The sequence below is a fragment of the Enterobacter cloacae complex sp. 2024EL-00711 genome, assembly GCF_047529885.1.
Lineage (GTDB): Bacteria > Pseudomonadota > Gammaproteobacteria > Enterobacterales > Enterobacteriaceae > Enterobacter > Enterobacter ludwigii.
The window spans coordinates 456348-497121 of the sequence record NZ_JBLIZC010000003.1; the positions used below are offsets into that span (position 1 = coordinate 456348).

Consider the following 40774-nt stretch of genomic DNA (forward strand, 5'->3'; position numbering starts at 1 on the left):
CATAAACTTATGGCCGGAACTAAGCGGTATAAAATGAATCTGAGTTACACAGCAATTTTGCGTTATCTGTAAATCGAGATTAAGACACATGAAAAAAACCACATTAGCAATGAGTGCACTGGCTCTGAGTTTAGGTTTAGCGCTGTCTCCTCTGACTGCTACTGCAGCTGAGACCGCATCGTCGGCAGCGACCGCGCAGCAGATGCCAAGCCTGGCACCGATGCTCGAAAAAGTGATGCCATCGGTGGTGAGTATTAACGTTGAGGGCAGCACAACCGTCAATACGCCGCGTATGCCGCGTAACTTCCAGCAGTTTTTTGGTGATAACTCACCTTTCTGCCAGGACGGTTCGCCATTCCAGAGTTCCCCGTTCTGTCAGGGCGGTGGTGCAGGGGATGACACCCAGGGGGGTGGCCAGCAGCAGAAATTCATGGCGCTTGGCTCGGGTGTGATTATCGATGCGGCGAAAGGCTACGTCGTGACCAACAACCACGTTGTTGATAACGCCAACAGCATTAAGGTTCAGCTGAGCGACGGGCGTAAATTTGATGCCAAAGTGGTCGGGAAAGACCCGCGCTCCGATATCGCGCTGATCCAGATTCAGGATCCGAAAAACCTGACGGCGATTAAAATTGCCGACTCCGATGCGCTGCGTGTCGGTGATTATACCGTCGCTATCGGTAACCCGTTCGGTCTGGGTGAAACCGTAACCTCGGGGATTGTTTCCGCGCTGGGTCGTAGCGGCCTCAACGCCGAAAACTATGAAAACTTCATCCAGACGGATGCCGCCATCAACCGGGGTAACTCCGGCGGTGCGCTGGTGAACCTGAACGGTGAGCTGATTGGTATCAACACCGCGATCCTTGCACCAGACGGCGGTAATATCGGGATCGGCTTTGCTATCCCAAGTAACATGGTGAAAAACCTGACCGCGCAGATGGTGCAGTATGGCCAGGTGAAACGCGGTGAACTGGGGATTCTGGGTACCGAACTGAATTCCGAACTGGCTAAGGCGATGAAAGTTGACGCCCAGCGCGGCGCATTTGTCAGCCAGGTGATGCCGAACTCCTCCGCGGCGAAAGCGGGCATTAAAGCAGGTGATGTCATCACCTCCCTGAACGGGAAACCGATCAGCAGCTTTGCCGCGCTGCGTGCTGAAGTGGGCTCTATGCCGATTGGCAGCAAAGTCACCCTCGGCCTGCTGCGTGACGGTAAACCGGTTAACGTGAGCCTGGAACTGCAGCAGAGCAGCCAGAATCAGGTTGATTCCAGCACCATCTTCAGCGGCATTGAAGGCGCCGAGATGAGCAATAAAGGTCAGGACAAAGGCGTTGTGGTGAACAACGTTAAAGCGAACAGCCCGGCTGCGCGCATTGGCCTGAAAAAAGGCGATGTGATCATGGGTGCGAACCAGCAGCCAGTGAAAAACATTGCTGAACTGCGCAAAATTCTGGACAGCAAACCTTCCGTGCTGGCGTTGAATATTCAGCGTGGTGATACCTCAATTTACCTGCTGATGCAGTAATCCTCTCAGGCCCCTGTTTCAGATGAGCAGGGGCTTTTCACCTTTCTGTGACCTTTTCCACAACTCCATACTTCTCCCTTTCACTTTGTGCATTCGCACAATGCAGCGGTAGCTGAACTTCCCTATGCTTGAGCTCTGCTCACAGGAGGGTTACATGGCTGGCTGGCATCTCGATACCAAAATGGCGCAGGATATTGTGGCACGCACCATGCGCATCATTGATACCAATATCAACGTAATGGATGCCCGTGGGCGCATTATTGGCAGTGGCGATCGTGAGCGTATTGGGGAATTGCACGAAGGGGCGCTGCTGGTGCTCTCCCAGGGGCGGGTGGTGGACATCGACGATGCGGTGGCGAAACACCTGCACGGTGTCCGTCAGGGCATCAATTTACCGCTGCGTCTTGAGGGGGAAATTGTTGGCGTTATCGGCCTGACCGGCGAGCCGGAGTCGCTGCGAAAATATGGCGAACTGGTCTGTATGACGGCGGAGATGATGCTTGAGCAGTCGCGCCTGATGCATCTGCTCGCCCAGGACAGCCGTCTGCGTGAAGAGCTGGTGATGAACCTGATTCAGGCGGATGAGCATACCCCTGCACTCAATGAATGGGCGCAGCGCCTGGGAATCGATCTGAATCAACCGCGCGTCGTGGCGGTAATTGAGGTGGACAGCGGCCAGCTTGGCGTCGACAGTGCGATGGCTGAGCTGCAGCAGCTGCAAAATGCGCTGGCGACACCGGAACGCGATAACCTGGTGGCGATTGTCTCTCTGACGGAAATGGTGGTGCTCAAGCCCGCGCTGAACGCGTTCGGGCGCTGGGATGCAGAAGATCATCGTCGTCGCGTGGAGCAGTTGATAGCCCGCATGAAGGAGAATGGTCAGCTTCGTTTTCGCGTCGCGCTGGGCAATTACTTCACCGGTCCGGGCAGTATTGCCCGTTCCTGGCGTACTGCCCGCACCACCATGATGGTGGGTAAGCAGCGGATGCCGGAAAGCCGCAGTTATTTCTACCAGGATCTGATGCTCCCGGTGCTGCTCGACAGCCTGCGCGGTGGCTGGCAGGCCAATGAGCTGGCACGTCCGTTAGCGCGCCTCAAGGCAATGGACAACAACGGTCTGTTGCGTCGGACGCTGCAGGCGTGGTTCCGTCATAACGTACAGCCGCTGGCAACGTCGAAAGCGTTGTTTATACATCGCAATACGCTGGAATATCGACTGAACCGGATTTCGGAGCTAACAGGGCTGGATCTGGGGAGCTTTGACGACAGGCTGCTGCTTTATGTGGCGTTACAGCTCGATGAGCAGAGATGAGTGAAATACGGCCTGATGCCCTTACTCCATCCCTTTCCACGGGAGAGGCGCAAACACTAAAACGGCAATCAAAGATTGCCGTTTTAAGTTTATTTCCGGGTAAGCTTTTCAAGATCCGCTTCGATTTCGCTAATCTTGTTGGTGACTACGCTTTCAAGGTGACGCAGATCGTCGAGGATCTTACGTTTGAGATCGACTTCAGTGCGGTCGCGCTGACAGATCTGATCGAGTTCATCGATCACATAGCGCAGATTAGGGCTGATTTCCTGAACTTCTTTGTATCCCTGTCCTACACCGTCAGCGACGACGGTCTTACGCTGGCGTGGATATTTAAACTTCACGCTCTTGGCGAAAAACTCTCCTTTGTCCTTGTGAAAATAGATTTTCAGAATGTCGTTATTAGCTTCCTGGCGAAGGCTGTAACGATCAATTTCATCAGGATTGGTAATGCCCAGACTTTTCAGATTATCGTACATAGCGGTACCCTTGATCTCAACATAACCTTTGAATAATTAACGAAAAAATCTATTTTCGCCACCCTCAGATATGAAAAAAGCGGGGTGGCCCCCGCTTTTTGTTATATCCGATTAATCGATGGTGCGCAGCAACTCATTGATGCCCACCTTACCGCGGGTTTTCGCATCAACTTTCTTCACGATAACCGCACAGTACAGGCTGTACTTGCCATCTTTTGACGGCAGGTTGCCGGAGACCACAACGGAACCGGCCGGCACGCGACCGTAGTGAATTTCACCGGTCTCACGATCGTAAATACGGGTACTCTGACCGATGTAAACGCCCATCGAGATAACGGAGCCTTCCTCAACGATCACGCCTTCCACCACTTCAGAGCGCGCGCCGATGAAGCAGTTATCTTCGATGATGGTTGGGTTAGCCTGCAGTGGCTCCAGTACACCACCGATACCCACGCCGCCGGACAGGTGAACGTTTTTACCGATCTGCGCGCAGGAGCCGACGGTTGCCCAGGTATCCACCATGGAGCCTTCGTCTACGTAAGCACCGATGTTAACGTAGGAGGGCATCAGCACGGTGTTACGCGCGATGAACGCACCCTGACGTACGGCCGCTGGCGGTACTACGCGGAAGCCTTCTTTCTGGAAGCGAGCTTCGTCGTAGTCAGCGAATTTCATAGGGACTTTATCGAAGTAGCGGCTTTCTGCTCCGTCGATAACCTGGTTATCATTGATACGGAAAGAGAGCAGCACGGCTTTCTTCAGCCATTGATGAGTTACCCACTGACCGTCGATTTTTTCTGCTACACGTAGCGCGCCGGAATCCAGCAGAGAAATAACCTGATTAACCGCTTCACGGGTAACGGTATCCACATTTGCCGGAGTAATCTCGGCGCGACGCTCAAAAGCGGACTCAATAACGTTCTGTAACTGCTGCATTGTTTACTCTTTCCATTTCACTAAAAAACACGTCACCCTTTATCGTTTGGATTGAGGGCTGCTGTCAACCGTTGTTGCACTTCAAGTTGCAGGTCATTATTAAGGGCACGCCGGTCGGCGGTGGCGATTATAAATAAATCTTCTACTCGTTCGCCAATGGTTGTAATTCTGGCCCCGTGAAGCGAAATTCCCAGATCGGCAAAAACCTGGCCGACGCGGGCGAGCAGCCCTGGCTGGTCGAGCGCGATCAGCTCCAGGAACGATTTACGATCGGTGTGGGTCGGCAGGAAATTGACCTCGGTATCGACGGTAAAGTGGCGTAATTTCGACGGCTGACGACGCGGCTGCGGTGGCTGCCAGCTGCGCTGGGTGATCGCCTGTTCCAGGCCAAAACGTATCCCTTCATGGCGGTCCGACGACAGCGGGCTTCCGTCTGGCTCCAGCACAATAAAGGTGTCCATCGCCATGCCGTCCCGGGTGGTGAAAATCTGCGCGTCGTGAACGCTCAGGTTACGCCTGTCCAGTTCGGCACAAACCGCAGCAAACAGATAAGGCCGATCCGGACTCCAGATAAAGATCTCGGTACCGCCGCGCGTGGCCTGCGGACTGAGGAGGATCATCGGCTGCGATAAATCATGCTGAAGCAGATGTCGCGCATGCCAGGCAAGCTGGTTTGGGCTGTGGCGGACAAAATAGTTGGCACGACAGCGCGCCCAAATCTGATGCAGCGCTTCTTCATCAATGTTATCCATCCGCAACAGCGCCAGCGCCTGCAGCTGATGATGGCGTACACGCTCGCGCATGTCCGGGGTGTTTTGCATCCCGCGGCGCAGCTGTTTTTCGGTGGCAAAGTACAACTCGCGCAACAGGCTTTGCTTCCAGCTGTTCCACAGCGTTTCGTTGGTGGCACAAATATCGGCTACCGTCAGGCAGACCAGATAGCGCAGGCGGTTTTCCGTCTGAACCTCTTCTGCAAACTGCTTGATGACCTCCGGATCCTGAATGTCACGACGCTGCGCGGTGACGGACATCAGCAGGTGGTGGCGTACCAGCCAGGCAACCAGCTGCGTCTCACGAGAGTTCAGTCCATGCAGTTCGGCAAATTTCAGCACGTCCTGCGCGCCGAGCACCGAGTGGTCACCGCCGCGACCTTTGGCGATGTCGTGGAACAGGGCGGCAATCAGGATCAGTTCCGGGTGGGTAAGACGTGGCCACAGTTCGACGCACAGTGGGTGACGTGAGCGTGTCTCTTCTCTGGCAAAGCTCTCCAGCTTGAGCATGACGCGGATCGTGTGTTCATCCACCGTATAGGCGTGGAACAGATCGAACTGCATCTGCCCGACGATATGTGACCACTGTGGCATATAGGCCCACAGCACGCTGTGGCGATGCATCGGCAGAAGCCCTCGGCTGACGGCACCCGGATGGCGCAACATACTGAGAAAAAGGGATCGGGCTTCCGGGATATAGCACAGTGGCTGCGTCAGATGACGGCGCGCATGGCGCAGATGACGCAGCGTTGTGGAGTAGATCCCGGTGATCGTGCTATTGCGAACCATGGTGTAGAACATCCGCAGGATCGCTTCCGGCTCACGGATAAACAGCGTTTCGTCGCGCAGATCGATAAGCGTGCCGCGCAGCTGGAATTCATCATCGATCGGCCGCGGTTTTTCGTCCGCCGTCAGGGCCAGGATCGCTTCGTCGAACAGCTGCAGCAGCATCTGGTTCAGTTCAGTGACGCGACGGGTAACGCGGAAGAAATCCTTCATCATGTGCTCAACCGGCTCGTTACCTTCACCGCGGTAGTTGAGGCGCTGCGCCACGCTGAGCTGACGGTCAAACAGCAGACGGTTATCGTAGCGGCTAAGCTCGAGATGTAGGGCAAAACGGATCCGCCAGAGCAGGTGCAGACACTCATTCAGCTCGTTTCGCTCAGCCTCGGTTAAAAAGCCGAAGCCAACCATCTCGTCCATTGAGGTGGCGCCAAAGTGGCGGCGGGCCACCCACTGCAGCGTGTGAATGTCGCGCAGTCCGCCCGGACTGCTTTTAATATCCGGCTCCAGGTTATAGCTGGTGCCATGGTAGCGCTGGTGACGCTGATTCTGCTCCTCGACCTTCGCGGCGAAGAATTTTTCTGAAGGCCAGAAGCCGTCGCTGAAAATGTGTTTTTGCAGCTCCAGGAACAACGCAACGTCGCCAATCAACAGGCGGGTTTCAATCAGGTTGGTGGCGACGGTCAGGTCAGATAATCCTTCAAGCAGGCACTCTTCCAGCGTGCGCACGCTGTGGCCCACTTCAAGCTTCACATCCCACAGCAGCGTCAGCAGTTCGCCAATTTTCTGCGCCTGTTCATCCGGCAGCTTTTTGCGACTTAAAATCAGTAAGTCGATATCGGAAAGCGGATGAAGCTCACCGCGGCCATAGCCCCCGACGGCGACCAGTGCCACGTCACTGATCTGCCCAAACCCGTAATCAATCCACAGACGCTGCAGGAGCTGGTCGATAAACTCGGTGCGTGCTTCAATGAGCTGCTCCGCGGAGATACCGGCATCAAATGCGCTTCCGAGCCAGCGCTGGAAGACATCCATATGCGCCTTGATACCGGCGCAGGTCAGATCCTGCTGGGGCCAGACGCCCGGGTTATCGGGCTGGTCGGGTAGGGTGGGAAGTGCTGTGTTAGCATACTGTTCGGGTAAAAGATTACTCATCGTGCGCCACCCATAAGAAAAAGCTATAGCCATTAAAAAAGCCGGCATCTGCCGGCTTTTTTATCATTCATCGTGCGTGAGTATCGCCGGGATGGTGTCATCCTTGCGCAACGTCATAATTTCGCAGCCGTTGTCTGTTACCACAATAGTATGCTCGTACTGCGCAGACAAGCTTCTGTCTTTGGTTTTCACCGTCCAGCCATCTTTCATGGTGCGGATGCGGTAATCACCGGCGTTGACCATCGGCTCGATGGTGAAGGTCATGCCTTTTTGCAGTACCACGCCGCCGTCATCCGCATCATAGTGCAGAACCTGTGGCTCTTCGTGGAAGACACGGCCAATGCCGTGGCCGCAGTATTCACGCACAACGGAGAAACCTTCCGCTTCAACGAATTTCTGGATAGCGGCCCCAATGGTGCGCAGGCGAATGCCGGGTTTAACCATTTTCAGCGCCAGGTAGAGGCTTTCTTGCGTCACTTTGCACAGACGCTCGCCCAGAATCGTCGGCTTGCCCACGATGAACATCTTAGAGGTGTCACCATGGTAGTCATCTTTAATGACCGTCACGTCGATGTTGACGATGTCGCCATCTTTGAGCAGTTTTTCGTTGTCCGGAATACCGTGACAAACCACTTCGTTAATCGAAATGCAGACGGATTTCGGGAAACCATGATAGCCAAGGCAGGCGGAGACCGCGTGCTGCTCATTGACGATATAGTCGTTACAAATGCGGTCCAGTTCACCCGTGCTCACGCCCGGCTTCACGTACGGCTCGATCATTTCCAGCACGTCTGCGGCCAGACGACCGGCGACGCGCATCTTTTCAATTTCTTCAGGTGTCTTAATAGAGATAGCCATGTAATCTGTCCATCAGTGTCGATTTTTTCGACAATACTAGTCTAAGTGTCGTTAATGGTATCAGTCAGGCGCACCCCGTGCCAAATTGAGAATCATTAACAGCACACTCGGCCAACAACTGTTGGTTTCTGGTCGTGTTTTGTGGTATAAAGCGCGCCGGACTTCCGATCCATTTCAGATACACAGGCTGGACGGAAGCGACAAATCTCACTTTGTGTAACAACACACACGTATCGGCACATATTCCGGGGTGCCCTTCGGGGTCGGTAATATGGGATACGTGGAGGCATAACCCCAACTTTTAATATAGAGGTTTTAAACATGGCAACTGTTTCCATGCGCGACATGCTCAAGGCTGGTGTTCACTTCGGTCACCAGACCCGTTACTGGAACCCGAAAATGAAGCCTTTCATCTTCGGCGCACGTAACAAAGTTCACATCATCAACCTTGAGAAAACTGTACCAATGTTCAACGAAGCCCTGGCTGAGCTGAACAAGATCTCTTCCCGTAAAGGTAAGATTCTGTTCGTTGGTACTAAGCGCGCTGCAAGCGAAGCTGTGAAAGATGCTGCTAACAGCTGCGATCAGTTCTTCGTGAACCATCGCTGGTTGGGCGGCATGCTGACTAACTGGAAAACCGTTCGTCAGTCCATCAAGCGCCTGAAAGATCTGGAAACCCAGTCTCAGGACGGTACTTTCGACAAGCTGACTAAGAAAGAAGCGCTGATGCGCACTCGTGAACTGGACAAGCTGGAAAACAGCCTGGGCGGTATCAAAGATATGGGCGGCCTGCCAGACGCGCTGTTCGTAATCGATGCAGACCACGAGCACATCGCAATCAAAGAAGCTAACAACCTGGGTATCCCGGTATTCGCTATCGTTGATACCAACTCCGATCCGGACGGTGTTGACTTCGTTATCCCGGGTAACGACGACGCAATCCGTGCTGTTAGCCTGTACCTGAGCGCTGTAGCTGCTACCGTTCGTGAAGGCCGTTCCCAGGATCTGGCTTCTCAGGCGGAAGAAAGCTTCGTAGAAGCTGAATAATAAGGTTTCACCCCTTATTAGTACCGTGTATGAATAGGGGCCAATTATCGGCCCCTTTTTTCAATTTACACTGTTTGGCCTCAGGCCGGGCAGTTCACATCTCCCGAGGATTTAAGAATGGCTGAAATTACCGCATCCCTGGTAAAAGAGCTGCGCGAGCGTACTGGCGCAGGCATGATGGATTGCAAAAAAGCGCTGACTGAAGCGAACGGCGACATCGAGCTGGCAATCGAAAACATGCGTAAATCCGGTGCGATCAAAGCAGCTAAAAAAGCAGGCAACGTTGCTGCTGACGGCGTGATCATCACTAAGATCGACGGCAACTACGGCATCATCCTGGAAGTTAACTGCCAGACTGACTTCGTTGCTAAAGATGGTGGTTTCCAGGCATTTGCTAACAAAGTTCTGGACGCAGCTGTTGCGGGCAAAATCACTGACGTTGAAGTTCTGAAAGCACAGTTCGAAGAAGAACGTGTTGCTCTGGTTGCTAAAATCGGTGAGAACATCAACATCCGTCGTGTTGCTTCTCTGGAAGGCGACGTTCTGGGTTCATACCAGCACGGTGCACGTATCGGTGTTCTGGTTGCGGCTAAAGGCGCTGATGAAGAGCTGGTTAAACAGCTGGCTATGCACATCGCTGCAAGCAAACCAGAATTCGTTAAGCCAGAAGACGTGTCTGCTGAAGTGGTAGAGAAAGAGTACCAGGTTCAGCTGGACATCGCGATGCAGTCTGGTAAGCCAAAAGAAATCGCAGAGAAAATGGTTGAAGGCCGCATGAAGAAATTCACCGGCGAAGTTTCTCTGACTGGCCAGCCATTCGTTATGGATCCAAGCAAGTCTGTTGCTCAGCTGCTGAAAGAGCACAACGCTGACGTGACTGGCTTCATCCGCTTCGAAGTGGGCGAAGGCATCGAGAAAGTTGAGACTGACTTCGCAGCAGAAGTTGCTGCAATGTCCAAGCAGTCTTAATGATTGAAAAGGAGCCGCCTGAGGGCGGCTTCTTTTTGTCACCCGTCACACGAAATCAGACAGGCTCCAGTATCCCTGTGCTGATATGCGACATATCATGTCGCCAGAATTAACCCCCATCTTAATCGTTGACAGTCTCAGGAAAGAAACATGGCTACCAATGCAAAACCCGTGTACAAACGCATTCTGCTTAAGCTGAGTGGCGAAGCGCTGCAGGGATCGGAAGGCTTCGGTATTGACGCAAGCATCCTTGACCGCATGGCACAGGAAATCAAAGAACTGGTCGAACTGGGTATTCAGGTTGGCGTGGTCATTGGCGGTGGCAACCTTTTCCGTGGTGCTGGTCTGGCGAAAGCGGGGATGAACCGCGTTGTGGGCGACCACATGGGTATGCTGGCAACCGTGATGAATGGCCTGGCAATGCGTGATGCGCTTCATCGCGCCTATGTGAACGCCCGCCTGATGTCCGCAATCCCATTGAATGGCGTCTGCGATAACTACAGCTGGGCAGAGGCGATTAGCCTGCTGCGCAACAACCGCGTGGTGATCCTCTCCGCCGGTACGGGTAACCCGTTCTTTACTACCGATTCCGCTGCCTGCCTGCGCGGTATCGAGATCGAAGCCGATGTGGTTCTGAAAGCGACCAAAGTCGATGGCGTGTTTACTGCCGACCCGGCAAAAGATCCGTCTGCCACCATGTACGATCAGCTGAGCTACAGCGAAGTGCTGGAAAAAGAGCTGAAAGTGATGGATCTTGCCGCCTTTACGCTGGCTCGTGACCACAAACTGCCGATCCGTGTCTTCAACATGAACAAACCTGGCGCACTGCGTCGCGTGGTCATGGGTGAAAAAGAAGGCACTTTGATCACGGAATAATTTCCGTCGGCGATAAATACAGGTAAGATTCCGCTTTATTTTGTAGTGGTATCTTACCTGGGCGCGCCTTTGGCGTTGTCAGAATTAAACGCGACTATACTTAGCACACCTGTAGCGCTGTGCTGGCGGATAGTCTGCCTGAGACAAGTTTTCAAGGATTCGTAACGTGATTAACGAAATCAGAAAAGATGCTGAAGTACGCATGGAAAAATGCGTAGAAGCGTTCAAAACCCAAATCAGCAAAATCCGTACTGGCCGTGCTTCCCCAAGCCTGCTGGATGGCATCATCGTAGAATACTACGGCACGCCAACGCCACTGCGTCAGCTGGCGAGTGTTACCGTTGAAGATACCCGTACGCTGAAAATCAACGTCTTCGATCGTTCTATGAGCCCAGCGGTTGAGAAAGCGATCATGGCGTCTGACCTCGGTCTGAACCCAAGCTCTGCGGGCGCTGACATTCGCGTTCCACTGCCTCCACTGACTGAAGAACGTCGTAAAGACCTGATCAAAGTTGTTCGTGGTGAAGCTGAGCAGGGTCGCGTATCCGTGCGTAACGTACGTCGTGATGCGAACGATAAACTCAAAGCGCTGCTGAAAGAAAAAGAGATCAGTGAAGATGACGATCGTCGTTCACAGGACGACATTCAGAAGATGACGGATGCTGCGATCAAGAAAATTGATGCGGCGCTGGCAGATAAAGAAGCGGAACTGATGCAGTTCTGATTTCTGTCGTACACTGATAAACGCCGTTCAGAAGGACTTCGGGTCTTGCTGGCGGCGTTTTGCTTTTATCTGGTCTAACTTTTTTCGGGCATCTCATGAAGCATTTAACACTCCTTGGCTCAACCGGCTCTATCGGTTGCAGCACTCTCGACGTTGTTCGCCATAATCCTGAACATTACACCGTGACCGCGCTGGTGGCCGGTAAGAATGTGCAGCGTATGATCGAACAGTGCCTGGAGTTTACGCCTCGCTATGCGGTTATGGATGACGAAGAGAGCGCCCGCCTGCTCACCGCGCAGTTGCGTGAGAAAGGCTGTCGTACCGAGGTCCTGAGTGGCCAGCAGGCGGCCTGCGACATGGCTGCGCTGGATGAGGTTGATCAGGTCATGGCGGCAATCGTCGGGGCTGCAGGGCTGCTACCGACGCTTGCCGCTATTGATGCCGGTAAAGAGGTTCTGCTGGCTAACAAAGAGTCGCTGGTGACCTGCGGACGTCTCTTTATGGAGGCGGTGAAGCAGCGCGGGGCGCGTCTTTTACCGGTCGACAGCGAGCACAACGCGATTTTTCAGAGTTTACCGCAACCTTTTCAACAGAACCTGGGGTACGCTGACCTGGAGCAGAATGGCGTTGTATCGATTTTGCTTACCGGGTCAGGTGGCCCGTTCCGTGAAACGCCACTGTCTGAACTGAGCGCAATGACGCCTGAGCAGGCGTGCCGTCATCCGAACTGGTCAATGGGGCGTAAAATCTCCGTTGACTCCGCCACCATGATGAACAAAGGTCTGGAATACATTGAAGCGCGCTGGCTGTTCAATGCGTCGGCGAAACAGATGGAAGTGCTGATCCACCCGCAATCGGTGATTCACTCGATGGTGCGCTATCAGGATGGCAGCGTCCTTGCGCAACTGGGCGAACCGGACATGCGCACGCCTATCGCGCATGCCATGGCGTGGCCGAATCGGGTGAAGTCCGGGGCGAAACCGCTCGATTTTTGCAAGCTGAGTTCACTGACCTTTAGCGAACCGGACTACGATCGTTATCCGTGTCTGAAGCTTGCGATGAAAGCCTTTGACCAGGGGCAGGCGGCGACGACGGCACTTAATGCAGCTAATGAAATTACCGTTGAGGCATTTCTGAATCAGCAGATCCGATTTACCGATATTGCGACGTTGAATTTATCGGTACTGGAAATGATGGATTTGCGCGAACCACAAAGCGTGGAAGAGGTGCTGGCGGTGGATGCACAGGCTCGCGTTATTGCACGTAAGCAGGTGACACGCCTCGCAAGCTGGTGATAAAGCAAGCACTAGTGGTTGTGCTATTTGTTAGCGTTGGGCTTCAGTGATATAGTCTGCGCCACCTGATCGCAGGTATTTGACTTTACGTGGTCAGGTAAGCCGTGGTTTGACACGGCTTTTTTACGTATAGGCTTCAGTATTCCTGAGTACCGTTAAATCCTTTTCAGGGACCAAAAACGCGTTATGTTGTCTGCGAATCAACCAATAAGCGAAAACTTGCCAGCTCATGGCTGCCGTCATGTAGCAATCATTATGGATGGCAACGGCCGCTGGGCGAAAAGACAAGGGAAGATACGAGCCTTTGGGCATAAAGCTGGGGCGAAATCTGTTCGCCGCGCCGTTTCTTTTGCCGCCAATAACGGCATTGATGCGTTAACGCTCTATGCTTTTAGCAGTGAAAACTGGAATCGACCGCCGCAGGAAGTGACCGCGTTGATGGAATTGTTTGTGTGGGCGCTCGATAGCGAAGTAAAAAGCCTGCACCGCCACAACGTCCGTCTGCGTATTATCGGCGAAACCAGTCGTTTTAACTCACGTTTGCAGGAACGGATTCGTAAAGCAGAAGCGCTGACTGAAAATAATACCGGTCTGACGCTCAATATCGCGGCGAATTACGGTGGACGCTGGGATATTATCCAGGGCGTTCGGCATCTGGCCGAACAGGTTCAGGAAGGGCTGTTGAGACCCGACCAAATTGATGAAGAGGCGCTGAGTAAGCAAATCTGCATGAATGAACTGGCACCTGTGGATTTGGTAATTAGGACAGGGGGAGAACATCGCATCAGTAACTTTTTGCTGTGGCAAATTGCCTACGCCGAACTTTACTTTACTGATGTTCTTTGGCCCGATTTTGATGAACAAGACTTTGAAGGTGCGCTGCATGCCTTTGCCAATCGAGAGCGTCGTTTCGGCGGCACCGAGCCAGGTGGCGACAAAGCCTGATGGGGGTAGCTTTTGCTGAAGTATCGCCTGATTTCCGCTTTTGTATTAATACCCATTGTCATTGCGGCGCTGTTTTTACTGCCCCCGGTGGGATTCGCTATTTTGACGCTGGTGGTCTGCATGCTCGCCGCGTGGGAATGGGGTCAGTTTAGCGGCTTTACCTCACGCACTCAGCGGGTATGGCTGGCGGTATTCTGTGGCTTTATCCTGGCCCTGATGCTGTTTACCTTGCCTGAATATCACCATGATATTCATCAACCGCTGGTTGCCGGTTCCCTTTGGATATCGCTGGGCTGGTGGGTTGCCGCGCTGCTGCTGGTGCTTTTTTACCCAGGTTCCGCGGCATTCTGGCGTAATTCAAAAGTGTTGCGTCTTATTTTTGGCCTGCTCACAATTGTTCCTTTTTTCTGGGGTATGGTCGCACTGCGCGCCTGGCACTATGACGAAAACCACTACAGCGGCGCGATCTGGCTGCTTTATGTGATGATTCTCGTCTGGGGGGCTGACTCTGGGGCCTATATGTTTGGTAAACTGTTTGGCAAACATAAACTGGCGCCAAAAGTGTCTCCGGGCAAAACCTGGCAAGGATTCATCGGCGGCCTGTTTACGGCAGCAATCATTTCTTGGGGCTATGGCGTCTGGGCGAATCTGGAAGTGGCACCGTCAATACTGCTGGTGTGCTCTATTTTTGCTGCGCTGGCCTCGGTACTCGGTGATTTAACCGAAAGTATGTTTAAGCGTGAAGCAGGGATTAAGGACAGCGGACACCTGATTCCAGGACATGGCGGTATACTGGATCGCATTGATAGCCTGACAGCGGCTGTTCCAGTGTTTGCGTGCTTGCTTTTACTGGTATTCGGGACGATTTAACGGAAGGTTTTATGCTGAGCATTCTCTGGAATCTGGCGGCGTTCATTGTTGCACTGGGTGTACTGATTACCGTGCATGAATTTGGCCATTTCTGGGTTGCTCGCCGTTGCGGTGTGCGGGTAGAGCGGTTTTCCATCGGTTTTGGTAAATCACTCTGGACGCGCACTGACCGCCACGGCACAGAATTTGTCATCGCTCTTATCCCGCTTGGCGGCTACGTTAAGATGCTCGACGAACGCGTTGAGCCTGTCGCCCCTGAGCTACGACACAGCGCATTCAACAACAAAACCGTTGGACAACGCGCCGCCATCATCGCTGCCGGGCCGGTAGCCAACTTCATCTTTGCTGTTTTCGCCTACTGGCTGGTGTTTATCATCGGCGTGCCTGGCGTGCGTCCGGTTGTAGGTGAAATTGCGCCTGATTCCATCGCGGCGAGTGCGCAAATTACGCCGGGGATGGAACTTAAAGCGATTGATGGCATCGAAACCCCTGATTGGGATGCCGTGCGTCTGCAGCTGGTAGCCAAAATTGGCGATCGGCAGACAACATTCAGCGTGTCGCCGTTTGGTTCTGACCAGCGGCAGGACAAAGTGCTCGATTTACGTCACTGGCGTTTCGAGCCAGACAAAGAAGATCCCGTCTCTGCGCTGGGCATTCGTCCACGCGGTGCGCAGATTGAGCCGGTATTAGCCGAAGTACAGGCAAACTCGGCTGCCAGCAAAGCAGGTTTGCAAGCGGGCGACAGGATCGTTAAAGTCGATGGTCAACCATTAACAGAGTGGATGACCTTTGTTACTCTGGTGCGCGATAATCCGGGCACGTCGCTCGCGCTGGAAGTTGAAAGGCAGGGCAGTCCGCTTTCGCTGACGCTGACTCCGGATACGAAGTCGGTCGGCAAAAAGGCAGAAGGGTTTGCAGGCGTTGTGCCGAAAGTCATCCCGCTGCCAGATGAGTACAAGACAATACGCCAGTATGGGCCGTTCAGCGCCATCCTTGAAGCCACGGATAAAACATGGCAACTGATGAAGCTGACGGTAAACATGTTGGGGAAATTGATAACCGGTGATGTGAAACTGAACAACCTCAGTGGGCCAATTTCAATAGCTCAGGGGGCTGGGATGTCAGCGGAGTTCGGGGTGATTTACTATCTCATGTTTCTTGCGCTCATTAGCGTGAACCTTGGGATAATCAACCTGTTCCCGCTTCCCGTTTTAGACGGGGGTCATCTGCTGTTTTTGGCGATTGAAAAGCTAAAAGGCGGGCCGGTATCCGAGCGAGTTCAAGACTTTAGTTATCGCATTGGCTCGATTTTGCTGGTGCTGTTAATGGGGCTTGCACTTTTCAATGATTTCTCTCGGTTGTAAGAGAGTTAGTTAGGAAGAACGCATAATAACGATGGCGATGAAAAAGTTGCTCATAGCGTCGCTGCTGTTTAGCAGCGCCACCGTATACGGTGCTGACGGGTTCGTAGTGAAAGACATTCATTTCGAAGGCCTTCAGCGTGTCGCCGTTGGTGCGGCCCTCCTCAGTATGCCTGTGCGCCCCGGCGATACGGTTAATGATGATGACATCAGTAACACCATCCGTGCTCTGTTTGCCACTGGCAACTTCGAGGATGTCCGCGTCCTGCGCGATGGTGATACGCTTCTGGTTCAGGTAAAAGAACGTCCGACGATCGCCAGTATCACCTTCTCCGGTAACAAGTCGGTGAAAGATGACATGCTCAAGCAGAACCTTGAAGCATCTGGCGTACGTGTGGGGGAATCCCTGGACCGCACAACCCTTTCAGACATAGAAAAAGGTCTGGAAGACTTCTATTACAGCGTGGGTAAATACAGTGCCAGCGTGAAAGCGGTTGTGACGCCGTTGCCACGTAACCGTGTTGACCTGAAACTGGTCTTCCAGGAAGGTGTTTCTGCGAAGATCCAGCAGATCAACATCGTGGGTAACCACGCGTTCAGCACCGATGAACTGATCTCTACGTTCCAGCTGCGCGACGAAGTGCCATGGTGGAACGTGGTGGGCGATCGTAAATACCAGAAGCAGAAACTGGCGGGCGACCTTGAAACCCTGCGCAGCTACTATCTGGATCGCGGTTATGCCCGTTTCAACATCGACTCGACTCAGGTCAGTCTGACGCCAGACAAGAAAGGCATCTACATTACGATTAACATCACAGAAGGCGATCAGTACAAGCTTTCTGGTGTTGACGTGAGTGGTAACCTGGCAGGCCATTCTGCTGAGATCGAATCGCTGACCAAAATTCAGCCGGGCGAGCTGTATAGCGGGTCTAAAGTGACCAAAATGGAAGACAGCATTAAGAAGCTGCTCGGCCGCTATGGTTATGCTTATCCGCGTGTACAAACTCAGCCTGAAATCAACGACGCGGATAAAACTGTGAAGCTTCACGTTAACGTTGATGCGGGTAACCGTTTCTACGTGCGTAAGATCCGCTTCGAAGGTAACGACACCTCCAAAGATTCCGTCCTGCGTCGCGAAATGCGTCAGATGGAAGGCGCATGGTTAGGTAGCGACCTTGTTGACCAGGGTAAAGAGCGTCTGAACCGTCTGGGCTATTTCGAAACGGTTGATACCGATACCCAGCGTGTTCCGGGCAGCCCGGATCAGGTTGATGTCGTTTATAAAGTCAAAGAGCGTAACACCGGTAGCTTTAACTTCGGTGTGGGCTACGGTACTGAAAGTGGCGTCAGCTTCCAGGTCGGCGTACAGCAGGATAACTGGCTGGGTACGGGTTACTCCGTAGGTATCAACGGTACCAAAAACGACTACCAGACCTACTCTGAGTTCTCTGTTACCAACCCATACTTCACCGTAGATGGTGTGAGCCTGGGCGGTCGTATCTTCTATAACGACTTTAAAGCAGATGACGCGGATCTGTCTTCTTACACCAACAAGAGCTACGGTGTAGATGGCACGCTCGGCTTCCCGGTTAACGAATACAACTCGCTGCGCGCTGGTTTAGGTTACGTGCATAACGACCTGTCCAACATGCAACCGCAGGTGGCGATGTGGCGTTATCTGGACTCTATTGGCCAGTCAGCGAGTACATCCAGCGATAATAATGGCTTTGCTGCTGATGACTTCACCTTCAACTATGGCTGGACCTATAACCGTCTCGACCGTGGTTACTTCCCGACGGAAGGTTCTCGTGTCAACCTGAACGGTAAAGTGACTATTCCGGGTTCTGATAACGAGTTCTATAAGGTAACGCTGGACACCGCATCCTACTTCCCGATTGATGACGACCACAAGTGGGTAGTCCTGGGTCGTACCCGTTGGGGCTATGGCGATGGTTTAGGTGGCAAAGAACTGCCATTCTATGAGAACTTCTACGCCGGTGGTTCCAGCACCGTTCGTGGCTTCCAGTCCAACAACATTGGTCCAAAAGCGGTCTATTACGGTGGGAACGATAAAGACAACTGTGATAAATCAGCAACGGATCCATCAGGCAATAAAAATGTCTGTAGCTCTGATGATGCGGTGGGCGGTAACGCCATGGCCGTTGCCAGCCTGGAGTTCATCACGCCTACGCCGTTCATCAGTGATAAATACGCAAACTCAGTCCGTACATCCATCTTCTGGGATGCCGGTACTGTATGGGATACCAACTGGGAGAATACTGCCCAGATGCGTGCGGCAGGCGTACCAGACTACAGCGATCCGAGCAATATTCGCATGTCTGCAGGTATCGCATTACAATGGATGTCACCGCTGGGGCCGTTGGTCTTCTCTTACGCCCAGCCGTTTAAGAAATACGATGGAGACAAAGCGGAGCAATTCCAGTTTAACATTGGTAAAACCTGGTAATAATCCGCTGCAATGGAATGCGTTGGCAGTGTAGCGCTGACAACTGGCGATCGGTAACACGATCGCCTTGCCACGCAAAGAACGGTACCTTCTGGTGCCAATGGGATGGTAAGGAGTTAATTGTGAAAAAGTGGTTATTAGCTGCAGGTCTCGGTTTAGCGATGGCAACCTCTGCTCAGGCAGCAGACAAAATTGCAATCGTCAACATGGGTAATTTGTTCCAGCAGGTTGCACAGAAAACAGGTGTTTCTGCGACGCTGGAAAACGAATTCAAAGGCCGTGCAAGCGAACTGCAGGGTATGGAAAACGATCTTCAGTCCAAAATGCAGCGTCTGCAGCGTGATGGTTCTACCATGAAAGCGAGCGACCGTAGCAAGCTGGAAAAAGACGTAATGGCTCAGCGTCAGACGTTCTCCCAGAAAGCGCAGGCTTTCGAGCAGGATCGTCAGCGTCGTTCTAACGAAGAGCGTGGCAAGCTGGTGACTCGCATTCAGACTGCTGTTAAAGCAGTAGCTGCCGATCAGAGCATCGATCTGGTTGTTGATGCGAATGCCGTTGCTTTCAACAGCAGCGATGTTAAAGACATCACCGCTGATGTTCTGAAACAGGTTAAATAAGTAATGCCTTCAATTCGACTGGCTGATTTAGCTCAGCAGTTGGATGCAGAATTACACGGTGATGGCGATCTCGTCATCACCGCTGTTGCGTCCATGCAATCTGCTAAAGCCGGCACTATTACCTTCATGGTAAGCCCTAAGTACCGTGAGCAACTGGCTCAATGCCAGGCGTCAGCTGTTGTTCTGACGCAGGACGATCTTCCGTTTGCCACTGGAAGCGCGTTGGTAGTGAAAAATCCCTACCTGACGTATGCACGCATGGCACAAATTCTTGATTCCACGCCGCAGCCGGCGCAGGACATTGCTGCCAGTGCAGCGATTGATCCGACGGCTCAGCTTGGTCGCAACGTGGCAGTTGGCGCAAATGCCGTTATCGAATCTGGCGTGGTGCTGGGCGATAACGTTGTCATTGGCCCAGGTTGCTTCGTTGGGAAAAATACGAAAATCGGCGCCGGGACCCGTTTATGGGCCAACGTGTCTGTTTACCATGAAGTAGAAATTGGCGAAAATTGCCTCATTCAGTCCAGCACAGTGATTGGTTCTGATGGCTTTGGCTACGCTAACGATCGTGGTAATTGGGTTAAGATCCCACAGCTTGGTCGCGTGATTATCGGCGATCGTGTTGAGATCGGTGCTTGTACCACCATTGACCGTGGTGCACTTGACGATACGATTATTGGCAATGGTGTTATCATCGATAATCAGTGCCAGATTGCGCATAACGTTGTGATTGGCGACAATACCGCGGTTGCGGGTGGCGTTATCATGGCGGGCAGCCTGAAAATTGGCCGTTACTGCATGATCGGCGGTGCGAGCGTGATTAATGGCCATATGGAAATATGCGACAAGGTGACCGTGACAGGAATGGGCATGGTAATGCGTCCTATCACCGAACCTGGCGTCTATTCCTCTGGCATCCCGCTGCAACCAAACAAGGTATGGCGTAAAACAGCTGCTCTGGTGATGAATATTGATGATATGAGCAAGCGACTCAAGTCTCTTGAGCGCAAAATCGATCAACAAGACTAAGCGTTCATCCGTTTAATGCTATATTCCCCGGCCTGTCGGCTTTCTTATAAACCGGCAGGCCGTGTTATTATTTTTATCAGTACATTTTGACAGGAAGAGTATTTTGACTACTGACACTCATACTCTGCATATTGAAGAGATTTTAGAACTTCTGCCGCACCGCTACCCGTTTTTGCTGGTAGACCGTGTGCTGGATTTTGAAGAAGGTCGTTTTCTGCGCGCAGTGAAAAATGTTTCCGTGAACGAGCCGTTCTTCCAGGGACACTTCCCGGGTAAACCTATCTTCCCGGGTGTGTTAATTCTGGAAGCGATGGCACAGGCTACCGGTATTCTTGCGTTTAAAAGCGTGGGCAAACTGGAGCCGGGTGAGCTGTACTACTTCGCGGGTATCGATGAAGCGCGCTTCAAGCGTCCTGTCGTGCCTGGTGATCAGATGATCATGGAAGTCACTTTTGAAAAAACGCGTCGCGGCCTGACTCGCTTCAAAGGCGTAGCTCTGGTTGACGGCAAAGTTGTTTGCGAAGCGACTATGATGTGTGCTCGTAGCCGGGAGTCTTGATACGTGATTGATAAATCCGCCTTTATTCATCCTACCGCCATTGTGGAAGTCGGTGCCATTATTGGTGCTAACGTCCATATTGGCCCATTTTGTATTGTTGGACCCCATGTCGAAATTGGTGAGGGTACAGTACTGAAATCTCACGTTGTCGTGAATGGTCATACGACTATTGGCTGCAATAACGAGATCTATCAGTTCGCTTCCATCGGCGAAGTAAACCAGGATCTTAAATATGCTGGTGAGTCGACCCGTCTGGAAATCGGCGATCGTAACCGCATTCGCGAAAGCGTCACCATTCATCGTGGAACAGTACAGGGTGGTGGATTGACGAAGGTGGGCAGCGACAACCTGTTTATGGTTAATGCGCATATCGCGCACGACTGTACGGTAGGTAACCGCTGTATTCTTGCCAACAACGCAACGCTGGCAGGACACGTATCGGTAGATGATTTCGCAATTATTGGCGGCATGACCGCAGTCCATCAGTTCTGCATCATTGGTGCACACGTGATGGTCGGCGGATGCTCCGGTGTGGCGCAGGATGTCCCACCGTTCGTCATTGCGCAGGGTAACCATGCCACGCCGTTTGGCGTGAACATCGAAGGCCTCAAGCGTCGTGGCTTTAGCCGCGAAGCGATTACTGCAATCCGCAACGCGTACAAACTGTTGTACCGTAGCGGTAAAACGCTGGAAGAGGCGAAGCCGGAAATTGCCGAGCTGGCGGAAAAGCACCCTGAAGTGAACGAGTTCATGACGTTCTTTGACCGTTCCACAAGGGGTCTGATTCGTTAATGGTCGACAGTCGTCCGCTTACGATAGCCCTGGTCGCCGGAGAAACCTCCGGCGATATTCTTGGTGCAGGTCTTATCCGTGCGCTAAAGGCCCGGGTACCCAATGCACGCTTTGTAGGCGTTGCTGGCCCGCTGATGCAGGCCGAAGGCTGTGAAGCCTGGTATGAAATGGAAGAGCTGGCTGTGATGGGCATCGTTGAGGTGCTGGGTCGCCTGCGTCGTCTGCTGCACATTCGTGCCGATCTCACCCGTCGCTTTACCGAACTCAAACCCGATGTGTTTGTCGGTATCGATGCACCGGATTTCAACATTACCCTCGAAGGGAATCTGAAGCAGAAGGGCATCAAAACCATTCATTATGTCAGTCCGTCCGTCTGGGCGTGGCGACAGAAACGCGTTTTCAAAATCGGACGGTCAACCAACCTGGTACTGGCTTTTCTGCCTTTCGAAAAAGCGTTTTACGACAAATTTAATGTCCCGTGCCGTTTTATCGGTCATACCATGGCGGATGCAATGCCGCTGGATCCGGATAAAAACGCGGCGCGCGATGTGCTGGGTATTCCTCATGATGCGCACTGTCTGGCACTGCTGCCCGGTAGCCGTGGTGCAGAAGTCGAGATGCTCAGCGCGGACTTCCTGAAAACGGCGCAAATCCTTCGCAAGACCTATCCTGACCTCGAAGTGGTTGTGCCGCTGGTGAATGCAAAACGTCGCGAGCAGTTTGAGCGCATCAAGGCGGAGGTTGCTCCGGATCTCCATGTTCATCTGCTGGACGGGAAGGGCCGTGAAGCGATGGTCGCAAGCGACGCCGCACTGCTGGCCTCGGGTACCGCTGCGCTGGAGTGTATGCTGGCGAAGTGCCCGATGGTGGTTGGCTATCGCATGAAGCCGTTCACCTTCTGGCTGGCGAAACGTCTGGTGAAAACGGACTATGTCTCTCTGCCAAACCTGCTTGCCGGGCGCGAGCTGGTAAAAGAGCTTCTGCAGGATGAGTGCGAGCCGCAGGCGCTGGCCGATGCGTTGTTACCGCTACTGGCCGATGGCAAAACCAGCCACCAGATGCATGATACGTTCCGCGAACTGCATCAGCAGATCCGCTGTAATGCCGATGAACAAGCGGCTGAAGCGGTGCTGGAGTTAGCAAAATGATGGAATTTATTTATCCTCACACCCACCTCGTGGCGGGTGTGGACGAAGTCGGTCGTGGCCCGTTAGTGGGTGCAGTGGTGACCGCTGCGGTGATCCTCGATCCTGCTCGCCCGATTATCGGGTTAAACGACTCTAAAAAATTGTCTGAGAAGCGCCGTCTGGCGCTGTTTAGTGAGATTCAGGAAAAGGCGCTGGCCTGGAGCCTGGGGCGTGCAGAGCCGCATGAGATCGACGAACTCAATATTTTGCATGCCACTATGCTGGCGATGCAGCGTGCAGTGGCGGGTCTGAAAATTACCCCGGAGTATGTCCTGATTGACGGAAACCGCTGCCCTGCATTGCCGATGCCGTCAATGGCGGTGGTGAAAGGCGATAGCCGGGTCGCAGAAATCAGTGCGGCTTCTATCATTGCCAAAGTGACGCGTGATGCCGAAATGGCCGCGCTGGACCTCACTTACCCTCAGTATGGCTTCGCCCAGCATAAGGGTTATCCAACGGCCTTTCATCTGGAAAGGCTGGCTGAACATGGCGCAACTGAACATCACCGACGCAGCTTTGGCCCGGTGAAACGCGCGCTGGGACTGGTGTCCTGAATCAATACGCAAGCAATTAAGTAACGCGGAATCTGAAGATGGCTGAACCACGTTTCGTACACCTGCGGGTGCATAGCGACTACTCCATGATCGATGGGCTGGCGAAGACCGGACCGCTGGTAAAAAAGGCGGCCTCGCTTGGCATGCCTGCGCTGGCGATCACCGATTTTACCAACCTGTGCGGCCTGGTGAAGTTCTACGGAGCGGCACATGGCGCGGGGATGAAACCCATCGTTGGCGCGGATTTTCACGTCCAAAGCGATCTTATCGGCGATGAATTGACGCAAATCTCCGTGTTAGCGATGAATAACGTGGGGTATCAAAACCTTACTCTGCTTATCTCCAAAGCCTATCAGCGCGGCTATGGCGCACTGGGGCCGTGGATTGACCGGGACTGGCTGGCTGAGCTGAACGACGGGCTGCTGCTGATCTCCGGCGGCCGTATGGGTGATGTTGGCAAATGTCTGCTGCGTGGCAACAGTGCGCTGGTGGATCAGTGCGTGTCGTTCTATGAAGAACATTTCCCGGATCGTTACTACCTTGAGCTGATCCGCACCGGTCGTCAGGACGAAGAGAGTTACCTGCACGCTGCGGTTGCGCTGGCTGAAGAACGCGGCCTGCCCGTGGTGGCAACCAATGACGTGCGTTTCCTTGAGCCTGGCGATTTTGACGCGCATGAGATTCGCGTCGCGATCCATGATGGCTTCACGCTTGACGATCCGAAACGTCCGCGTAACTACTCGACGCAGCAGTACATGCGCAATGAAGAAGAGATGTGCGAACTCTTCTCCGATATCCCGGAAGCGCTGGAGAACAGCGTTGAGATAGCCAAACGCTGTAACGTCACCGTGCGCCTTGGCGAATACTTCCTGCCGCAGTTCCCGACCGGGGACATGACCACGGAAGACTTCCTGGTCATGAAGTCAAAAGAAGGCCTCGAAGAGCGTCTGGAATTCCTCTTCCCGGATGAAGAAGAGCGTAAAAAGCGTCGTCCAGAGTATGACGAGCGCCTGGATATTGAACTCCAGGTGATCAACCAGATGGGTTTCCCGGGCTACTTCCTGATCGTTATGGAGTTTATCCAGTGGTCGAAGGATAACGGCGTACCGGTTGGACCGGGGCGTGGCTCCGGTGCGGGCTCGCTGGTGGCCTATGCACTCAAAATTACCGACCTCGACCCGCTGGAATTTGACCTGCTGTTCGAACGTTTCCTTAACCCGGAACGTGTCTCGATGCCCGACTTTGACGTCGACTTCTGCATGGAGAAACGCGACCAGGTTATTGAACACGTGGCGGACATGTACGGCCGCGACGCGGTATCGCAGATTATTACCTTCGGTACGATGGCAGCGAAAGCGGTTATTCGCGACGTTGGCCGTGTACTGGGGCATCCGTACGGTTTTGTCGATCGTATCTCTAAACTGGTGCCACCTGACCCAGGTATGACGCTGGCAAAAGCATTTGAAGCTGAACCACAGCTGCCAGAAATCTACGAAGCCGATGAAGAAGTTAAAGCGCTGATCGACATGGCCCGCAAGCTGGAAGGCGTCACGCGTAACGCCGGTAAGCATGCGGGTGGGGTGGTTATCGCGCCGACCAAAATCACCGATTTTGCGCCGCTATACTGCGATGAAGCGGGCCAGCATCCGGTCACCCAGTTTGACAAGAACGACGTCGAATACGCCGGGCTGGTGAAGTTTGACTTCCTCGGTCTGCGTACGCTCACCATCATCAACTGGGCGCTGGAGATGATCAACGCCCGTCGCGAGAAGAACGGCGAGCCGCCGCTGGATATCGCGGCCATCCCGCTTGATGATAAGAAAAGTTTCGACATGCTGCAGCGCTCGGAGACCACCGCCGTCTTCCAGCTTGAATCCCGCGGCATGAAAGATTTGATTAAGCGCCTGCAGCCTGACTGCTTCGAAGATATGATCGCACTGGTGGCCCTGTTCCGTCCGGGCCCGCTACAGTCAGGGATGGTAGATAACTTTATCGACCGTAAGCACGGGCGTGAAGAGATTTCCTATCCGGATGTGCAGTGGCAGCACGAGTGCCTGAAGCCCGTTCTGGAGCCAACCTACGGCATTATCCTGTACCAGGAACAGGTTATGCAGATTGCCCAGGTGCTCTCTGGCTACACCCTTGGCGGCGCGGACATGCTGCGTCGTGCGATGGGTAAGAAAAAGCCGGAAGAGATGGCCAAGCAGCGCGGCACCTTCGAAGAAGGCGCAAGAAAAAACGGTATTGATGGCGAGCTGGCGATCAAAATCTTTGACCTGGTAGAGAAATTCGCCGGGTACGGATTTAACAAATCCCACTCTGCTGCCTATGCTTTGGTCTCTTACCAGACGCTGTGGCTGAAAGCGCACTATCCTGCTGAATTTATGGCGGCGGTTATGACTGCCGATATGGACAACACCGAGAAGGTGGTTGGCCTGGTCGATGAGTGCTGGCGCATGGGGCTTAAGATCCTGCCGCCGGATATCAACTCTGGTCTCTATCATTTCCACGTCAACGAGCACGGGGAAATTGTTTACGGGATTGGCGCGATCAAAGGCGTGGGTGAAGGCCCGATTGAGGCGATCCTCGAAGCGCGTAACAACGGCGGTTATTTCCGCGAGTTGTTCGATCTTTGCGCCCGTACGGACACCAAAAAACTGAACCGCCGCGTGCTCGAAAAACTGATCATGTCCGGCGCGTTCGACAGGCTGGGGCCGCATCGTGCCGCGCTGATGAACTCTCTCGGCGATGCGCTGAAAGCGGCGGATCAGCACGCCAAAGCGGAAGCGATCGGTCAGGCGGATATGTTTGGCGTACTGGCGGAAGAGCCAGAGCAGATAGAGCAGTCTTATGCCAGCTGCCAGCCGTGGCCAGAACAGGTGGTGCTGGATGGAGAGCGTGAAACGTTAGGCTTATACCTGACGGGGCACCCCATCACCCAGTACATCAAAGAAATTGAGCGCTATGTCGGAGGCTACAGGCTGAAAGACATGCATCCGACAGAACGTGGTAAAATCACCACGGCTGCGGGGCTCGTGATTGCTGCAAGGGTTATGGTCACCAAGCGCGGCAATCGTATCGGCATCTGTACGTTGGATGACCGTTCCGGGCGTCTGGAGGTGATGTTGTTCACCGACGCGCTGGATAAATACCAGCATTTGCTGGAAAAAGACCGCATACTTATCGTCAGCGGACAGGTCAGCTTTGATGACTTCAGTGGGGGGCTTAAAATGACCGCCCGCGAAGTGATGGACATTGACGAAGCCCGGGAAAAATATGCTCGCGGGCTTGCTATCTCGCTGACGGACAGGCAAATTGATGACCAGCTTTTAAACCGACTCCGTCAGTCTCTGGAACCCCACCGCTCGGGGACAATTCCAGTACATCTCTACTATCAGAGGGCGGATGCACGTGCGCGGTTGCGCTTTGGTGCAACGTGGCGTGTCTCTCCGAGCGATCGTTTACTTAACGATCTCCGTGGCCTCATTGGTTCGGAGCAGGTGGAACTGGAGTTTGACTAATACAGGAATACTATGAGTCTGAATTTCCTTGATTTCGAACAGCCGATTGCTGAGCTGGAAGCGAAAATCGATTCTCTGACAGCGGTAAGCCGTCAGGATGAAAAACTGGATATTAACATCGATGAAGAAGTGCATCGTCTGCGTGAGAAAAGCGTAGAACTGACGCGCAAAATCTTTGCCGATCTCGGCGCATGGCAGATCGCCCAGCTGGCGCGTCATCCACAGCGTCCGTACACCCTGGATTATGTCCGCCTGGCGTTTGACGAATTTGACGAACTGGCAGGCGATCGCGCTTACGCTGACGACAAAGCTATCGTCGGCGGCATCGCACGTCTGGACGGGCGCCCGGTGATGATCATTGGTCATCAGAAAGGTCGTGAAACCAAAGAGAAAATTCGCCGTAACTTTGGTATGCCGGCACCAGAAGGCTACCGTAAAGCCCTGCGTCTGATGGAGATGGCTGAGCGTTTCAAGATGCCAATCATCACCTTCATCGACACCCCGGGTGCGTATCCTGGCGTGGGCGCGGAAGAGCGTGGCCAGTCAGAAGCCATCGCACGCAACCTTCGCGAGATGTCTCGCCTGAAGGTGCCGGTCATCTGTACCGTTATCGGTGAAGGGGGTTCCGGTGGTGCGCTGGCGATTGGCGTGGGCGATAAAGTGAATATGCTGCAGTACAGCACCTATTCCGTTATCTCCCCGGAAGGCTGTGCCTCTATTCTGTGGAAGAGCGCCGATAAAGCGCCTCTGGCTGCAGAAGCGATGGGCATCATTGCCCCACGTCTGAAAGAGCTGAAGCTGATCGACTCCGTGATCCCTGAACCTCTGGGTGGCGCGCATCGTAAGCCGGAAGTGATGGCGGCTTCCCTGAAAGCGCAGCTGCTGGCAGACCTGGCGGACCTGGATGTCCTGAGCACAGAAGATCTGCTCAACCGTCGTTACCAGCGTCTGATGACCTACGGTTACGCGTAAGCTTCACAATTATCCTAAAAGCCGCACATTGTTGCGGCTTTTTTTATGCCTGCCGTTTACCTTAACTATGCTTAGCTAATGTTTTTCAAGGAGGTAAACCGTGAACATCATCGCCATTATGGGGCCGCACGGCGTCTTTTATAAAGACGAGCCCATTAAGGAGCTGGAGCACGCCCTTCAGTCCCGCGGGTACCAGCTGATTTGGCCGCACAATAGCGCCGACCTGCTGAAATTTATCGAGCACAACCCTCGCATCTGTGGCGTGATCTTCGACTGGGACGAGTACGACATGGAGTTGTGCAGCGATATCAATAAGCTGAACGAATATCTCCCTCTGTACGCTTTTATTAATACCCACTCGACAATGGACGTGAGCGCTCATGATATGCGAATGGCGCTGTGGTTCTTTGAATACTCACTCGGTGTCGCGGAAGATATTGCGACCCGTATTCAGCAGTACACCGGTGAATATCTCGATAACATCACGCCACCGTTTACCCGCGCGCTGTTCACTTACGTCAAAGAAGGCAAATACACCTTCTGCACGCCTGGCCATATGGCAGGGACGGCCTATCAAAAAAGCCCGGTGGGTTGTTTGTTCTATGATTTCTTCGGGGGCAACACGCTCAAAGCGGACGTGTCGATTTCCGTCACTGAACTCGGCTCGCTGCTCGATCACACCGGACCGCACCTGGAAGCTGAAGAATACATTGCCCGGACTTTTGGGGCCGAGCAGAGTTATATGGTGACCAACGGTACCTCGACATCAAACAAAATCGTCGGAATGTACGCCGCACCCGCCGGCAGCACCTTGCTGATTGACCGTAACTGCCACAAGTCGCTGGCTCATCTGCTGATGATGAGCGATGTCGTGCCGTTATGGCTCTCCCCGACGCGAAACGCGCTTGGGATCCTCGGCGGGATCCCGCGTCGTGAATTTAGCCACGCCGCGATTGAACATAAGGTCGCGGCGATCCCGGGGGCAAGCTGGCCGATCCACGCGGTCATCACTAACTCCACCTATGACGGTCTGCTCTATAACACCAACTGGATTAAGCAGACGCTGGATGTGCCGTCGATCCACTTTGACTCCGCGTGGGTGCCATACACCAACTTTCATCCGATTTACGCGGGAAAAAGCGGCATGAGCGGTGAGCGCGTGCCGGGCAAAGTGTTTTTCGAAACGCAGTCGACGCACAAAATGCTGGCCGCGTTTTCTCAGGCCTCGCTTATTCACATCAAAGGCGAGTACGACGAAGAGACGTTTAACGAAGCCTTTATGATGCACACCACCACCTCGCCAAGCTATCCGCTGGTGGCCTCTATTGAAACGGCGGCGGCAATGCTGCGCGGGAATCCGGGCAAGCGTCTGATCAATCGGTCTGTAGAGCGGGCGCTGCATTTCCGTAAAGAAGTTCAGCGGCTTAAAGATGAAGCGGACGGCTGGTTCTTCGATATCTGGCAACCCGAAGAGATTGATGAGGCCGAGTGCTGGCCTGTCTCACCCGGCGAGAGCTGGCACGGTTTTCGCGATGCCGACGCCGACCATATGTTCCTCGACCCGGTGAAGGTGACGATCCTGACGCCGGGGATGGACGAACAGGGCACGATGAGTGACGAAGGCATTCCTGCTGCTCTGGTGGCAAAATTCCTTGATGAACGTGGCGTAGTGGTGGAGAAAACCGGCCCGTATAACCTCTTGTTCCTGTTCAGTATTGGGATTGATAAAACCCGTGCGATGGGCTTATTGCGCGGACTGATGGAGTTTAAGCGCGCTTACGATCTCAACCTGCGGGTGAAAAATATGCTGCCGGATCTTTATGCTGAAGATCCTGACTTCTACCGCAATATGCGTATTCAGGATCTGGCCCAGGGGATCCATCGGCTGATCCGTCAGCACGATCTGCCGCGCCTGATGCTGCAGGCGTTTGACGTGCTACCGGAGATGAAGTTGACCCCACACAAGGCCTGGCAACGTCAGGTGAAAGGGGAGGTTGAAACCGTTGAGCTGGAAAATCTGGTCGGGCGCGTGTCGGCTAACATGATCCTGCCTTATCCGCCGGGCGTACCGTTGTTGATGCCGGGGGAGATGATCACCGAAGAGAGTCGGGCGGTGCTCGATTTTCTGCTGATGCTCTGCTCAGTGGGGCGCCACTATCCAGGCTTTGAGACTGATATTCACGGGGCGAAGCGCGATGAGCAAGGGGTTTACTGGGTGCGAGTCCTAAAATAAGGGCGACAGCTTGCCAGGCCCGGGTTGTCGGTTGTAACGTTCAGGCATCATAAAAAGGAGAAGCTATGCTGGGTTTAAAACAGGTTCACCATATTGCGATCATTGCCACCGATTACGCAAAAAGTAAGGCCTTCTACTGCGATATTCTGGGCTTTACGTTGTTAAGCGAGGCTTACCGTGAGGAGCGTGACTCCTGGAAAGGCGATCTCGCTTTAAACGGGCAATATGTGATTGAGCTGTTCTCTTTTCCTTTTCCGCCAGCACGTCCGTCCCGCCCGGAAGCCTGCGGCCTGCGCCACCTTGCCTTTAGCGTCGACGACATTGATCGCGCCGTAAAACATCTGGAGACCCACGGCGTGAAGTGCGAAGCGATTCGTATCGATCCGTTCACGGACAAGCGTTTTACCTTTTTCAACGATCCGGATGGCCTTCCGCTGGAGCTTTACCAGCAGTAATTTCCACCCTGTGTGATAATGCCCGCTCAGTTCGGGCATTTTTATGTGTGATTTTCTATGACCCTACCCGCGATTGCTCAAGCCGTTTCACCGTACCGCCAGCTGCTGGTGGGGTTTAGCGGTGGCCTGGATTCCACCGTTCTGCTCCACCGTCTCAAACTCTGGCGTGACAACGAGCCTGATATTCAGCTTCGGGCGATGCACATTCATCACGGGTTAAGCCCGCACGCGGATGCGTGGGTGGCACACTGCGAGGCGGTGTGTGCGGCATGGGCGATCCCGCTGACTGTTGAACGTGTACATCTTCATGATGAGGGGCTGGGCATTGAGGCGCAGGCGCGTAAAGCACGCTATGCCGCTTTTGCCGCTGAATTACAGCCTGACGAAGCGCTGGTCACGGCGCAGCATCTCGATGACCAGTGCGAGACGTTATTACTGGCCCTCAAACGAGGAAGCGGCCCGGCGGGATTATCCGCGATGCCAGAACGGGCTGATTTCGCCGGATCGCACCTCCTTCGCCCACTGCTTGGCGAGACGCGAGCCTCGCTGGAAACGTGGGCACGGGAACACGGGCTGAGCTGGATTGAAGATGAAAGCAACCAGGATGACCGCTATGACCGTAACTTCCTGCGTCTGCGTGTCGTACCGCTTCTGAGCGAGCGCTGGCCGCACTTTGCAGAAGCGGCAGCACGCAGCGCCATGCTGTGCGCTGAACAGGAGAGTCTGCTGGATGAGCTGCTGAGCGAAGTGCTGGCGGAACTGATTACCGAGCAGGGATCGCTTACCATCGCACCGCTGGAAGCGATGAGCCCGGCGCGTCGGGCCGCATTGTTACGACGCTGGCTGGCCTCTCACGGTGCCGCTATGCCGTCGCGGGCAATGCTGGCTCGTCTCTGGGATGAAGTCGCCCTGGCGCGGGAAGATGCTACGCCGTGTGTGCACCTGAACGGTTTTGACGTCAGACGCTATAAAGGGGCGCTCTGGTGGGTTAAATCATCTCCCTCGCTCGCCGACAGGGTGCTCGACTGGCCGTCGCTTGCGGAACCGCTGCTGTTGCCCTGTGATGCCGGTCGTGTGTCTTTGGTGCCAACCGGCCATGTGCGTCTGCCTGAACCCGGGGAGCCAGTAACCGTGCGCTTTAAGGCGGGCGGTCTGCTGCATATTGTCGGGCGCAACGGAGGGCGGAAGCTGAAGAAAATCTGGCAGGAGAGCAATGTGCCGCCCTGGCGACGCGATACCACGCCGCTACTTTTCTACGGTGAAACGCTGATTGCTGCAGCAGGGGTATTCATTACGCAAGAGGGGTGGGCAGAAACGGGCGTGCAGTTTGAGTGGAAAGCGTAACGGGCAGCCGGGCTGCCCGTTAGTGTCATCAGGATTCGCTCACCACAACGGTGCCGATTTGCGGGTGGCTGAAGCTGGCAATTTTGTCCAGACGTAGCTCACGCGTCGCCCCGGCATCTTCCACTATCAGATATTCCACATTCTTTCGCGAAACCAGGTCGCTGGCTTTTGCCTTCAACACTTCGCCATCTTTTAGCTCCAGCGTCAGTATTAAATGATGCTGGCAGGCGAGTTCGAGGTTGTCATAGTCATCACAATTGATGGGTTGATAAGTTTCATTCATTGACATAATCGCTCACCAGTAAATTCGCCGCAGCATACGCTGCTTTTTCCCTGACCGATTCTGAAAGGCCCTCATCAGAGGCCACTTCATTAAGCACTTTCAATACACAGCCCAACGCGTCCGGGACATACCCCAGATCTCCGCTGGCGATTTCCGCATACCGTTTGCGAATTAACTCACAATAATTATTCACATCCCCTCCCGCCAGCGCACTGACTTACTGTGAGATATCATTAAGCCTACGAAGATAAACTCGGTTTAGCAAGGTGACTATACCATACTCATTTAAGCAATATCAGCGCCTTGATAGCCGGTGAATGTTCACCCAGGAACAGCCTTTTTATTCCTTTTTCGCTACAATGTGCGCCTGATTCGAAAGGAGTTCTCTCATGGCGCTGAAAGCGACAATTTATAAAGCTGTGGTCAATGTGGCAGATCTTGACCGCAACCAGTTCCTGGATGCGTCACTCACTCTGGCACGCCACCCCTCTGAAACCCAGGAGCGCATGATGCTGCGCCTGCTGGCGTGGATAAAGTATGCTGACGAGCGTCTGCAATTTAGCCGTGGCTTAAGCGCTGAGGACGAGCCAGAGGCCTGGCTGCACAACGATCATCTGGGTATCGATTTATGGATTGAACTCGGTCTGCCGGATGAGCGCCGCATTAAAAAGGCCTGCACGCAGTCCGCTAACGTGGCGTTATTCGCGTATAATCAACGTGCTGCGGAAATCTGGTGGCAGCAAAGCAAGAGCAAGTGCGGGCAGTTTGCCAACCTTACCGTCTGGTATCTGGACGATGAGCAGCTGGCGAAGCTGAGCGAGTTTGCCAGCCGGACGATGGTCCTGCAGGCCACAATTCAGGACGGCGCTATCTGGCTTTCTGATTCTCAGAATAATCTGGAAATTCATTTGACGGCGTGGCAGCCAGCGCCATGATTGTCTTGTCCCGAAACGTGAGCATCCCTGACAATGAGCTGGAGATCACCGCCATCCGTGCTCAGGGGGCGGGTGGACAGCACGTTAACAAGGCTTCAACGGCTATCCATTTGCGCTTTGACATTCGGGCCTCCAGCCTGCCAGAGTATTACAAAGAAAGCCTGCTCGCTGCCAGCCATCATCTGATCACCAGTGATGGCGTGATTGTGATTAAAGCGCAGGAGTACCGCAGCCAGGAGTTGAACCGCGAAGCGGCGATTGCCAGACTGGTGTCGATGATTAAAGAACTAACGGCAGTGCAAAAAAGCCGTCGGGCAACGCGACCGACCCGCGCATCGAAAGAGCGTCGGCTATCGTCGAAGGCCCAAAAATCCACAGTGAAAGCACTACGCGGTAAAGTTCGTCGCCCTACGGAGTGACGAAAAGGAACACAATTTCATAAGGAATTCATTGTGAAAAAAGCATTATTGTCAGCGCTGGCAGTGAGTACGCTGTTTGCGCTTTTCGGGTGTAACAACCGTTCTGAAACGCAGGTCGTGCAGCCTGCGCAGAATGAAGAGTTAAAACCAATGCAGCAGAGCTGGCGCGGCGTTTTACCGTGTGCCGACTGCGAGGGCATTGAAACGTCACTGTTCCTGCAGAAAGACGGTACCTGGGTTATGAACCAGCGTTATCAGGGGGCGAAAGAACCATCTTCCTTTGCGAGCTACGGGACATGGGCGCGTACGGCTGAGAAGCTGGTACTGACGGATACCACCGGTGAGAAAACCTATTTCCGCGCCAAAGGTGAAGGGATGGAGATGCTCGACCGCGAAGGCAATCCGATTGAGTCCCAGTTCAACTATACGCTGGCCCCGGTGAAAGCTGCCCTGCCTGCAACGCCAATGCCAATGCGTGGGATGTATTTCTATATGGCGGATGCGGCGATCTTTACCGACTGCGCCACCGGCAAGAAAATCAGCGTGGCGAACAATGCGCAGCTGGAGCGTGATTACGCTGTTGCGCGTGGCAATGACAGCAAGCCAGTCCTGCTGACGGTAGATGGTCACTTTACGCTGGAGCCGAACCCGGACAGCGGAGAGCTGGTGAAAACGCTGGTGGCAGATAAAGACGCGAAGTTTGTTGCGGGCAAAGACTGTAACAGCAAATAAGCCGATATCGGCCCATTAAAAAACCCCGCCTGAGCGGGGTTTTTTGTTTAACGTTAACCTTTGATGGCTTTCACCAGGTAATCAAGAATGTCGCCAGTCTTGATCATCTGCTTTTCACCACTGCGACGGTATTTGTATTCAATGTCGTCGCTGTCGAGGTTACGGTCGCCGATGACTACGGTGTGCGGGATACCGATCAGTTCCATATCGGCAAACATCACGCCTGGACGCTCTTTACGGTCATCCATCAGCACTTCGATACCCTGAGCGCGCAGCTCGGAGTAAAGTTTTTCGGCCAGCTCCTGCACGCGGTAAGACTTGTGCATGTTCATTGGCAGAATAGCCACCTGGAACGGGGCGATATTGTCTGGCCAGACGATGCCACGTTCGTCGTAGTTTTGCTCAATGGCGGCTGCAACCACACGCGTCACACCGATACCGTAGCAACCCATGGTCAGGATCTGGTTGCGGCCATCTTCCCCCTGAACGGCGGCATTCAGCGCGCGGGAATATTTATCCCCCAGCTGGAAGATGTGGCCCACTTCGATACCGCGTTTGATCATCAGGGTGCCCTGGCCGTCCGGGCTTGGATCGCCTGCCACCACGTTACGGATATCAGCCACTTCCGGCGTCGCGACATCGCGATCCCAGTTGATGCCGAAGTAATGTTTACCGTCGATGTTAGCGCCAGCGGCGAAGTCGCTCATTGCGGCTACCGTACGGTCAATAACCACCGGAACCGGCATATTCACCGGGCCCAGAGAGCCAGGACCTGCGTTCACGACGGCACGGATTTCCGCTTCCGTTGCGAACGTCAGCGGGCTGGCAACCTGAGGCAGCTTCTCAGCTTTCACTTCGTTCAGTTCGTGATCGCCACGCACCAGCAGGGCAACCAGCGGGTACGCGCTACCTTCGGTGGATTTCACCAGCAGGGTTTTTACCGTTTTTTCGACGGGCAGGTTGAACTGCTCAACCAGCTCGGCAATGGTTTTTGCGTGAGGTGTATCAACCAGCGTCATCTCTTCGGTTGCAGCAGCACGTGGCGCTTTAGGGGCCAGCGCTTCTGCAAACTCGATGTTCGCGGCGTAATCAGAAGAGTCAGAGAAGATCACATCGTCTTCGCCGCTCTGAGCCAGAACCTGGAACTCATGAGACGCGCTTCCGCCGATAGAACCGGTATCAGCCTGCACAGCACGGAAATCCAGCCCCATACGGGAGAAGATTTTGCTGTAAGCCTCGTACATTTTGTCGTAGGTCTCTTGCAGCGATTCCTGAGACGTATGGAAAGAGTAAGCATCTTTCATCAGGAATTCGCGTGAGCGCATGACGCCGAAACGTGGGCGAACTTCATCACGGAACTTGGTCTGGATCTGGAAGAAGTTCAGCGGCAGCTGTTTGTAAGAGCTCAGCTCATTACGAATCAGGTCGGTAATGACTTCTTCATGCGTTGGGCCGAGGACGAATGGACGCTCGCCACGATCAACGAAACGCAGCAGCTCAGGGCCATATTGCTCCCAACGGCCGCTCTCCTGCCACAGGTCAGCGGGCTGAACCACAGGCATGGACACCTCGATAGCACCGGCGTTGTTCATCTCTTCACGCACGATGTTTTCGACTTTTTTCAGGACGCGCACGCCGGTCGGCAGCCAGGTATATAACCCGGAGGCCAGCTTGCGGATCATCCCGGCGCGCAGCATCAGCTGATGGCTGATCACTTCGGCGTCGGCAGGCGTCTCCTTCAGAGTGGAGAGCAGATATTGGCTAGTACGCATGTTGTTACGGTTCCATTTCGACGATTGGAACAGGCTGAAACACCAGCCTGAGACAAAAAAGTGGTTTAGTTTACCAGTGTGGCAAAGATGCCAAAAGAGAGGAGGACAAAATTACCTGGGTTCAAGGGCAAACACTTCAAAACCTGCCCCGGTCACGCGCCAGCGAACGTTAAAATCCAGCAGCCAGACGGCGTAGGTTTTCCCGGCGTCCTCTTCTTTACGATAGGCCGGACGGGGGTCCTGAGCCAGCACTTCGGTGATAAAGTCACGAAGGCGGGGATAGCGTGTTTCCAGCTGCTGAAGCTGCGTGGTTATCTCAGCCGTGAAGTGAACAGGCATATCTGCCTGCGGTGCTTCCTGTGCATAGCTTGCGCGGGCGTCGGGTAACGCTTCGGCAAAGGGGAGATACGGCTTGATATCGATAACCGGCGTGCCATCAACCAGGTCAAGGCTGCCTAACTCCAGTATGACCTGATCCTTCTGACAGCGTATACCTTTCAGTTCGACCAGCGACATCCCGACAGGGTTTGGACGGAAGGTTGAGCGCGTCGCAAACACGCCCATCCTGGCGTTGCCTCCCAGGCGAGGAGGGCGTACGGTCGGACGCCAGCCACCTTCCATCGTCTGGTGAAACACAAACACAATCCATAAGTGGCTGAATGCTTCGAGCCCGCGTACGGCATCGGCCTGATTGTAGGGCGCGATCAAGTGAAGCTCGCCACCGCTGGTGACCAGGCCTGGCTGGCGTGGCACGGCGAACTTCTCTTTATAGGGAGAGCGAATAACGCCTATCTGTTCGAACTGAAATGAACTCATTTCGCCGTAATGTTCAGCGCCGAGCCGATGCAAACCGCCTGACGGTAGCAACCCGGTGTTCCACTGGTCACTTCGCAGCTATGCAGCAGAACCGCGTTGGCTTTCATTTTTGCCGCGTTGATCTGCATGCGTTTACGCGCTGTTGGGATATTCGGTGGAGAGTCCTGATTGGTAGCCTGACAGGATTCGCCGCTTACTTCACCCAGTTCACGGAAAGGTTTACCCACGAGTTCGTCAGCTTTGGTAATAATGCGAACCGGCGCTGGGCGAGGCGCTTTCGGTTTTACGGGTTCTGCTTTTGGCGGGGTTGCCGTGCTTTGGACAGGTTCAACAGGAGATCTGCTTAGCATAGAACAGCCGCTCAGCATGAGTGCTAAAAGACAGATCGGTAAAGCACGCATAATAATTCCTCAATGGATAATCAAAACGTCAGATATTGAATCAGTTGACTGCACAAATGACAAGACGGGCATAAGCCCGTCTTGATGATATTACACTGAGGTGAGATTACCAGCCCTTAACAGCGCCGCCGTTAAACACTTTGTTGGCTTCCTGGTAAACTTCGTCAGACTGATAAGCCTGTACGAACTTCTTCACGTTTTCCGCATCTTTGTTGTCTTCGCGAGTCACGATCAGGTTTACATACGGGGAGTCTTTGTCTTCAACGAAGATACCGTCTTTCGCTGGCGTCAGGCCAATCTGGCTGGCGTACGTGGTGTTGATAACGGCCAGGGCAATCTGCGCGTCGTCGAGAGAACGTGGCAGCTGTGGGGCTTCCAGCTCAACAATTTTCAGATTTTTCGGATTCTCGGTGACATCCAGAACGGTTGGCAGCAGGCCAACACCGTCTTTCAGTTTAATCAGGCCCACTTTCTGCAGCAGCAGCAGGGAACGGCCAAGGTTGGTTGGGTCGTTAGGGACGGCAACCTGAGAGCCTGGCTGCAGTTCGTCCAGAGATTTAATTTTCTTGGAGTAACCGGCAATAGGGTAAACAAAGGTGTTACCCACACCCACCAGTTTATAGCCGCGATCCTTGATCTGCTGATCCAGGTAAGGTTTGTGCTGGAAGGCATTGGCGTCGATATCGCCTTTGCTCAGCGCTTCGTTCGGCAGAACGTAATCGTTAAAGGTCACCAGCTCAACGTCCAGACCATACTTCTCTTTCGCGACTTTCTGCGCGACTTCAGCAACCTGCTGTTCTGCACCCACGATAACGCCCACTTTGATGTGGTTTGGATCTTTTTCGTCCTGACCGCAACCCACCAGTGCCAGAGAGCCGATCAGCGCGCCTACCGCTGCAAAGGTCTTTAATTTAAACGCCATGTTATATCCTTAACTCGTCGAGTTTGTGTTGTGTGTAACGTTATTTGTGAGTAACAGTCCGGACGATGCGATCGCCAGAGAACTGGATTAAGTAAACCAGCACAACCAGCAATACCAGAACGGTATTCATTACGGTAGCGTTATAACCAATATAGCCGTACTGGTAGCCAATCTGGCCTAAACCGCCGGCGCCAACGGCACCGCCCATCGCGGAATAACCCACCAGAGTAATCAACGTAATGGTTGCCGCGTTAACCAGCCCTGGCAGCGCTTCAGGCAGCAGGACTTTACGCACGATCTGCATTGGCGTTGCCCCCATCGCGCGGGAAGCCTCGATCAAACCGGTCGGGATTTCCAGCAGGGCGTTTTCCACCATACGGGCGATAAACGGCGCAGCTCCCACGGTCAGCGGAACGATGGCTGCCTGCAAACCGATAGACGTTCCCACGATCACACGGGTAAATGGAATCATCCACACCAGCAGAATAATGAACGGGATAGAACGGAAGATATTCACCAGTGCAGACAGGGTGCGATACAGCTTCGCGTTCTCAATGATTTGTCCCGGGCGCGTCACATACAACAGCACGCCGACCGGCAGACCAATCACAAAACCAAAGAAGCCTGATACAAAGGTCATTGCCAGCGTTTCCCAAACGCCGCGAACCAGCAGCCACATCATCGGCTCAGACATAACCCAGTACCTCTACTTTTACGTGATGTTCTTGCAGCCAGGCAATTGCCGCCTGGGTTTCTGCTTGTGTGCCGTGCATTTCCGTCAGCATGATGCCGAACTTCACGCCACCGGCGTAATCCATTTGCGCGCTGATGATGTTGTTATTCACATTAAAGCGGCGCGCGGTTTCGGACAGCAGTGGCGCATCGACGGACTGGCCAGTGAACTCCATACGCAGCATCGGGACGCTGTCAGCGGTCGATTCTGTTTTTAAACGCTCCAGATAATCTTCCGGAATATCCAGGTGCAGCGTGGACTGAATAAACTGTTGTGCCAGTGGGGTTTTCGGATGGGAAAACACTTCGCTGACCGTGTCTTGCTCGATCAACTCACCGTTGCTGATTACCGCGACGCAATCACAGATGCGTTTCACCACGTCCATTTCATGTGTAATAAGGAGAATGGTCAGGCCGAGGCGACGGTTGATGTCCTTCAGCAGCTCCAGAATGGAACGCGTAGTGGCGGGATCTAATGCGCTGGTGGCTTCATCGCACAGCAGCACTTTCGGGTTACTTGCCAGCGCGCGGGCAATGGCCACACGCTGTTTTTGTCCACCGGACAGGTTTGCCGGGTAGCTATCGTGTTTATCACCCAGACCAACGAGATCCAGCAGTTCGGTTACGCGACGCTTAACTTCTTCTTTTGGCGTGTTGTCCAGTTCCAGCGGCAAGGCAACGTTGCCAAACACCGTACGGGAGGCCAGCAGGTTAAAGTGCTGGAAGATCATGCCAATCTGGCGGCGTGCTTTCGTCAGTTCTTTCTCTGAAAGTGCGGTCAGTTCCTGCCCGCCTACTTCTACACGACCCTGGGTTGGGCGCTCAAGCAGGTTAACACAACGGATCAGCGTACTTTTACCTGCACCCGATGCGCCAATGACGCCATAAATTTGACCAGCAGGAACATGCAGGCTGACATTGTTCAGCGCCTGAATGGTTCGGTTCCCCTGCTGGAACACTTTGGTGATATTGGAAAGTTTAATCATTAGATTATTTTTATCGTATGTAAGTTAGCCGTGGCATTTTCTTCTGCCAGATACGGGTGATGACCGTAAACAAAACGGATGTTAAGGCATCCAGACGTCTAAATCAATCCAACTCTGTACGATGAGCACTTTATTGCGCTGCGATTCATGAGATACTAGCTGTACATGCCTTTTTCAGGAGCAAACCGGTGGCAAAATCAGTACCCGCAATTTTTCTCGATCGTGATGGCACTATTAATGTGGATCACGGTTATGTCCACGAAATTGATGAGTTCGAGTTTATCGGGGGCGTTATCGATGCCATGCGCCAGCTGAAAGAGATGGGCTATGCGCTGGTGGTCGTGACCAACCAGTCCGGCATCGCACGTGGAAAATTCACCGAGGCGCAATTCGAGACGCTGACGGAATGGATGGACTGGTCGCTGGCTGACCGCGGTGTCGAACTTGATGGCATTTACTATTGCCCGCACCACCCGCAGGGAACTGTAGAAGAGTTTCGCCAGACGTGTGATTGCCGCAAGCCGCATCCGGGAATGTTTATCTCTGCGCAGGAATTCCTGCATATCGATATGGCTGCTTCTTATATGGTGGGCGATAAACTGGAAGATATGCAGGCAGCAACCGCCGCAGGTGTGGGGACTAAAATACTTGTGCGCACCGGCAAACCTGTGACCCCTGAAGCAGAGAGTGCCGCGGATTGGGTGATTAATAGCCTGGCAGAGCTGCCAAAAGAGATTAAAAAGCACCAAAAATAGCCTTTTTGGTGAAAAGGTGAGCGGTCGAAATAAAAATGCATATTTCCGCTTGTCATTCCTCGGCGGCACCCTATAATGCGCCTCCATCGACACGGCGGATGTGAATCACTTCACAGTTAACCCGGTCGGTTGAAGAGAAAAAATCCTGAACTTCAGGGTTGACTCTGAAAGAGGAAAGCGTAATATACGCCACCTCGCGACGGTGAGCTGTAAGCCGCGTCGCAACTGCTCTTTAACAATTTATCAGACAATCTGTGTGGGCACTCAAAGTGACATGGATTCTTAATGTCTTCGGACACTAAATGAATACCAAAGTCTCTGAGTGAACATACGTAATTCATTACGAAGTTTAATTCACGAGCATCAAACTTAAATTGAAGAGTTTGATC

Annotated in this window: 38 protein-coding genes; 26 read left to right on the plus strand and 12 right to left on the minus strand. The window is 53.6% G+C overall.

The window, feature by feature from the left end; genetic code table 11:
• Positions 1-88 precede the first annotated feature (88 nt).
• Both degP and cdaR read left to right on the plus strand, forming a co-directional pair.
• Entirely contained in the window at positions 89-1525 is a 1437-nt protein-coding gene (gene degP, locus ACMVME_RS12155) for a serine endoprotease DegP (protein ID WP_032679638.1), read from the plus strand.
• Positions 1526-1679: 154 nt separating this feature from the next.
• On the plus strand, positions 1680-2837 hold the full coding sequence (gene cdaR / locus ACMVME_RS12160) for a DNA-binding transcriptional regulator CdaR (RefSeq protein ID WP_020882613.1): 1158 nt from the start codon (positions 1680-1682) through the stop codon (positions 2835-2837).
• A gap of 89 nt (positions 2838-2926) precedes the next feature.
• Here cdaR and ACMVME_RS12165 read toward each other — a convergent pair whose 3' ends face one another.
• From ACMVME_RS12165 to map, 4 genes are all read right to left on the minus strand, one after another.
• A complete protein-coding gene (locus ACMVME_RS12165) occupies positions 2927-3313 on the minus strand; it encodes a DUF3461 family protein (RefSeq protein ID WP_014168696.1) in 387 nt (128 codons plus the stop codon).
• A 111-nt stretch (positions 3314-3424) separates the two neighbouring features.
• A complete protein-coding gene (dapD, locus tag ACMVME_RS12170) occupies positions 3425-4249 on the minus strand; it encodes a 2,3,4,5-tetrahydropyridine-2,6-dicarboxylate N-succinyltransferase (RefSeq protein WP_020882614.1) in 825 nt (274 codons plus the stop codon).
• A gap of 32 nt (positions 4250-4281) precedes the next feature.
• Positions 4282-6957: a bifunctional uridylyltransferase/uridylyl-removing protein GlnD gene (gene glnD / locus ACMVME_RS12175; protein WP_020882615.1), complete on the minus strand. Its 2676-nt coding sequence runs from the start codon at positions 6955-6957 to the stop codon at positions 4282-4284.
• Positions 6958-7020: 63 nt separating this feature from the next.
• Positions 7021-7815 carry a type I methionyl aminopeptidase gene (gene map, locus ACMVME_RS12180; protein WP_014168699.1) on the minus strand — a complete coding sequence of 265 codons (795 nt, stop codon included), beginning with the start codon at positions 7813-7815 and terminating at the stop codon, positions 7021-7023.
• Between the two features lie 321 nt (positions 7816-8136).
• Between map and rpsB the strand changes: the two genes are divergently transcribed.
• From rpsB to tilS, 20 genes are all read left to right on the plus strand, one after another.
• Entirely contained in the window at positions 8137-8862 is a 726-nt protein-coding gene (gene rpsB, locus ACMVME_RS12185) for a 30S ribosomal protein S2 (RefSeq protein ID WP_003856207.1), read from the plus strand.
• 117 nt (positions 8863-8979) lie between these two features.
• Complete coding sequence (gene tsf / locus ACMVME_RS12190) at positions 8980-9831, plus strand: translation elongation factor Ts (RefSeq protein ID WP_008501911.1); 852 nt, start codon at positions 8980-8982, stop codon at positions 9829-9831.
• A gap of 150 nt (positions 9832-9981) precedes the next feature.
• The gene (gene pyrH / locus ACMVME_RS12195) at positions 9982-10707 is read left to right on the plus strand and encodes a UMP kinase (RefSeq protein ID WP_003856194.1); all 726 of its coding nucleotides are present in this window, start codon (positions 9982-9984) and stop codon (positions 10705-10707) included.
• Positions 10708-10873: 166 nt separating this feature from the next.
• Complete coding sequence (gene frr / locus ACMVME_RS12200) at positions 10874-11431, plus strand: ribosome recycling factor (protein ID WP_014168702.1); 558 nt, start codon at positions 10874-10876, stop codon at positions 11429-11431.
• 95 nt (positions 11432-11526) lie between these two features.
• A complete protein-coding gene (ispC, locus tag ACMVME_RS12205; RefSeq protein WP_020882617.1) occupies positions 11527-12726 on the plus strand; it encodes a 1-deoxy-D-xylulose-5-phosphate reductoisomerase in 1200 nt (399 codons plus the stop codon).
• 186 nt (positions 12727-12912) lie between these two features.
• A complete protein-coding gene (ispU, locus tag ACMVME_RS12210) occupies positions 12913-13671 on the plus strand; it encodes a (2E,6E)-farnesyl-diphosphate-specific ditrans,polycis-undecaprenyl-diphosphate synthase (RefSeq protein ID WP_014168704.1) in 759 nt (252 codons plus the stop codon).
• A gap of 12 nt (positions 13672-13683) precedes the next feature.
• Positions 13684-14541: a phosphatidate cytidylyltransferase gene (gene cdsA / locus ACMVME_RS12215; RefSeq protein ID WP_068795197.1), complete on the plus strand. Its 858-nt coding sequence runs from the start codon at positions 13684-13686 to the stop codon at positions 14539-14541.
• 11 nt (positions 14542-14552) lie between these two features.
• Complete coding sequence (gene rseP / locus ACMVME_RS12220) at positions 14553-15905, plus strand: sigma E protease regulator RseP (RefSeq protein WP_020882618.1); 1353 nt, start codon at positions 14553-14555, stop codon at positions 15903-15905.
• Between the two features lie 31 nt (positions 15906-15936).
• Entirely contained in the window at positions 15937-18369 is a 2433-nt protein-coding gene (gene bamA, locus ACMVME_RS12225; protein WP_068795196.1) for an outer membrane protein assembly factor BamA, read from the plus strand.
• Between the two features lie 122 nt (positions 18370-18491).
• The gene (gene skp, locus ACMVME_RS12230) at positions 18492-18986 is read left to right on the plus strand and encodes a molecular chaperone Skp (protein ID WP_020882619.1); all 495 of its coding nucleotides are present in this window, start codon (positions 18492-18494) and stop codon (positions 18984-18986) included.
• A gap of 3 nt (positions 18987-18989) precedes the next feature.
• On the plus strand, positions 18990-20015 hold the full coding sequence (gene lpxD / locus ACMVME_RS12235) for a UDP-3-O-(3-hydroxymyristoyl)glucosamine N-acyltransferase (protein WP_068795195.1): 1026 nt from the start codon (positions 18990-18992) through the stop codon (positions 20013-20015).
• Positions 20016-20118: 103 nt separating this feature from the next.
• The gene (fabZ, locus tag ACMVME_RS12240; RefSeq protein ID WP_010426706.1) at positions 20119-20574 is read left to right on the plus strand and encodes a 3-hydroxyacyl-ACP dehydratase FabZ; all 456 of its coding nucleotides are present in this window, start codon (positions 20119-20121) and stop codon (positions 20572-20574) included.
• A 3-nt stretch (positions 20575-20577) separates the two neighbouring features.
• Positions 20578-21366 (plus strand): acyl-ACP--UDP-N-acetylglucosamine O-acyltransferase, encoded by a 789-nt coding sequence (gene lpxA / locus ACMVME_RS12245; RefSeq protein WP_020882620.1) that lies wholly within the window; start codon positions 20578-20580, stop codon positions 21364-21366.
• Entirely contained in the window at positions 21366-22514 is a 1149-nt protein-coding gene (gene lpxB, locus ACMVME_RS12250) for a lipid-A-disaccharide synthase (protein WP_020882621.1), read from the plus strand. The genes lpxA and lpxB overlap by 1 nt, the downstream gene beginning before the upstream one ends.
• Positions 22511-23107 (plus strand): ribonuclease HII, encoded by a 597-nt coding sequence (gene rnhB, locus ACMVME_RS12255; RefSeq protein WP_014168714.1) that lies wholly within the window; start codon positions 22511-22513, stop codon positions 23105-23107. Before lpxB ends, rnhB begins: the two co-directional genes overlap by 4 nt.
• 38 nt (positions 23108-23145) lie before the next feature.
• The gene (dnaE, locus tag ACMVME_RS12260) at positions 23146-26628 is read left to right on the plus strand and encodes a DNA polymerase III subunit alpha (protein ID WP_014168715.1); all 3483 of its coding nucleotides are present in this window, start codon (positions 23146-23148) and stop codon (positions 26626-26628) included.
• Between the two features lie 12 nt (positions 26629-26640).
• The gene (accA, locus tag ACMVME_RS12265; protein ID WP_014168716.1) at positions 26641-27600 is read left to right on the plus strand and encodes an acetyl-CoA carboxylase carboxyl transferase subunit alpha; all 960 of its coding nucleotides are present in this window, start codon (positions 26641-26643) and stop codon (positions 27598-27600) included.
• A 100-nt stretch (positions 27601-27700) separates the two neighbouring features.
• Positions 27701-29833, plus strand: coding sequence for a lysine decarboxylase LdcC (locus ACMVME_RS12270; protein WP_014168717.1), 2133 nt, complete (start codon positions 27701-27703; stop codon positions 29831-29833).
• A 65-nt stretch (positions 29834-29898) separates the two neighbouring features.
• Positions 29899-30288, plus strand: a complete 390-nt coding sequence (locus ACMVME_RS12275) for a VOC family protein (protein ID WP_014168718.1) — start codon at positions 29899-29901, stop codon at positions 30286-30288.
• A gap of 57 nt (positions 30289-30345) precedes the next feature.
• Positions 30346-31632 (plus strand): tRNA lysidine(34) synthetase TilS, encoded by a 1287-nt coding sequence (tilS, locus tag ACMVME_RS12280; RefSeq protein ID WP_282488758.1) that lies wholly within the window; start codon positions 30346-30348, stop codon positions 31630-31632.
• 28 nt (positions 31633-31660) lie between these two features.
• On the opposite strand, the gene rof is transcribed toward tilS, so the two are convergent.
• Both rof and ACMVME_RS12290 read right to left on the minus strand, forming a co-directional pair.
• A complete protein-coding gene (rof, locus tag ACMVME_RS12285; RefSeq protein ID WP_014168720.1) occupies positions 31661-31921 on the minus strand; it encodes a Rho-binding antiterminator in 261 nt (86 codons plus the stop codon).
• The gene (locus ACMVME_RS12290) at positions 31908-32108 is read right to left on the minus strand and encodes a YaeP family protein (protein WP_014168721.1); all 201 of its coding nucleotides are present in this window, start codon (positions 32106-32108) and stop codon (positions 31908-31910) included. The genes rof and ACMVME_RS12290 overlap by 14 nt, the downstream gene beginning before the upstream one ends.
• Positions 32109-32304: 196 nt before the next feature.
• On the opposite strand from ACMVME_RS12290, the gene ACMVME_RS12295 reads away from it, so the two are divergent.
• From ACMVME_RS12295 to nlpE, 3 genes are read left to right on the plus strand one after another with little or no spacing between them, the layout of a single operon-like run.
• Complete coding sequence (locus ACMVME_RS12295; RefSeq protein WP_014168722.1) at positions 32305-32850, plus strand: YaeQ family protein; 546 nt, start codon at positions 32305-32307, stop codon at positions 32848-32850.
• Positions 32847-33269 carry an alternative ribosome rescue aminoacyl-tRNA hydrolase ArfB gene (gene arfB, locus ACMVME_RS12300; RefSeq protein ID WP_020882624.1) on the plus strand — a complete coding sequence of 141 codons (423 nt, stop codon included), beginning with the start codon at positions 32847-32849 and terminating at the stop codon, positions 33267-33269. Before ACMVME_RS12295 ends, arfB begins: the two co-directional genes overlap by 4 nt.
• 33 nt (positions 33270-33302) lie before the next feature.
• Positions 33303-34001 (plus strand): envelope stress response activation lipoprotein NlpE, encoded by a 699-nt coding sequence (gene nlpE, locus ACMVME_RS12305; protein ID WP_014168724.1) that lies wholly within the window; start codon positions 33303-33305, stop codon positions 33999-34001.
• Positions 34002-34054: 53 nt separating this feature from the next.
• Here nlpE and proS read toward each other — a convergent pair whose 3' ends face one another.
• From proS to metN, 6 genes are all read right to left on the minus strand, one after another.
• Positions 34055-35773: a proline--tRNA ligase gene (proS, locus tag ACMVME_RS12310; protein WP_014168725.1), complete on the minus strand. Its 1719-nt coding sequence runs from the start codon at positions 35771-35773 to the stop codon at positions 34055-34057.
• Positions 35774-35884: 111 nt separating this feature from the next.
• The gene (gene tsaA, locus ACMVME_RS12315) at positions 35885-36589 is read right to left on the minus strand and encodes a tRNA (N6-threonylcarbamoyladenosine(37)-N6)-methyltransferase TrmO (protein WP_025205135.1); all 705 of its coding nucleotides are present in this window, start codon (positions 36587-36589) and stop codon (positions 35885-35887) included.
• Positions 36586-36990, minus strand: a complete 405-nt coding sequence (gene rcsF / locus ACMVME_RS12320; RefSeq protein ID WP_014168727.1) for an Rcs stress response system protein RcsF — start codon at positions 36988-36990, stop codon at positions 36586-36588. The genes tsaA and rcsF overlap by 4 nt, the downstream gene beginning before the upstream one ends.
• Positions 36991-37096: 106 nt before the next feature.
• Positions 37097-37912, minus strand: a complete 816-nt coding sequence (gene metQ / locus ACMVME_RS12325; RefSeq protein ID WP_014168729.1) for a methionine ABC transporter substrate-binding lipoprotein MetQ — start codon at positions 37910-37912, stop codon at positions 37097-37099.
• Positions 37913-37952: 40 nt separating this feature from the next.
• Entirely contained in the window at positions 37953-38606 is a 654-nt protein-coding gene (locus tag ACMVME_RS12330; RefSeq protein WP_014168730.1) for a methionine ABC transporter permease MetI, read from the minus strand.
• A complete protein-coding gene (gene metN, locus ACMVME_RS12335) occupies positions 38599-39630 on the minus strand; it encodes a methionine ABC transporter ATP-binding protein MetN (RefSeq protein ID WP_014168731.1) in 1032 nt (343 codons plus the stop codon). The genes ACMVME_RS12330 and metN overlap by 8 nt, the downstream gene beginning before the upstream one ends.
• A 188-nt stretch (positions 39631-39818) precedes the next feature.
• Between metN and gmhB the strand changes: the two genes are divergently transcribed.
• The gene (gene gmhB / locus ACMVME_RS12340) at positions 39819-40385 is read left to right on the plus strand and encodes a D-glycero-beta-D-manno-heptose 1,7-bisphosphate 7-phosphatase (RefSeq protein WP_068795191.1); all 567 of its coding nucleotides are present in this window, start codon (positions 39819-39821) and stop codon (positions 40383-40385) included.
• The last annotated feature ends 389 nt before the right edge of the window (positions 40386-40774 follow it).

Excerpts from the sequence above, each read along its gene's own strand:
- degP (WP_032679638.1), top strand. The coding sequence starts at position 89 with ATGAAAAAAACCACATTAGCAATGAGTGCACTGGCTCTGAGTTTAGGT.
- cdaR (WP_020882613.1), top strand. The coding sequence starts at position 1,680 with ATGGCTGGCTGGCATCTCGATACCAAAATGGCGCAGGATATTGTGGCA.
- ACMVME_RS12165 (WP_014168696.1), bottom strand. The coding sequence starts at position 3,313 with ATGTACGATAATCTGAAAAGTCTGGGCATTACCAATCCTGATGAAATT.
- dapD (WP_020882614.1), bottom strand. The coding sequence starts at position 4,249 with ATGCAGCAGTTACAGAACGTTATTGAGTCCGCTTTTGAGCGTCGCGCC.
- glnD (WP_020882615.1), bottom strand. The coding sequence starts at position 6,957 with ATGAGTAATCTTTTACCCGAACAGTATGCTAACACAGCACTTCCCACC.
- map (WP_014168699.1), bottom strand. The coding sequence starts at position 7,815 with ATGGCTATCTCTATTAAGACACCTGAAGAAATTGAAAAGATGCGCGTC.
- rpsB (WP_003856207.1), top strand. The coding sequence starts at position 8,137 with ATGGCAACTGTTTCCATGCGCGACATGCTCAAGGCTGGTGTTCACTTC.
- tsf (WP_008501911.1), top strand. The coding sequence starts at position 8,980 with ATGGCTGAAATTACCGCATCCCTGGTAAAAGAGCTGCGCGAGCGTACT.
- pyrH (WP_003856194.1), top strand. The coding sequence starts at position 9,982 with ATGGCTACCAATGCAAAACCCGTGTACAAACGCATTCTGCTTAAGCTG.
- ispC (WP_020882617.1), top strand. The coding sequence starts at position 11,527 with ATGAAGCATTTAACACTCCTTGGCTCAACCGGCTCTATCGGTTGCAGC.
- ispU (WP_014168704.1), top strand. The coding sequence starts at position 12,913 with ATGTTGTCTGCGAATCAACCAATAAGCGAAAACTTGCCAGCTCATGGC.
- rseP (WP_020882618.1), top strand. The coding sequence starts at position 14,553 with ATGCTGAGCATTCTCTGGAATCTGGCGGCGTTCATTGTTGCACTGGGT.
- bamA (WP_068795196.1), top strand. The coding sequence starts at position 15,937 with ATGGCGATGAAAAAGTTGCTCATAGCGTCGCTGCTGTTTAGCAGCGCC.
- lpxD (WP_068795195.1), top strand. The coding sequence starts at position 18,990 with ATGCCTTCAATTCGACTGGCTGATTTAGCTCAGCAGTTGGATGCAGAA.
- lpxB (WP_020882621.1), top strand. The coding sequence starts at position 21,366 with ATGGTCGACAGTCGTCCGCTTACGATAGCCCTGGTCGCCGGAGAAACC.
- rnhB (WP_014168714.1), top strand. The coding sequence starts at position 22,511 with ATGATGGAATTTATTTATCCTCACACCCACCTCGTGGCGGGTGTGGAC.
- dnaE (WP_014168715.1), top strand. The coding sequence starts at position 23,146 with ATGGCTGAACCACGTTTCGTACACCTGCGGGTGCATAGCGACTACTCC.
- accA (WP_014168716.1), top strand. The coding sequence starts at position 26,641 with ATGAGTCTGAATTTCCTTGATTTCGAACAGCCGATTGCTGAGCTGGAA.
- ACMVME_RS12275 (WP_014168718.1), top strand. The coding sequence starts at position 29,899 with ATGCTGGGTTTAAAACAGGTTCACCATATTGCGATCATTGCCACCGAT.
- tilS (WP_282488758.1), top strand. The coding sequence starts at position 30,346 with ATGACCCTACCCGCGATTGCTCAAGCCGTTTCACCGTACCGCCAGCTG.
- rof (WP_014168720.1), bottom strand. The coding sequence starts at position 31,921 with ATGTCAATGAATGAAACTTATCAACCCATCAATTGTGATGACTATGAC.
- ACMVME_RS12295 (WP_014168722.1), top strand. The coding sequence starts at position 32,305 with ATGGCGCTGAAAGCGACAATTTATAAAGCTGTGGTCAATGTGGCAGAT.
- arfB (WP_020882624.1), top strand. The coding sequence starts at position 32,847 with ATGATTGTCTTGTCCCGAAACGTGAGCATCCCTGACAATGAGCTGGAG.
- proS (WP_014168725.1), bottom strand. The coding sequence starts at position 35,773 with ATGCGTACTAGCCAATATCTGCTCTCCACTCTGAAGGAGACGCCTGCC.
- tsaA (WP_025205135.1), bottom strand. The coding sequence starts at position 36,589 with ATGAGTTCATTTCAGTTCGAACAGATAGGCGTTATTCGCTCTCCCTAT.
- rcsF (WP_014168727.1), bottom strand. The coding sequence starts at position 36,990 with ATGCGTGCTTTACCGATCTGTCTTTTAGCACTCATGCTGAGCGGCTGT.
- metQ (WP_014168729.1), bottom strand. The coding sequence starts at position 37,912 with ATGGCGTTTAAATTAAAGACCTTTGCAGCGGTAGGCGCGCTGATCGGC.
- ACMVME_RS12330 (WP_014168730.1), bottom strand. The coding sequence starts at position 38,606 with ATGTCTGAGCCGATGATGTGGCTGCTGGTTCGCGGCGTTTGGGAAACG.
- metN (WP_014168731.1), bottom strand. The coding sequence starts at position 39,630 with ATGATTAAACTTTCCAATATCACCAAAGTGTTCCAGCAGGGGAACCGA.